Source organism: Nocardioides sp. SYSU D00038 (assembly GCF_016924665.1).
Classification (GTDB): Bacteria; Actinomycetota; Actinomycetes; order Propionibacteriales; family Nocardioidaceae; genus Nocardioides.
In genome coordinates, this window is record NZ_JAFFJT010000007.1 from 56908 (window position 1) to 112972 (window position 56065).

A 56065-nucleotide genomic window follows, 5' to 3' on the forward strand; every position below is an offset into this window, starting at 1 on the left:
TACGCCCTCTGCCTGGGCTGCCTGGCGCTCCGCGACCGGGCGCTCAGGCGAACCGGCTGACGTCACCGGCCCCCTCGCGCAGCACCTCGGGCTCGCCCTCGGACCAGTCGATGACCGTGGTCGGCTCGGCCGGGGTCTCCCCCGCCTCGACCACCACGTCGACGTCGTGGTCGAGGTCCTCCTTGATCTCCCAGCCCATCGTCCGCGGCTCGCTCTCTCCGGGGAGGATCAGCGTGCTGCTGAGCAGCGGCTCGCCGAGCAGGTCGAGCAGCGCCTGCACGACGTGGTGGTCGGGGATGCGGACGCCCACGGTGCGCTTCTTGGGGTGCAGCAGCCGCTTCGGCACCTCCGGCGTGCCGGGAAGGATGAACGTGTACGGCCCCGGCGTCGCGGCCCGGATCGCCCGGAACGCGGCGTTGTCGACGTGCACCAGCTGGCCGAGCTGGGAGAAGTCCTTGCAGACCAGGGTGAAGTGGTGGCGGTCGTCGAGACCGCGGATCCTCAGGATGCGGTCGCGACCCTCGCGGTTGCCGATCCGCGACCCCAGCGCGTAGCCGGAGTCGGTGGGGTAGGCGATCAGCGCGTCGTCGCGGAGCGCGTCGACGACCTGCTGGAGCAGGCGCGGCTGCGGGTTGTCGGGGTGGATGTCGACGTAACGGGCGGCCACGACCGGCCATGCTACGGCGCGCGGGCGCCCATCCCCACCACACGGACCAGGGTCGAGCAGTTTTGCCGTTCCGGTTGCAAGCCGACACGCCGATGACCACACTTGCAACTCAAGTCTCAACCGTCACATGGGGGAGCTCCGGCGCCGACCGGGGCTGGAAGGTGCGTAGGCGTGCTCAAGGCCCGATCGGTCGGCCTCACCGCTGTGGGGATCGGCCTGGCGCTCGCGCTGCCCGCCGGCGGCGCGCAGGCCGCGACCGCACCCGTGGCGGGCACGCTGTCGACCGCCACCACGACCACCAGCCGGGTCGACGTCGCCGTACCGCCCGGGGTGACGCCCTACGCCATCAGCGCGGTGCTCACCCAGCGCGAGGTCGTGCCTGGCGGCTACGTCGACCTGCTCGTCAACGGGCGCCCGGCCCTGACCGTGGCGTCCACGCTCTACCAGAAGATCTCGGTGCCGGTCTCGAGCGCCGACGTGGTCGCCGACGGCACCATCGCCCTGACGCTGCGCACCCGCGGCGCCGATGGCGACGTCTCCTGCTTCCCGGCCGCCGGCGACGCCGAGCTGCGCAAGATCGCGATCGAGCACGACGGCACCGAGACCCCGCCCACCTCGGTGGCGGACTTCCTCACCCCCGCGGTCACCTCGGTCGCCGTGCTGGTGCCACCCGCCCCGACCGACGACCTGCTCGAGGCGGCGCTGGCCGCGGTGGGCGCGCTGGCCTCCCGCTTCCCCGCCGGCACCCCGGTCACGCTGGGCACGACCGACGAGGCGCCGGCGACGCAGGCCGGGCAGCGGGTCGTGTCGCTCGTCGAGGCCGACGGCGGCCCGACCGCGACGGTGTCGAGCGACACCGGGGTCGCGACGTTGACCCTGGCGGGCCGCGGACCCGACCTGACCGCCGCGGCCCGGGCCCTCGGCAGCGACGACCTGGCCCTGGCCGGCTCCGGCGACGTCGGCGCGATCGCCGACGACACCGTCCGCGACGTGGGTCGCGAGCGCACGCTGGCCCAGCTGGGCGCCACCGACCTCGACCTCGCGGGCTACGGCGAGACCGCGACGGTGATGAGCCTGCGACCCGACGCCTTCGGCGACACCGTCGAGGAGCTGCGGCTCCACCTCGTCGGCACCCACTCCGCGGTGCCGGAGGCCGCCCGGGCCCGCCTCGACGTCAGCCTCGACGGCCGGCTGCTCGACTCGGTGGTGCTCGACGAGGACGCCGCGCTCGAGCTCGACGTCACGGTGCCCGGCGACCGCCTGACCTCGGCGGGCGAGCTCTCGCTCGCGCTGGTGGCGATCCCCGAGTCGGGCGCGACGACCTGTGTCACCGACGGCGAGCTGCCGCTCACCATCGACGTCGACGAGGAGGCCTCGACCGTCGAGGCCGAGCCCGGCGAGGGGCCGCGCACCGGCTTCCAGCGGTTCCCGGCGGCGCTGCGGGGCGAGCTCCCCGTCGCGCTGCGGCCCACCGACCCCGCCGAGCGGCTCGAGGCGGCCCGCGACGCCGCCGCGCTGGTGGCCGCCCTGCAGCGCGTCGCCGGCGCGCCGCTGCGGGTCTCGCTGGTCGACCCCGACGACCTCACCGGCGGGGACCGCTCGGGGCTGCTGGTCGGTGCGGGCTACGCCGACTCGGTGGCGCTCGACGCCCCGCTGCGGCTGTCCGGCATGCGCCTGCTCGAGACCGCGGACGGCGCCTTCGAGGTCGACAGCGAGCAGCCGTTCGCCGCGCTCGAGGCGGTGCGCAACGGCGACCGCGACGTGCTCGTGCTCGGCAGCTGGGCGCCCGGCGACACGGCCGCCCCCGCCGCCCTCTCCCACAAGCTCACCGACCGGGTGACCGGCGAGGGCTGGCAGCGGCTGCAGCACGACGTCGTCGTCGCCGACGACGCCCACGCCGGCTTCGCTCTCGACAGCGGGGCCGAGCCGGGCCCGGGTCGCGACGACGACGAGGACGACGAGAACTCCTACGCTCCGCTGTTCATCGCCGCCATCCTGGTGCTGCTCGCACTCCTGGCGGTGCAGGTGATCATGTCGATCCGGCGTGACCGCCGGGCCCGTGAGGAGGACGACGACCCGCGGCCGGCCGCGCCCGTCGTACCGCCGATGCCCGAGCCGGCCCCCGAGCCGGACCCGGAGCCTCACCTCGAGCCGGAGCCGACCACCCGGGCGGCAGCCGAGCCACGCACCGCGCCCGACCCGGATGTCTACGACGACGAGGACGACTACGATCCCGACGACTTCGGCGACGGGGCGACCACGACCGGCCGCGGTCCGGACCGGTCGACCGACCAGCCGGCCGACTAGCTAGCTCGACGAGTGGTCGGACGCGGCGGCGGCCCGGGCCTTGAGGTCGCGGCGCAGCTCGACCGGCAGCGCGAAGATCAGCGACTCCTCGGCGCTGTGCACGGCGCGCGCGTCGGGGTAGCCGCGCTCGGCCAGGAAGCTGAGCACGCCCTCGACCAGCGCCTCGGGGACGCTCGCGCCGGAGGTGACGCTGACCGTGCGCACCCCCTCGAGCCACGCCTCGTCGATCTCGCTGGCGTCGTCGACCCGGTGGGCGGCCCTGGCGCCGGCCTCGAGGGCGACCTCGACCAGGCGCACCGAGTTGGAGGAGTTGCCGGAGCCGACCACGATCACCAGGTCGGCGTCGGGCGAGATCTCCTTGACCGCGAGCTGGCGGTTCTGGGTGGCGTAGCAGATGTCGTCGCTGGGCGGGTCGAGCAGGTCGGGGAAGCGCTCGCGGATCGCGGCGACGGTCTCGAGGGTCTCGTCGACCGAGAGGGTGGTCTGGGAGAGCCAGGCCACCCGCTTGGGGTCGCGGACGGTGATGCCCGGCACGTCGGCCGGGCTCTCGACCAGCTGGATGTGCTCGGGCGCCTCGCCGGCGGTGCCCTCGACCTCCTCGTGACCGGCGTGGCCGATCAGCAGGATGTCGTAGTCCTCGGCGGCGAACCGCTTGGCCTCGTGGTGGACCTTGGTGACCAGCGGGCAGGTGGCGTCGATGGTCCTCAGCCCCCGCTCGCCGGCCTGGCGGTGCACCTCCGGGGCCACGCCGTGGGCGGAGAACACCACGGTCGCGCCCGCCGGCACCTCGTCGAGCTCCTCGACGAAGACCGCGCCCCGCGCCTCGAGGTCGGCGACCACGTGCTTGTTGTGCACGATCTGCTTGCGCACGTAGATCGGGGCACCGTAGAGACCCAGCGCCTCCTCGACCGTCACGACCGCGCGGTCCACGCCCGCGCAGTAGCCACGAGGCGCCGCCAGCAGGACGGCGCGCTCGGCGTCGTCCGGCGACAGGATCGGCGGCATACCCATGTCGGTCGTCATGTGCACCATCGTAGTTGCGTCGGCGTCATCCCCTAATCTCACGGGCATGGCCCTCGAGACCTCGCCGGAGAAGCCGGCACCGGTCCGCCAGATCGCCAACGCCGTCTCGCAGTGGATCGACCGGCTGGGGGCGGTGTGGGTCGAGGGCCAGGTCGCCCAGGTCAACCGACGACCGGGCGTGCAGACCGTGTTCATGACCCTGCGCGACACGGTCGCCGACCTGTCGGTGACCGTGACCGCCTCACGCACCACCGTCGACAGCCTGGCCACGCCGCTGGTGGAGGGCGCGAGCGTGGTGGTGCACGCCAAGCCGTCGTTCTACGCCAACCGCGGGAGCTTCTCGCTGCACGCCCGCGAGATCCGGATGGTCGGCCTCGGCGAGCTGCTGGCGCGGCTCGAGCGGCGCCGCCAGCTGCTGGCCGCCGAGGGACTGTTCGCCCGCGAGCTCAAGCGGGCGCTGCCGTTCCTGCCGCGGGTGGTCGGCCTGGTCACCGCGCCGGGGTCGGCCGCCGAGCGCGACGTGCTCGAGAACGCCCGCCGCCGCTGGCCGGCGGTCCGGTTCGAGACGGCGTACGCCGCGATGCAGGGCCCGCGCGCCGCGCAGGAGGTGATGGCGGCCCTCGACCGGCTCGACCGCTCCCCCGAGGTCGACGTGGTCGTCATCGCGCGTGGTGGCGGCTCGGTGGAGGACCTGCTGCCGTTCTCCGACGAGGCGCTGGTGCGCGCGGTCCACCGGGCCCGCACGCCGGTGGTCTCGGCGATCGGCCACGAGCCGGACACCCCGCTGCTCGACCTGGTCGCCGACGTCCGCGCCTCCACCCCCACCGACGCCGCGCGCACCGTCGTCCCCGACGTCGTGGAGGAGCAGCGCAACGTCGCCGCGGCCCGCGACCGGCTGCGCCGGGTGGTGGCCTCGTGGCTCCAGCGCGAGCAGCACGCCCTCGACGCACTGCGGGCCCGGCCCGCGATGGCCGACCCCCGCTACCTCGTCGACGAGCGGCTCGCCGAGGTCGACGGCCTCCGCGAGCGGGCGCGCCGCAGCTTCGGCCACCGGCTCGACCGGGCCTTCGACGACATCGACTCCCAGCGCGCCCGGGCCCGGGCGCTGTCACCGCTGGCCACCCTGCAGCGCGGCTACGCCGTCCTCCAGGACGCCGAGGGCCACGTCGTCACCAGCGTCGAGGGGCTGACCGCCGGCTCGGCCGTCTCCGTGCGGGTGAGCGACGGCCGGGTGCTGGCCACGACCACCGGCGTCGAGACCGACGCCGCCACCTCCGAGGAGACCCGATGAGCCCGAAGAAGCCCGCCGCCGACCCCGCGCCCGACCTGGGCTACGAGGAGGCCCGGGAGCAGCTGGTCGAGGTGGTTCGCACCCTCGAGGCCGGCGGCACCACGCTGGAGGAGTCGCTGGCGCTGTGGGAGCGCGGGGAGCGGCTGGCCGGGGTCTGCCAGCGCTGGCTCGACGGCGCCCGGGAGAAGCTCGACGCCGCCCTCGACGACGGGGACGACGCGGACGACGACGACTGACCCGGGGTCAGCCCGCCGGGCGCTCGGTGGTCAGCAGCCCGATCAGCGTGCGCTGGTCGGCGGCGGACGCCGAGCCGTAGACCAGCACGGTCTCGCCGCCGACCTCGGCCGACCAGCCGAGGTCTCCGCCGTCGTCGGACCAGCCCTGCCAGGTGGGCGCGATCGCGCCCGGCACCTCGATCGGGTCCTCGGTCACGGCGTTCTCGTCGACGTACTCCTCCACCAGGTCGCGCACGTCGGCGTCCTCCTGCCGCAGCCCGACGAATGTGTCGTCGTCGGTGAGGATGCCGATCCCCCAGCCCGGCTCGGGGGCCCGGTCGAGGTCGATGCTGGTGGCGATCCAGCCCTCGGGCAGGCGCCGCGGGTGCACCAGGTCGGTGCCGCCGTCGGCGGCCTGGGCGACCACGTCGAGGTAGTCCACCGACTCCGGCTCGAGCACCGGCTCGGTGCGGTTGGCGTTGCGCAGCACGACGAACAGCGCGACGGCCAGCACCGTGACGACCAGCGAGGCGATCAGCCCGTTGGCCGACCGGTGGTAGCGACCACCCGCACCCGACTCGCTCATGGGGCCATCCTCCCCCAGCCGTAGGTTGGTGCCGTGGGGGCCCTCGACCTTGTCGGCAACGCCGTCGCGGTGCTGGCCCTCGGGGCCCTGCTGGCCACCGCCTGGCGGCACCCGTCCTGGCGCACCGAGGTGGCGGTCTCGGTGCTGGCCGCGGGCTCGGTGGTGGCGGTCGGACTGGTCGACCTCGGGGCCGCCGGCACGACGGTGGCCGACCTGCTGCCGGTGGTGGCGTTCCTGGTGGCGATCCTGGTCGTGGGCGAGGTGTGTGCCGCGGTCGGCCTGTTCGTCGCGGTCGCCGACCGGGTGCGCCGCGGTCGACCCCGGCCGTACGTGCTGCTGACCCGGGTCGTGCTGGTGGCGGCCGCGGTGACCACGGTGCTGTCGCTCGACACGACCGTGGTGCTGCTGACCCCGGTGGTGCTGGCCGCGGCCACCTCGGCCGGGATGAGCGCCCGCCCGGGCGTGCACGCCTGCCTGAGGATGGCCAACTCCGCCTCGCTGCTGCTGCCGGTCTCGAACCTCACCAACCTCCTGGCGCTCCCCCACCTGGACCTGTCGTTCGCCGGCTTCGCCGCCCGGATGGCGCCGGTGCTGGCCGTGGTGCTCCTCGTCGAGTGGGCGCTGCTGCGGCTGCTGTTCCGCCGCGAGCTGCGCGGCACGACCGGCCCCGCTCCCGCCCCGCGACCGCTCCCCCGGGTGCCGGGCCTGGTCGTCGCGCTGATGCTGGCGGGCTTCGCCGTGCTGTCGCCGCTCGGGGTCGAGCCGGCCTGGGTGGCCGGTGTCGCGGCGATGGTGCTGGTCGGGTGGGGCCGCCGCCGGCGGGTGCTCGAGGTCCGCGACGTCGTGGCCGGCGCGCACCCGTCGTTCGCGCTCTTCGTGCTCGCCCTCGGCGTGGTGGTCGCCGGGTTGGCCACCGGCTTCGTGGGCGACCTCGTCACCGACCTGCTGCCCACCTCCACGTCGTACGTCGGGCTGCTCGGCATCGCCGGGGTGGCCACGCTGCTGGCCAACCTCGTCACCAACCTCTCCGCCACCCTGCTGGTGGTGCCGCTGGCCGCCCCGCTCGGCGAGGCCGGCGTGCTGGCGGCGCTGCTCGGGCTCAACATCGGAGCGGGACTGACCTACACCGGCTCGCTGGCGAACCTGCTCTGGCGCCGGGGCCTGGCCCGGCAGGTCGAGCACGTCTCGCTGGCCGAGCTGCACCGGGTCGCGCTGGTGGTCACCCCGGTCTCTCTCGTCGCCGCAGTCACGGTGCTGCATCTCACGACCTGACGCATCCGCGGTCAAGGCCTGGCGGATCGGCCGCAGGTGCGGAACCATGAGCCCATGCCCACCTACCGGGTCGCCGAGGCCGCGACGCTGCTCGGCGTCAGCGACGACACCCTGCGCCGCTGGATCGACGCCGGCCGGGTGCGGGCCACCGAGCACGCCGGCCGGGTGGCGGTCGAGGGCGCCGACCTGGCCCGGCTGGCCGAGTCGCTGGCCGACCACCCCGACCGCGCCGAGCGCCGGGCCAGCTCGGTGAGCGCGCGCAACCGGCTCACCGGCATCGTCACCAAGGTCACCCGCGACACGGTGATGGCCCAGGTGGAGATGATCTGCGGCCCCTACCGGCTGGTGTCGTTGATGAGCAGCGAGGCGGCCGCCGACCTCGGCCTCGAGCCCGGGGTGACCGCGATCGCCTCGGTGAAGTCGACCAACGTCGTCGTCGAGCGGCCCTGACGTGGGCACCCGACCGGTCCTCCCCGCCCTGGCGCTGGGCCTCGCCCTGGCGGCCGTGGGCTGCGGTGGTGCCGGTGGCGACGAGGACGGCACGACCCTCACGGTCTACGCCGCCGCGTCGCTCACCGACACCTTCGAGCAGGTCGCCGACCGGTTCGAGGCCGAGCACGACGGGGTCGAGGTCGAGCTGGCGCTGGGCGGCTCCTCCGAGCTGGCCGCCCAGCTGGTGGAGGGCGCCCCGGCCGACGTGTTCGCCTCGGCCGACACCCCCACCATGGACCGGGTGGTCGACGCCGGCCTCACCGCCGGGGACCCGCAGCCGTTCGCGAGCAACACCCTCCAGGTCGCGGTGCCGCCCGGCAACCCGGCCGGGATCGGGTCGCTCGACGACCTCGGGGCCGACGGCGTGCGGGTCGTGGTGTGCGCCCCGGAGGTGCCGTGCGGCGCCGCCGCACGCCGGGTCGCGGAGGCCGCGGGCGTCTCGCTCTCCCCGGTCAGCGAGGAGCAGAAGGTGACCGACGTGCTCGCCAAGGTCACCACGGGCGAGGCCGACGCCGGCCTGGTCTACGTCACCGACGTGGTCGCCGCGGGCGACGCCGTGGACGGCATCGAGGTCCCGGAGGCCGCGGAGGTCGTCAACGTCTACCCCGTGGCCACGTTGGCCGACAGCGACGACCCCGACCTCGCCCGGGCGTTCGTCGACCTGCTGCTGGGGCCCACGGGCCAGCGCGTGCTCGCCGACGCGGGGTTCGCCCCCGCACCCGTCCCGTGAGCGGGACGACGGACACCACGACGGGCGGCCGGCCCGGCGTACCTTCCTGGCTGCTGGCCCCGGCCGCGCTGGGGGCCGCCTTCGTGCTGCTGCCGCTGGTGGCGGTGGTGGCCCGGGTCGACTGGACCGACTTCGGCTCGCTGGTCACCTCCGAGGCGTCCCGTGCGGCGCTCTCGCTGAGCCTGCGCACGTCGTTGGTCTCGACCCTGCTCTGCCTGCTGCTCGGGGTGCCGATGGCGGTGGTGCTGGCCCGGCTCCGGTTCCCGGGCCAGGGGGTGCTGCGCGCCCTGGTGCTGCTGCCGCTGGTGCTGCCGCCGGTGGTGGGCGGCATCGCGCTGCTCTACACGTTCGGTCGCCGCGGCCTGCTCGGCGAGACCCTCGAGGTGCTGGGCGTGCAGGTGGCGTTCTCCACGGCCGCGGTCGTGCTGGCCCAGACCTTCGTGTCCCTGCCGTTCCTCGTGGTCAGCCTCGAGGGCAGCCTGCGCAGCGGCAGCGAGCGCTACGAGGTGGTCGCGGCGACGCTCGGAGCCGGCCCCACCACCGTGTTCCGCCGGGTGACGCTGCCGCTGGTGCTGCCGGGACTGTTCTCCGGCACGGTGCTGGCCTTCGCCCGCGCGCTCGGCGAGTTCGGCGCGACCGTGACCTTCGCCGGCAGCCTCCAGGGCACCACCCGCACCCTGCCGCTGGAGATCTACCTGCGCCGCGAGAGCGACGTCGACGCCGCGGTCGCGCTGTCGCTGGTGCTGGTGGTGGTAGCGGTTGTCGTCATCGGCGTGGCCCGGCCCGGACGGGCCGCCTCGTGAGCGCCGCGACGGGCGGGGCGCTGGAGCTCGTCGTCGACGTGCCCGAGCGCGACGTCCGGGTCGAGCTTGCGGTGGCCCCCGGCGAGACCGTCGCGCTGCTCGGGCCCAACGGCGCCGGCAAGTCGACCGTGCTGGCGGTCGCCGCCGGGCTGCTACGCACCGGCGCCAGCCGGGTGGTGCTCGACGGCCAGGAGCTCACCGGCGCGACGTTCGTGCCGCCCCACCGGCGGCGGGTCGCGCTGCTCGCCCAGGAGCCGCTGCTCTTCCCCCACCTCGACGTGCTCGAGAACGTCGCGTTCGGGCCGCGCAGCGCGGGCGCCGGGCGGGCCGCGGCCCGGGATCGGGCGCGGCACTGGCTGGCCGAGCTCCGGGTGGCCGAGCTCGCCGGGCGCCGACCGGCCGCGATCTCGGGCGGCCAGGCACAGCGGGTCGCGGTCGCCCGGGCGCTCGCCGCCGAGCCGGGGCTGCTGCTCCTCGACGAGCCGATGGCCGCCCTCGACGTCGCCGTGACCCCGGCGCTGCGGCAGACCCTCGCCCGGGTGCTGGCGGACCGGTCGGTGCTGGTGGTGACCCACGACGTGCTCGACGCGCTGCTGCTGGCCGACCGGGTGGTGGTGCTCGAGGGCGGCCGGGTCACCGAGCAGGGTCGCGCCGCCGACGTGCTGGCCCGGCCGCGCAGCGGCTTCGCGGCGTCGTTCGCGGGCCTGAACCTGGTGGCCGGCACCTGGCGCGACGGCGCGGTCGTCGGTCCGGGCGCCCGCCTCCACGGCACCGTCGGCGACGACGCCCCGGCCGAGGGCGGCGAGGCGGTGGCGGTGTTCCGCCCGTCCGCGGTCGCCGTGCACGACGAGCCGCCGGGAGGCAGCCCACGCAACGCGCTGCCGGTCACCGTCACCGAGGTCGAGCCGCTCGGCGACCGGGTGCGGGTGCGCGCCGGCGAGCTGTCCGCCGACGTCACGCCCCACTCCGCCGCCGCGCTCGACCTGGTGCCGGGGAGCCGGGTGGTGTTCACCGTCAAGGCGACCGAGGTCGCCGTCCACGCCCGGTAGGGTTCGGGTCATGGCCGACAGCACCCGCCTGCCCGAGTCGTTCCAGGTCTCCCCGGCCTCCCCCGACCGCAACCTGGCCCTCGACCTGGTCCGGGTCACCGAGGCGGCCGCGATGGCCGCGGCCCGCTGGGTCGGTCGCGGCGACAAGAACGGTGCCGACGAGGTCGCGGTCAACGCGATGCGGGTGATGATCTCCACCGTCCCCATGGACGGCGTGGTCGTGATCGGCGAGGGCGAGAAGGACAACGCCCCGATGCTCTACAACGGCGAGCGGGTCGGCGACGGCACCGGCGCCGAGTGCGACGTGGCGGTCGACCCGATCGACGGCACCACGCTGACCGCGAAGGGGATGAGCAACGCCGTCGCCGTGCTCGCCGTCGCGCCCCGCGGCTCGATGTTCGACCCGTCGGCGGTCTTCTACATGGAGAAGCTGGTCACCGGGCCCGAGGCCGCCGACGTCGTCGACATCCGCAAGCCGGTCGCCGAGAACATCGCCCAGGTCGCCAAGGCCAAGGGCACCAGCCCCTCCGACGTCACCGTCGTGCTGCTCGACCGGCCCCGCCACGCCGGGCTGGCCGAGGAGATCCGCGCCACCGGCGCCCGGATCAAGTTCATCGTCGACGGCGACGTCGCCGGCGCGATCTCCGCCGCCCGGCCCAACAGCGGCGTGGACCTGCTGCTCGGGATCGGCGGCACGCCCGAGGGGATCATCGCGGCCACCGCGATGAAGTGCGTGGGCGGCGTGATCCAGGGCCGGCTGTGGCCCACCGACGACGACGAGCGCCAGCGCGCCGTCGACGCCGGCCACGACCTCGACCCCGACACCATCCTCACCACCGACCAGCTGGTGACCGGCGACGACTGCTTCTTCGTCGCCACCGGCATCACCGACGGCGACCTGATGCACGGCGTCCGCTACCGGGCCGGCGGCGGGTGCACCACCGAGTCGCTGGTGATGCGCTCGCGCACCGGGACCATCCGGTCGATCCGGTCGGAGCACCAGCTGCAGAAGCTACGCGCTTTCGCCGCGGTCGACTTCGAGAGCTGACCCGGCCGGCACGGCGCCCAACCGGGCGCCCGCGGCGTGCCTCGTGAGGGCCGCGATCACCTCGTCGACGACGCGGGGGTCGAGGGCCATGCCGACGTGGCTGGTCGAGACCTCGACCGCGTGCGCCTCCGGGTCGATGCAGGCCCGCCAGTCGACGATGCCGTCGTTGCGCGACCAGATCGCGGTGAACCCGGTGCCGGCGGGCACCGGCGCGCGGCTCTCGTCGAAGCTCTGCCGTGCGCAGCTGCCGCCCACGCACTCCTCCGACATCATCCCCGGCAGCCCGGCCCGGCTCAGCCGCACCAGCACCTCGACGGCGGTGGTGAGCACGGGGTGGTGGGCGCCCGGCGCGAGCATCGGGCTGCCCAGGGTCACGATCCCGGAGATCAGGTCGGGCCGGCGCACTGCCAGGCCGCGCGCCAGCAGGCCGCCCAGGCTGTGCCCGACCACCTGCACCCGACCGCCGCGCTTGATCGCGATCGACTCGATCCGGCTCTCGAGCTGGGCGGCGGCGTTGAGCGTGCACCCGACGTTGGCGTGGATGTGGGAGGTGTAGGTGCGGAACCCGTGGCGGCGCAGCACCCGCGACATCATGGTCAGGGTCAGGTCGCCGGCGAGGAAGCCGGGCACCAGGATCACCGGGTCGCCGGCGCGCCGCAGCGACCGCCCGGTGTACGCCGTGGCCCTCTCCGCACGCCGCTCGGCCACGAGACGGGAGGCGAACCGGGCGCCCTCGGCCACCACCGCCGCCTCCTTGACCACGTCGCCGAGGCGGGGGCGGGCGAACCCCTCCGGCAGGAGGAACTGGCCCAGCGGGGATGCGTCCACCCGTCGAGGCTACGGGCCCGGGTGCCCGGAGGTGACGACATTCACGTCCTCGCCTCCCCGCGTGGCGCCCGCCCTTGCCCGATGCTGTTGAATCCGCGTGTGCCCGCACGACGCCGTTCGACCGCCCGCTCCAGCTCGTCGCGGGCCGAGCCTCCGCGCGAGGTCGCGGTCTCCGAGGAGCTGTTCGCCCCCGTCGACAACGGCATCGAGCTCTGCTACCAGACCTTCGGCGACCCCGCCGACGAGCCGCTGCTGCTGGTGATGGGCCTGGGTGGCCCGATGACGTGGTGGGACGCCGACCTGTGCCGCACGCTCGCCGAGCGCGGCTTCTTCGTGGTGCGCTACGACAACCGCGACACCGGCCGGTCGAGCCGCGCGGCCGGGCGGGTGCGCCGCGACGCGCTGGTGCGGGCGTTCGCCGGGCTGCCCACCCGGGCGCCGTACGCCCTCACCGACCTGGCCGCCGACGCCTTCGGGCTGATGGACCACCTCGACCTGCCCGCCGCGCACGTCGCCGGCGTCTCGATGGGCGGCATGATCGCCCAGACGATGGCGATCACCACGCCGTCGCGGGTGCGCTCGCTGACCAGCATCATGTCGACGACCGGCAAGCGGTCGGTCGGGTGGCAGCACCCCAGCCTGCTCCCCACGCTGCTGGGCCGCCGCCCGGGCCGCGAGGCCTACATCGCGACCAGCGTGCGGCTGTGGCGGCTGATCGGCTCGCCCGGCTACCCCCAGACCGAGGAGCAGACCCGCGCCCGGGCCGCCGAGACCTGGGACCGCGGCATCAGCCAGGCCGGCGTGCTGCGCCAGATGCTCGCGATCCTGACCTCGCCCGACCGGGGCCCGCGGCTGCGCTCGCTGAAGGTGCCGACGCTGGTCGTCCACGGGCTCGCCGACAAGATGGTGCACGTCTCCGGCGGACGCGCCACCGCGCTCGCCGTCCCGGGCGCCGAGCTGCTGCTCATCGACGGCATGGGCCACGACCTGCCGCCCGCGCTCCACGAGACCCTCGCCTCCGGCATCCGCCGCACCGCCGACCGCGCCGGCTGACCCACCCGCACCGGGCACCGGGTGTGCCACGCTGGGCGGGTGCGGATGAACCTGGCGAGCGGGCCGGACCCCACCGACCTGCTCGGGCTGCCGTGGTCGACCCCGCTCGAGCACTGGCCGCCGGAGTACTTCGAGTCGCTGCCGCGAGGGATCTCGCGGCACGTGGTGCGCTTCGTGCGCGTCGGCGGCACGGTCTTCGCGGTCAAGGAGACCCAGCGCGAGATCGCCGAGGTGGAGTACGACCTGCTGCGACGGCTCTCGCGCAAGCGGGTGCCGGCCGTGCAGGCGGTCGGCGTCGTCGCGGGCCGCGCCACCCCCGACGGCGAGCCGCTGGCCGCCGCGCTCATCACCAAGCACCTGCACTTCTCGCTGCCCTACCGTGCGCTGTTCTCGCGCCGGATCGACCCCGACCTGGAGCGCAAGCTCCTCGACGCGCTGGCCGAGCTGCTGGTCAAGCTGCACCTCGCCGGGTTCGCCTGGGGGGACTGCTCGCTGTCCAACACGCTGTTCCGCCGTGACGCGGGCGCACTCGCGGCGTACCTCGTCGACGCCGAGACCGGGAAGCTCGAGGAGAGCCTGTCGCGCGGCCAGCGCGAGTACGACCTCGACCTCGCGCGCACCAACCTCGCCGGGGAGATGCTCGACCTCCAGGCCGCCGGCCTGCTCGGCGAGCAGGTCGACCCGGTGGCCACCGCCGACTCGGTCGTGGCGCGCTACGAGCGACTCTGGGCCGAGCTCACCCAGCCGCTGACCTTCGTGGCCGGGCAGTGGGACACCGTCGACCAGCGCATCCGGCGCCTTAACGAGCTGGGCTACGACATCGGGCAGATCGAGGTCAGGGAGCAGGAGGACTGCCCCGAGGTGCTGGTGCAGACCCAGGTCGTCGAGGCCGGTCACCACCAGCGCCGGCTCCAGGAGCTCACCGGCCTCTCGGTGGGCGAGAACCAGGCGCGGCGGCTGCTCAACGACCTCGACAGCTTCCGGGCCCAGGCGGTGATGCCGGGCAACGACGTCGACGACGCGGTGCTCGCCCGGCACTGGATGACCGACGTCTTCGAACCGGTCGTCGAGTCGGTGCCGCGCGAGCTCAAGGCCAAGCTCGAGCCGGCCGAGGTCTTCCACGAGGTGCTCGAGCACAAGTGGCACCTCTCGGAGGCGTTCGGCCGCCCGGTCACGCTCGACGACGCCGCCCGCTCCTACGTCGACAACGTGCTGCGCTTCCGTCCCGACGAGGAGGCGATGCTCGACTCCTCGCTGATGGGGGTGGGCAGCCTCGACGACGCCGTCGACGCCGTCGACGACACCGCCGACGGCGCGCCGGGCTGAGCCCGCCCGGCGCGCCGCGCGGTCACTCGGAGAGCCGGACCCCGGTCTCGGTGTCGAACACGTGCACGTGCTGGGGGTCGGTGGTGACGTGCAGGACGTCGCCCTTGCGCACCGTGTCGCGACCGCTCACCCGCACGATCACGTTGGCCGGCGTCCCCTCCACGTCGCTGGTGCCGTAGGCGTAGCCGTCGGCGCCGAGCTCCTCGACCACCGTGACGTTCACCGGGAGCCCGCCCTGCTCGGCGGTCACGACCCGCCAGTTCTCCGGTCGCACGCCGACGGTGACGTTGCCCTCCATCCGGGCCGAGGCCGCGGCGTCGACCGGCACCGTGTAGCCGCCGAGGCGGACCACGCCGTCGACGGCCACGCCCTCCATCAGGTTCATCTGCGGCGAGCCGATGAAGCCGGCCACGAACAGGTTGGCGGGCTTGTCGTAGAGCCGCAGCGGGGTGTCGACCTGCTGGATCTCGCCGAGCATCATCACCGCGACCCGGTCGCCCATGGTCATCGCCTCGACCTGGTCGTGGGTGACGTAGACCGTGGTGACGCCCAGGTCGCGCTGGAGGCGGGCGATGTCGGTGCGGGTCTGCACCCGCATCTTGGCGTCGAGGTTCGACAGCGGCTCGTCCATGCAGAACACCTGCGGGTTGCGGACGATCGCCCGGCCCATCGCGACCCGCTGCCGCTGGCCGCCGGAGAGCGCCTTGGGCTTGCGGTCGAGGTACTCCTCGAGCCCGAGGATGCTGGCCGCCTCCTTGACCCGCAGGTCCTGCTCGGCCTTGGGCACCTTGGCCATCTTGAGCGCGAAGGCCATGTTCTCGGCCACGGTCATGTGGGGGTAGAGCGCGTAGTTCTGGAAGACCATCGCGATGTCGCGGTCCTTGGGCGGGACCTTGGTGACCTCGCGGTCGCCGATGAAGATCTGCCCGTCGTCGACCTCCTCGAGGCCCGCGAGCATCCGGAGGGACGTCGACTTGCCGCACCCCGAGGGGCCGACGAGGACCATGAACTCGCCATCCTCGATCTCGAGGTCGAGGCCCGGCACGGCTGGCGTGTCCGAACCGGGGTACCAGCGCTGCGCCTTGCGAAAGCTGATGCTTGCCATTTTCTCTTGTTTCCCTTCACCGGCAGGTACGTGCCGGACGATCCGTAGTGAAGTGACGTGGGTCACCCTAGACGGTGTGACCCCGGTCCTGACCAGCGGCTTCCGAGGGGTGGACCGGGTTTGGGGGGCTTCCCAGCGGGACATCGGTAGGACACAGTCTGAGTGACGCACACCACACAGGAGGGAGGGCCACATGACGCAGCCCTCGTACGCGACGGCACCGGGAGCCCGCCGACGGCGGCGCGGCAGAGGCCTGGCGGCGGTGGCGATCGGGGTCCTGGCAGCCGGGCTGCTCAGCGCCTGCTCGGGTGACTCCGGCAAGCCGGTGCTGAACTGGTACGTCAACCCGGACGGGGTCACCACCCTGACCGAGCTGGCGAAGCAGTGCAGCACCGATGACTACGACATCGAGATCCAGCTGCTGCCCTCCGGTGCGACCGACCAGCGCACCCAGCTCGCGCGCCGGCTCGCCGCCAAGGACGGCTCCACCGACCTGATGAGCCTCGACCCGGTCTTCGTGGCCGAGTTCGCCAACGCCGGCTGGCTGGAGCCGCTGCCCGAGGACGTCGCCGCCACGGCCACCGACGAGGACGTGCTCGAGGGCGCGGCCGACACCGTCACCTGGGACGACAAGGTCTACGCCTTCCCCCAGTGGGCCAACACCCAGGTGCTCTGGTACCGCAAGTCCCTCGCCGAGGCGGGCGGGCTCGACATGGCGAAGCCGGTCACCTGGGAGCAGGTCATCGACGCCGCGGCCGAGGGCGGCGGCACGGTCGGCGTGCAGGCCAACAAGTACGAGGCCTACGTCGTGTGGATCAACGCGCTGGTCCAGGGGGCGGGCGGCAACATCATCACCGACAACGAGGCCGGCAAGGACGCCTCGGTCGACATCGACTCCGAGGCCGGTGCCGCGGCCGCGACCGTGATCCAGAAGCTCGCGCGCTCCGAGGCAGCGCAGCCCGACCTCACCACCTCCAACGAGGGCACCAGCCTCGGGCTGATGTTCGGCGACTCGCCCGGCGAGTTCATGACCAACTGGACCTTCGTCTACAAGAACTACGAGGGCCTCATCGAGAGCGGCGACATCACCCAGGAGGACTTCGACGACCTCGGCTGGGCCCGCTACCCCGCCACCGTCGAGGGTGAGGAGTCCAAGCCCCCGATCGGCGGCATCGACATCGGGGTGGGCGCCTACTCCAAGCACCGCGACTTCGCCCTCGAGGCCGGGGAGTGCGTCACCACGAGCGAGGCGCAGGTGCAGCTAGCCGTCAACGAGGGCCTGATGCCCGCCCGGGCGTCGGCGTACGACGCACCCGAGCTCACCGAGGCCTACCCCGCCGACCTGCTGGAGCTGTTCCGCACCAGCATCGACAGCGGCGGCCCGCGGCCCAAGAGCGCCTACTACGCGACGATCTCGGCCGCGCTGCAGAGCGTGTGGCACTCGCCCCGCTCGGTCGACCCCGACAAGACACCGGGTGAGTCGGCGAAGTTCCTGAAGGACGTCCTGGAAGGGAAGGCCCTGCTGTGACCAGCACCTACGTCGCCACGGCGGGCGAGCGCGAGAAGCGCGGTGGGAAGAAGCCGGACCTGGTCGAGAGCGACCGGATGCGGGCCGAGAACAGCCTCGGGCGCAAGCTCGTGGTGCCGGCGATCGTGGTGATGCTCATCGTCACCGCGTTCCCGATGCTCCGCGCGCTCTACCTGTCGCTGTTCACCTACTCGCTGACCGCTCCGGAGGACCGCGAGTTCGTCGGCCTCTCCAACTACCTCACGGCCCTGACCGACCCGCTGTTCTGGCGCGACACCGGCGTCACCGTGCTCTACATGCTGGTGACCGTCGCGGTGGAGCTGGTGATCGGGTTCGCGTTCGCGATGGTGATGCACCGGGTGATCTTCGCCCGGGGGGTGATCCGGACCTCGATCCTGATCCCCTACGGCATCATCACCGTGGTCTCCGGCTTCGCGTGGCAGTTCGCGTTCAGCTACCAGAACGGCTTCGTCAACGGCTGGTTGCCGTTCCTCGACAGCGACTTCAACTGGTTCGGGGAATCGACGCCGGCGATCATCGCGATCATGATCTCGGAGATCTGGAAGACCACGCCGTTCATGTCGCTGCTGCTGCTGGCCGGCCTGGCGCAGGTCTCCGAGGACATGCTCGAGGCCGCCCAGGTGGACGGCGCCACCTGGTGGCAACGGCTGTGGAAGGTGATCCTGCCGAACATGCGCGCCGCGATCATGGTGGCGGTGCTGTTCCGGGCGCTCGACGCCTACCGGATCTTCGACAACATCGCCGTGATGACGGCCGGTGCGGTCAACACCGAGTCGATCTCGTTCCTGACCTACCGCCAGACGATCGAGCAGTTCCAGCTCGGCATCGGGTCGGCGCTCTCGGTGCTGCTGTTCCTCTCGGTGCTGCTGATCGCGTGGCTGATCGTGAAGCTGTTCAAGGTCGACCTGGCCGCGGCCCGGCAGGAGGGATGACGCCATGCGCAAGGTAGGGACACTCCTCGGCACGCTCCTCATCCTGGTCTGGTGCCTGCTGCCGGTGGCCTGGATCATCTCGCTGTCGTTCAAGTCGCAGACCGCGATCACCAACGGCAGCCCCGGCTTCTTCCCCAGCGGCGGCGACGGGGCCGGCTGGCAGAACTACAAGGACGTCCTCGACAACGAGCAGTTCCGCAGGGCGATCTTCAACTCCATCGGCATCAGCCTGATCGCCACGCTGCTGTCGGTGATCGTGGCCACGCTGGCCGCCTACGCGATCGCCCGGCTGGAGTTCCGCGGCAAGAAGTTCGTGCTGACGATGGCGCTGGCGATCGCGATGTTCCCGGTCGTCTCGCTGGTGGGCCCGCTGTTCGACATGTGGCGCACCTTCGGCCTCTACGACACCTGGCCGGGGCTGATCATCCCCTACATGTCCTTCACGCTGCCGCTGGCGATCTGGACCCTGTCGGCGTTTTTCCGGGAGATCCCGTGGGAGCTCGAGCAGGCGGCCCAGGTCGACGGCGCGACGCCGTGGCAGGCGTTCCGCAAGGTGATCGTGCCGCTGGCGGCGCCGGGTGTGTTCACCGCGGCGATCCTGACGTTCTTCTTCGCGTGGAACGACTTCGTCTTCGGGATCTCGCTGACCTCGACCGAGAGCGCGAGACCGATCCCGGCCGCGCTGTCGTTCTTCGTCGGGGCCGACCCGTTCAACCGGCCGGCGTCGCTCCTCGCCGCGGGGGCCGTCGTGTCGACGATCCCGATCATCATCATCGTCCTGATTTTCCAGCGCAAGATCGTCGCCGGCCTGACCTCCGGCGCAGTGAAGGGTTGATTCCATGGCTGCCATCGAGATGAAGAACATCGTGAAGAAGTACGGCGACGGCTTCCCGGCCGTCAACGACGTCTCCATCACCGTGGCGGACGGGGAGTTCGTCATCCTCGTCGGCCCGTCCGGCTGCGGGAAGTCGACCCTGCTGCGGATGATCGTCGGGCTCGAGGACATCACCGAGGGCGACATGGTGATCGGCGGCAAGCGGGTCAACGACCTCGCACCCCGCGAGCGCAACCTGGCCATGGTGTTCCAGAACTACGCGCTCTACCCGCACCTCACCGTCTACGAGAACATCGCGTTCCCGCTGCGGCTCGCCGGGGCACCCGACGCCGAGATCGACGAGAAGGTGCGCCGGGCCTCGAGCACCCTCGAGCTCGACGAGCACCTGGACCGCAAGCCGGGCAACCTGTCGGGCGGCCAGCGGCAGCGGGTCGCGATGGGCCGCGCGATCGTGCGCGACGCCGACGCGTTCCTGTTCGACGAGCCGCTGTCGAACCTCGACGCCAAGCTGCGCGGCCAGATGCGCAGCGAGATCTCGCGCCTGCAGAAGAAGCTGGGCATCACCACGGTCTACGTCACCCACGACCAGACCGAGGCGATGACGCTGGGCGACCGGGTCGCGGTGCTCAAGCGCGGCGTGCTGCAGCAGCTGGCCTCGCCCCGCGAGCTCTACACCAACCCGGGCAACCTGTTCGTGGCCGGGTTCATCGGCTCGCCGCCGATGAACTTCCTGCCGGCGAAGGTCGACGGCACCTCGGTGGAGCTGCCGTTCGGCACCGTGGAGATCCCGGCCGACAAGGCCGAGAAGGCGTCCGGGCGCGGCCTGCTCATCGCCGGCATCCGGCCCGAGCACTTCGAGGACGCCAGCGTCGTCGACTCCGGCCGCCAGGGCTCCACCTTCCGCGCCACCGTCGACGTCGTCGAGTGGCTGGGCAACGAGGCCTACGCCTACATCCCCTTCGAGGCGCCCCCGGAGGTGCAGGAGCAGCTCCAGCAGCTCGAGCGCGACCTCGACGGCGACAGCCTGCGCACCCAGCTCGTCGTCTCGCTCGACGGCTCCAGCACGGTCGCCGAGGGCGACGAGGCCGAGATCTGGGTCGACACCACCAAGATGCACCTGTTCGACCCGTCCACCGGCGAGAACCTCACCGTCGACCTGGACAACGCCGGCGAGATCCCGGCGCTGGCCCAGCGCACCGCGGCGGCGCCCGACGGGCCGACGACCCCGTCGGAGAGCGCGACCGCCTGATCCACCCGCCCGCGCGGTCTCGCGGCTCCCCGGCTCAGCCGGGGAGCCCGGGGTGGCCGTCCGGCCGGTGCTTGCGCTCGACGTTCACGCCGCCCCAGAACGCGAAGCCGCGCACCCGCAGCCGCGGCGAGGACGGGCCGAGGCGCGCCTCCACCAACCCGGATGGGCCGGAGTAGCCGCCCATGATCCCGGTGCCCTCGATGACCACGTCGACGTCGGGGCCGACCACCACGTGGGCGCCGCCCATGACCGCGTTGACGGTCAGCACGACCTCGGGGGCGGCGAACCGCGCCAGCCGCAGGTCGAGGTTCGCGCCGCCCATCATCGCGACCACCGTCATCCGTGCCGGCACCGTCCACACCCCGGTGCGGTCCAGGCCGCTCAGCACCGCGAAGTGGCGCTCCTGCTCGCCGGAGCCGGGGGCGACCGCGGTCGTCGCGCGGGAGGGCAGATCGGCGACGAGCGGCGCGAGGTCGGCGTAGACCTTGGCGGCGTAGGCCGCCTCCAGCCGCTGGTCGAGCTCGTCGAGGTCGAGGCGGCCCTCCCCCGCGGCGTCGCGCAGCACCTCGGCGACCTGGTGGCGGTCGGCGTCGGAGATCCGCAGGCGGGACCGCTCGTCGCCCTCGTCCGGAAGCCGGAGCTCTCCCACCATGCGGCCAGCCTAGGCGGTGCGGGATACTCCTCGTTCGTGGCGACGACTCCCGACTTCCTCTACTCCGACCTGCTGCCCCTGGGCGAGGACGACACCCCCTACCGGCTGGTGACCACCGAGGGCGTCTCGACGTTCGAGGCCGGCGGCCGCACCTTCCTCCAGGTCGACCCCGCGGCCATCCGGCGGCTCACCGCCGAGGCGATGCACGACATCTCCCACTTCCTGCGGCCGGCCCACCTGGCACAGCTGCGGCGGATCATCGACGACCCGGAGGCGTCGGGCAACGACCGGTTCGTGGCGCTCGACCTGCTGAAGAACGTCAACATCTCCGCCGGCGGCGTGCTGCCGATGTGCCAGGACACGGGCACCGCGATCGTGATGGGCAAGAAGTCCGAGGGCGTGCTCACCGGCGTCGACGACGCCGAGGCGGTCTCGCGCGGCGTCCACGACGCCTACACCCGGCTGAACCTGCGCTACTCCCAGCTGGCGCCGCTGACGACGTACGAGGAGAAGAACACCGGCACCAACCTCCCGGCCCAGGTCGAGATCTACTCCACGCCGCAGACGAGCGGGAAGCCCGAGTACAAGTTCCTGTTCATGGCCAAGGGCGGCGGCTCCGCCAACAAGTCGTTCCTGTTCCAGGAGACCAAGGCGGTGCTCAACCCCCAGCGGATGCTGGAGTTCCTCGACGAGAAGATCCGCTCGCTCGGCACCGCCGCCTGCCCGCCGTACCACCTCGCCGTGGTCATCGGCGGCACGTCGGCTGAGTTCGCGCTCAAGACCGCCAAGTACGCCTCGGCCCACTACCTCGACCACCTGCCGACCGAGGGCTCGATGAGCGCCCACGGTTTCCGCGACCTCGAGCTGGAGCAGCAGGTGCTGGAGCTGACCCAGTCGTTCGGCATCGGTGCGCAGTTCGGCGGCAAGTACTTCTGCCACGACGTCCGCGTCGTCCGGCTGCCCCGCCACGGCGCCTCGTGCCCGGTGGCGATCGCGGTGTCGTGCTCGGCCGACCGGCAGGCCCTCGGGAAGATCACGCCCGAGGGTGTCTTCCTCGAGCAGCTCGAGACCGACCCGGCGCAGTACATGCCCGACGCCGGCGTGGCCGAGGACATCGCCGGCGCCGGGGACGGGCAGGGCGTGGTGCAGATCGACCTCAACCAGCCGATGGCCGACATCCTCGCGGAGCTGTCCCGGCACCCGGTCAAGACCCGGCTCTCGCTCACCGGTCCCCTGGTGGTGGCCCGCGACATCGCGCACGCCAAGATCAAGGAGCGGCTCGACGCCGGCGAGGAGATGCCCGCCTACCTGCGCGACCACCCCGTCTACTACGCCGGGCCCGCCAAGACGCCCGAGGGGATGGCCTCGGGCTCGTTCGGGCCGACCACCGCCGGCCGGATGGACTCCTACGTCGAGCAGTTCCAAGCGGCCGGCGGCTCGATGGTGATGCTCGCCAAGGGCAACCGCTCCGCGGTCGTCACCCGGGCCTGCGCGACCCACGGCGGCTTCTACCTCGGCTCGATCGGCGGGCCGGCCGCCCGGCTGGCCCAGGACTGCATCAAGAGCCAGGAGGTGCTGGAGTACGCCGAGCTCGGCATGGAGGCGGTCTGGCGGATCGAGGTCGAGGACTTCCCGGCGTTCATCGTGGTCGACGACAAGGGCAACGACTTCTTCACCGACCCCTCCGGCACCGTCACGGTGCCGCTCGGGGGGATCCGGGTCCGGTCGGCCGAGCGGGGCTGACCCCGTCGGTCGGGCGGGTCAGCCGCTGAGGCCGCGGCGCGGCTTGCGCTTGAACAGCGTCTTCCACCACGGGTCCGCGGCACCCCGGTTGGGGTTGGCGTTGGGGCCGGCGGGGCCCTCGTCGGCGTGGCCGGACTCGTCGCTGGGGTTGCCGGCCACCGCCTGGTCGTCCGAGATCGGGGTGTCGGCGGAGCCGGGGTCGAGCGAGGTGACCTCGCTGACCTGGCCGTCGTCGCTGGCGTCGTGTTCCCGGGGCATGCGTGGCCGGTATCCGGAACCCTCGCCGGCACACGTGCGTTGGGCAGGGTGACCCACCGAGGAGGAGAGCCCCATGCGTTGCCCCACCGACGAGACCACGCTCATGATGAGCGAGCGCAGCGGCATCGAGATCGACTACTGCCCCACCTGCCGGGGCGTGTGGCTCGACCGCGGCGAGCTCGACAAGATCATCGAGCGCTCGCTCACGCAGCCCGGGCCGCCCCCGGCCCAGCCCGGTGGCCAGCAGCCTGGTGGTCAGCAGTACCACCAGCCGCCGCCGCCGCAGCAGCACTACGGCGGCCAGCAGCAGTACTACAAGAAGAAGCGCAAGGAGAGCTGGCTCAGCGAGCTGTTCGACTGAGCGCGGCTCGGCCGAGCAGGGCCTCGAACGCCGCGCCCATCCGCGCGGTCTCGGCCGTCGAGCCGGTCAGCCCGGGGCGCACCAGCTGGAGGGTGGCGAACCAGCCGTCGCGGCAGGCCTGCCCCGACAGCAGCTGGGGCGCGGCGGCCGGTGCGGCGGAGACGTACCAGTCCCGGGCCCCGGCGACGCCGTTGAGCGCCAGCAGCCGCTCGAAGAGCCGGCAGGCACGATCGCCCTTGAGCGCGCGGCCGGCCGAGACCGCGCTCGCACCGCGCCGCAGCCAGGCCAGGTCGGGGTCGCCGGCGTGCGCCCCCGACTCCTCCAGGGCGGCGACCGCCTCGGGGAGTCCCTCGGCCCACTCCGACGCGGGCACCGCCCCGAGCTGGAGGCCCACCTTGGTGGGCCGGCCCCACACGCAGACCCTGGTGCCGCCGTCGCCGGCCTTCTCGCGGGCCAGGGGCAGCGGCTTCCCGGCGAGGGCCCGGACCTCCTCGGGCGTGAGCAGGGAGCAGAGGTCGGTCTGCGGCGACGCGGCTCGGGACACCGGGGGCTCGGACGCACCCGGACCGTCGACCGTTCGGTCGTCGCCGCCCTGGTCGCCGCAGCCCGCGAGGAGCGGCAGCGTGAGCAGCGCTGCCACCAGGTGGGCGCCCCAGCGCCGAGCAGAAGTCACGAACAGGATGGTCCCATGCCGGAGCACGTCGAGGTAGCGCGGTCCGAGTCGGAGCGGGGCGAGCTGGTGCTGCGCTCGCGCCGCGACGCCGAGGGCGGGCCGAGCGCGCTCGAGCTCCGCGCCAACGGCGTCTTCGTGATGGACACCGTCGAGGTCGGCACCGAGCGGGCGCTGGCCGCCGCGGCGCTGGCGCTGGTCGAGCGCCCGGCGCGGGTGGTCGTGGGCGGGCTCGGGCTGGGCTTCACCATGCACGAGGTGCTGGCCGACGCCCGGGTGGAGCGCTGCGCGGTGGTCGAGATCGAGGAGGCGCTGGTCGGCTGGATGCGCGACGGCACCATCCCCCACGGGCCGGCCCTGCTCGCCGACGAGCGCGTCGTGGTCGTGGTCGCCGACATCGCGGTCGCGCTCGCCGAGGCGCCCCCGGCGTCGTACGACCTGGTGCTGCTCGACGTCGACAACGGCCCCGGCTACCTGGTCCACGACGCCAACGCGGCGCTCTACGACCGTCCGGCGCTGGAGTCGGCCCGCGCTGCGCTCGCGCCCGGCGGGGCGCTGGCGGTGTGGTCGGCCGACGAGGCGCCCCAGCTCGCGGCCACCCTGGAGGCGGTGTTCGGCGCGGCCGAGGCGGTGCCGCTGCCGGTGCGGCTGCAGGACCGCGACGAGCACTACTGGCTCTACGTCGCCCGAGTACCGTCGGGGTCGTGAGCGACTCCACCCAGCACAGCCAGGACTTCCGCGTCGAGCACGACTCCATGGGCGAGGTCAGGGTGCCGGCCGACGCCCTGTGGCGGGCCCAGACCCAGCGCGCGGTCGAGAACTTCCCGATCAGCGGCACCCCGATCGAGCCGCGCCTGGTGCACGCCATCGGGCACGTCAAGGCGGCCGCCGCCGTGGCCAACGGCGAGCTCGGGGTGCTCGCCGCCGAGCAGGCCGAGGCGATCGCCACCGCGGCCCGCGCGGTGGCCGCCGGCGAGCACGACGCGGCGTTCCCGATCGACGTCTTCCAGACCGGCTCGGGCACCAGCTCCAACATGAACGCCAACGAGGTGATCGCGACCCTCGCCTCGCGGGCCGGCGTCGACGTCCACCCCAACGACCACGTCAACGCCAGCCAGTCGAGCAACGACACCTTCCCGACCGCCATCCACGTCGCCGCGACGCTGGCGGTCGTCGACGACCTGCTGCCGGGTCTCGCGGTGCTGCACGGCTCGCTGGCCACGAAGGCCGAGGAGTGGGCGGGCGTGGTGAAGTCGGGCCGCACCCACCTCATGGACGCCACGCCGGTGATGCTCGGCCAGGAGTTCGGCGGCTACGCCGCCACCCTGGCCTACGCCGCCGAGCGGCTCGAGGCGGTACTGCCGCGGGTGCGCGAGCTGCCGTTGGGCGGCACGGCGGTCGGCACCGGCATCAACACCCCGGCCGGCTTCCCCCAGCGGGTGATCGAGGAGCTCGGCCGGGCCACCGGGCAGCCGTTCACCGAGGCGCGCAACCACTTCGAGGCCCAGGGCACCCGCGACTCGCTGGTCGAGCTCAGCGGCGTGCTGCGGACCATCGCGGTGGGCCTCACCAAGATCTGCAACGACCTGCGCTGGATGGGCTCCGGGCCGACCACCGGCCTGGCCGAGCTGCACCTGCCCGACCTCCAGCCCGGGTCGAGCATCATGCCGGGCAAGGTCAACCCGGTGCTGCCCGAGGCGACGCTGATGGTGTGCTTCCAGGTCGTCGGCAACGACGCAGCCGTGACCGCGGCCGGCGCCAGCGGCAGCTTCGAGCTCAACGTCGCGATGCCGGTGATGGCCCGCAACGTGCTGGAGTCGACCCGGCTGCTCGCCAACGCCTCCCGGCTGCTGGCCGAGCGCTGCGTCGACGGCATCACCCCCGACGTGGAGCGGATGCGGGCCTACGCCGAGTCGTCGCCCTCGGTGGTGACGCCGCTGAACAAGCACATCGGCTACGAGGCCGCGGCGAAGGTCGCCAAGCAGGCGCTGGCCGACGGTGCGACCATCCGCGAGACGGTGCTCCGGCTCGGCTACGTCGAGCGCGGCGAGCTCACCGAGGCCGAGCTGGACGAGGCGCTCGACGTGGAGCGGATGACGCGCCCCTGACCCCGGTCAGTACCAGCCGTGGCTCTCGCTGTGGCCCCAGGCACCGCACGGCGAGCCGTAGCGGTCCTCGATGTAGCCCAGGCCCCAGCGGATCTGGGTGACCGGGTTGGTGGCCCAGTCGGCACCGGCCGAGGACATCTTCGAGCCGGGCAGCGCCTGCGGGATGCCGTAGGCCGACGAGGTGGGGTTGTCGGCGTTCCAGCGCCAGTTGGACTCACGGGTCCACAGCGAGTCGAGGCAGTCCCACTGGTCGTCGCCGTAGCCGAACTCGGCGAGCAGGGCGCGACCGATGGTGCGCGGGTCCTCGTCGGACATGTCCTCGGTGCGGGTGACGGCGCCGCCGGCGTCGACCTCGAGCGCGACCTTCTTCGCGGGGTCGGTGGCCTGGCGGCGGTCGGAGCGCGAGACCACGGGGGCCCGCTCGTCGGTGCGGGCGACCGAGGCGGCGGCCTCGCGGGCCGGCGAGCCGGCCCCGGCGACGGTCGCGGTGTCTTCGGTGCTGCCGACCTCGGAGGTCGCGACCGTGATGTCGGTCGCCGGCGCCTCGCCGTCGAGGGACAGGTAGCCGCCGCCCACCGCGCCGGCGGTCGCGACGACCGCCATCGAGGAGAGGGTCAGCGAGGTCCGGAGGGCCGCCCGAGGGGCGCGGCGCGCGGCCGGGGCCCGGTGCTTCGGGACGTGCTTGACGTGCTTCGACACAGAGGAGGACTACTTCGGCTCGGGAGCGGGCTGACAAGTCCGACCCACCATGCACGAGGCCGGCGGGGCGGCGCAAACGATCGTCCAGAATGGTTGCATCATCAACCACGTTCGTCACACCCGCCCCAGCGGTCACAGGACGGCCGGGGCGGGTGGGACGACGGACGGAGGCGCTGCGCGCTAGAGCGTGACCGTCTCGAGCATCTCGGTCACCAGGGCCGCGATCGGCGAGCGCTCGGAGCGGGTCAGCGTCACGTGGGCGAACAGCGGGTGACCCTTGAGCTTCTCGATGACCGCGACGACGCCGTCGTGGCGGCCGACCCGGAGGTTGTCGCGCTGGGCGACGTCGTGGGTGAGCACCACCTTGGAGTTGGCGCCGATCCGCGAGAGCACGGTGAGCAGCACGTTGCGCTCCAACGACTGGGCCTCGTCGACGATCACGAACGCGTCGTGCAGCGACCGGCCGCGGATGTGGGTGAGCGGCAGCACCTCGAGCATCCCGCGGTCGAGGACCTCCTCGATGACGTCGCGGGAGGTCATCGAGCCGAGGGTGTCGAAGACCGCCTGCGCCCAGGGCGACATCTTCTCGTTCTCCGAGCCCGGCAGGTAGCCGAGCTCCTGCCCCCCGACGGCGAACAGCGGCCGGAACACCACGACCTTCTGGTGCTGGCGACGCTCCATCACGGCCTCCAGGCCGGCGCACAGCGCCATCGCCGACTTGCCGGTGCCGGCCCGGCCACCCAGCGAGACGATGCCGACCTCGGGGTCGAGCAGCATCTCCAGGGCGATCCGCTGCTCGGCGGAGCGGCCGTGGACGCCGAACGCCTCGCGGTCGCCGCGCACCAGGTGGACCTGCTTGTCGGGCCCGACCCGGCCCAGCGCGGTGCCGCGGTCGGAGAGCAGCACCAGACCGGTGTGGCAGGGCAGCTCCCGGGCGACGCCCAGGTCCAGGACACCGTCGTCGTAGAGCTCGTCGAGGTCGGCCGCGGCCACCTCGATCTCGGCCATGCCGGAGTAGCCGGTGTCGGACTCGTTGATCGTCTCGCCGCGGTACTCCTGGGCGTCGAGGCCGACCGCCGAGGCCTTGATCCGCAGCGGCAGGTCCTTGGAGACCAGCGTGACGTCGTGGCCCTCGTCGGCGAGGTTCTTGGCGACGGCCAGGATCCGGGTGTCGTTGTCGCCCAGCCGGAAGCCGGACGGCAGCGCGTCGGGGTCGGTGTGGTTGAGCTCGACGCGCAGGGTGCCGCCGGCGTCGCCGACGGGTACGGGCTCGTCGAGGCGACCGTGGGTGACCCGCAGCTCGTCGAGCATCCGCAACGCCGTCCGGGCGAAGAAGCCCAGCTCGGGGTGGTGGCGCTTGCCCTCCAGCTCGGTGATGACGACCACCGGGAGCACGACCTCGTGCTCCTCGAAGCGCCGCAGCGCCCCCGGGTCGGCCAGCAGCACGCTGGTGTCGAGCACGTAGGTGCGGACGGACGGTGGCGCAGCGGCCGCCGTGGTGGTCGAGAACTTCGTGGAGCGCTGCTTCGCGGCCTGAGAAGGCACGATTCACCCCTCACCGACCGACGCGCGCACTCCTCGCCCGGTCCTAGTTCATCAGCACGGACCGGGAGGATGCCCCGAGGCCGGAGTGCCGGCCTCCACGTGCACCAGCCAGGTCTCCGCCTGGTGCACTGCAGTCGTGGTACGTCACGCCGGGGCCTCCCGATGCGGCGAGCTTCCCCACTCGCCGTTGGCTGGAACGTACGCCCGTCGGGGGGTGATTTCGGGCGACACGCCCGGACGCGCGGGTGAACGCCGCGTGACGCGGCGGCGCCCCGCGCCGGCCGGTGTCAGGAGCCGAAGCGGCGCTCGCGGACGGCGTAGGCGCGCATCGCGCGGAGGAAGTCGACCCGGCGGAAGTCGGGCCAGTACGCCTCGCAGAAGTAGAACTCGGACTTGGCGCTCTGCCAGAGCAGGAAGCCACCCAGCCGCTGCTCGCCCGAGGTGCGGATCACCAGGTCGGGGTCGGGCTGGCCCTTGGTGTAGAGGTGGTCGGCGATGTGCTCGACGTCGAGGATCTGGGCCAGCTCCTCCAGCGAGGTGCCCTTGGCGGCGTGCTCGTGGAGCAGCGAGCGGACGGCGTCGGCGATCTCGCGGCGTCCGCCGTAGCCGACCGCGATGTTGACCAGCAGCCCGTCGACGTCGCGGGTCGCCTCCTCGGCGGCCTTGAGCCGTTCGGCGGTGGCGGAGGGCAGCAGGTCGAGCGCCCCGACGGGGTGCAGCCGCCAGCGGCGCTGCTCGACGAGCGAAGCGACCGCCTCCTCGATGATCTGCAGCAGCGGCTCGAGCTCGTCGGCGGGGCGGTTGAGGTTGTCGGTGGAGAGCAGCCACAGCGTGACCACCTCGATGCCGACGTCGTCGCACCAGCCCAGGAGCGGCTCGATGTTGGCCGCTCCCGCACGGTGGCCGTGCGCGGTGTCCTGGCCCACGGCCCGGGCCCAGCGGCGGTTGCCGTCGAGCATGACGCCGACGTGCTTGGGCAGGTTGTCGGGCATCCGGCGCAGCATCCGAGCCTCGTACGCCGGGTAGAGCACCCGCCGCACGCCGCGCTTCCAGTCCACCACCCGCCGATGGTATCCCCGCAGGTCGCGGGCGGCGGCCCACCGCGTCGCTTGCGGAAACATGCCTTGGGTACCGTCGCGCCATGACCAACCACTCCGTGAACGACGCCCTGCGCGCCGGTCTCGACAACGTCCACGACGCCGTCACGGAGACGCTCGCCGACATCAAGCCCCGGCTGCGCGGCTGGCTCCACCTCGGGAGCGCGCCGCTGACCCTGGCCGGGGGCATCGTGCTGATCGCGCTCTCCCCCACCTCCACCACCCGCATCGGCTCGGTGGTGTTCACGCTCTCGGCGCTCCTGCTGTTCACCGTCTCGGCGATCTACCACACCGGCACCTGGTCGCCGCGCACCTGGGCGTTCCTGCGCCGCTTCGACCACTCCAACATCTTCGTGCTGATCGCCGGCTCCTACACCCCGATCGCGCTGCTGCTGCTCGAGGGGGTGCAGCGCACCGTCCTGCTCACGGTGATCTGGTCGTGCGCGGTGCTCGGCGTGCTGTTCCGGGTCTTCTGGACCGACGCGCCCCGCTGGCTCTACACGCCGATCTACATCGCGATGGGCTGGGCCGCGGTGTTCTTCATCCCCGGCTTCATCGACGGCGCCCACAGCCGCCTCGGCACCGGCACGGCGATCTCGGTGCTGGTGCTGATCGCGGCCGGCGGCGTGCTCTACACCCTGGGCGGCGTCGTCTACGGGCTGAGGTTCCCCGATCCGTCACCGCGCTGGTTCGGGTTCCACGAGGTGTTCCACACCTTCACGGTGCTGGCCTTCGCGACCCACTACGTCGGGGTGTCGCTCGCGACGTACTCCCTGCGCTGACCCGGCTCGCGCCCGGGCTCAGCCTCTGGCGCGGCGACCGGGCCGCTTCGGCAGCGTGCCCTTGCGCCCGTGGAGCAGGGTCAGGGTCTGCACCAGCTTCTGCTCGTCCTCGGCGGTGCGGGCGAACGTCGTGAGCGCCAGCACCGGCTTGAACCGCTGCCGGGCGACCGCCTTGGCGTAGGTGAACTCCTTGAGCCCGTCCTCGCCGTGGATCCGCCCGAAGCCGGAGTCGCCGACGCCGCCGAACGGCAGCGACGGGATGCCGGCGAAGGTGATGACGCCGTTGACCGCGGTCATGCCCGACCGGATCCGGCCCGCCAGCTCGACGCCGCGGGCGCGGGAGAACACCGTCGAGCCGAGGCCGTAGCGGCCGGCGTTGGTGCGGTCGACCGCCTCGTCCATGTCGCGCACCCGGGTGACGGTGACGGTCGGACCGAAGGTCTCCTCGCTCACGGCGAGGGAGTCCTCGGGGACGTCGACGAGCACCGTGGGCTGCACGAACCGGTCGCCGACGGCGTCCGGTCCGCCGACGACCGCGCGCCCGCCGCGGTCGACGGCGTCCTGCACGTGGCTGCGGATCACGTCGAGCTGCTTCGGCATGGTGATCGGGCCGATCGGGCTGTCGTCGCCCTCGTGGGCCCGCAGCCCGCTGGCCTTCGCGGTGAGCTCGGCGAGGAACTCGTCGTAGACCCGCTCGTGGACGTAGACCCGCTCGACGCCGGTGCAGGTCTGGCCGGCGTTGGCGCAGGCGCCCCAGAGCGTCGCGTCGGCCGCGGCCTCGACGTCGGCGTCCTCGTCGACGAGCACGGCGTCCTTGCCGCCGGCCTCGATGACCACCGGGGTCAGGGTCTCGGCGCAGGCGGCCATCACCCGCTTGCCGGTGGCGGTGGAGCCGGTGAAGGCCACCTTGTCGACGCCCGCTCGGCACAGCGCCGCGCCGGTCTCGCCCAGGCCGGTGACGACCTGCAGCACCGGTCGGCCGACGGCCTCGCGGAAGGTGTGGGCCAGCCACTCCCCCACCCCGGGCGTGTGCTCGCTCGGCTTGAAGACCACGGCGTTGCCGGCGGCCAGCGCGTAGGCGATCGAGCCCATCGGTGTGAAGACGGGGTAGTTCCAGGGCCCGATGACGCCGACCACGCCGAGCGGCCGGTACTCCAGGGTCGCGGCCTGATTGACCATCAGCAGGCCCGACGGCATCCGGCGACGGCGCAGCGCCTTCTCGGCGTGGGTCGCGGCCCAGTGGAGGTGGTCGATCGCGAGCGCGGCCTCGAGCAGCGCGTCGCCGTGCGGCTTGCCGGTCTCGCGGTGCACCTGCTCGGCGAGCTGCTGGATGCGCCGGGTGATCACACCCTTCCAGGCCAGCAGGTGGTCCTTGCGCTCGTCCCACGTCAGGGCCGCCCACCACTCGGCCTCGGCGCGGGCGTCGGCCACCACGGCGCGCACGTCGTCGTCGCCGTGCACGGGATGGGTGTCGACGACGTCGCCGGTGACCGGGTCGAGGGAGTCGAACGTCGTGGTCGGACCGTCGGTGCGGGTCAGCTCCTGGGTCATCGCGTGCTCCTGATCAGGTCGGCCGCCTTCTCGGCGACCATGATGGTGGGGGCGTTGGTGTTGCCGCGGGGCACCGCCGGCATGACCGAGGCGTCGACGACCCGGAGGCCCTCGACGCCCCGCACCCGCAGCGACGGGTCGACCACGGCGTCCTCGCCGGTGCCCATCGCGCAGGTCGAGGTCGGGTGGAACGTGGTCTGGGTGTGGGCCCGGACGTGCTCGAGGAGGTCGTCGTCGCTCGGGTCCGCCGGCAGGTCGCCGTACGGCCGGTCGATCAGCTCGGCGATCGCGCCCTGCTGGCAGATCTCCACGATCCGGCGGGTGCCGGCGAGCATCGCGTCGAGGTCGGCCTGGTCGTCGTAGTAGGCCGCCTCGATCTCGGGGTGCCAGGTGGGGTCGGCCGAGCGCAGGCGCACCCGGCCGCGGCTGCCGGTGCCGACCAGGGTCGCGAGCACGGTGACCATCCGGCTGTGCGGCTCCATCGGACGGTCGCCGATCAGGCCGGTGGGCAGCACGTGCGCCTGGAGGTCCGGGCCGGGCTGGTCGTCGCGGGTGGAGAAGAACGCGCCCGACTCGGCGAGGTTGGAGGTCAGCGGACCCTGGCCGCGGGCACGCCACCGCAGCAGGTTGCGCAGGGTGCCGAGCTCGGCCAGGTCGGTGGTGCCGCGGGTCTCCCAGACCAGCGGCGTGTAGGGGTGGTCCTGCATGGCGGCGCCGACGCCGGCCAGCTCGACCCGGGGCTCGATCCCGACCTCGGCGAGGTGGGCGGCCGGGCCGATGCCCGAGAGCATCAGCAGCTGGGGACTGTTGATCGCCCCGCCGCTGAGCACCACCTCCTCGCGGGCGCGCACCGTGTGCTCGCGACCGCCCTGGCGGAAGGTGACGCCGGTGGCCCGGTCGCCGTCCAGCACGACCCGCGCGGCGAGCGCCCCGGTGGTGGTCGTGAGGTTGGGCCGGCCCGCGGCGGGCTGGAGGTAGGCGTGCCACGTCGACCAGCGCCGGCCCTGGTGGCAGGTGACCTGGTAGAGCCCGGCCCCCTCCTGCTCGGCGCCGTTGAAGTCGTCGTTGCGCTTCAGCCCGGCCGAGACCGCGCTGTCGACGAACGCCTGCGAGAGCGGGTGGGTCCAGCGCCGGTCCTCGACGTGGAGCGGACCGTCCTGCCCGTGGTACGGCGCCCCGAGGCGGCTGTTGGCCTCCGCCCTGACGAAGTACGGCAGCACGTCGTCGTAGCCCCAGCCGGCGGCGCCGTACTCGTCTCGCCAGCGGTCGTAGTCGCTGCGGTGGCCGCGGATGTAGATCATCGCGTTCATCGCCGAGCAGCCGCCGAGGGCCTTCATCCGGGGCCAGCCGACCCGGCGCGCGTTGAGCTGCTTCTGCTCGGTGGTGCGGTAGCCCCAGTCCCACTTGGTCAGCGCGAGGTTCGCGAAGCCGACCGGCATGTGCACCTCGTCGATGTCGGGCGCCGGCCCGGCCTCGAGGAGCAGCACGGTGGTGGCGGGGTCCTCGGTCAGCCGCGCGGCCAGCACCGCACCCGCGCTGCCGGCCCCGACGATGACGTAGTCGTAGGTGTCGTCGGTCACGTCCGCGAACCTACCCGCCCGACAGCGATTGTGACAGTGGTTGTGTCACAGTTTGCCGGGCGATCGGAGGTCATGCCGGGGCGAGCTGGTGGGCCAGGTCGTCCACCTCGGTGACCGGACGCTCGCAGACGAAACCACGGCAGACGTACGCCGCCGCGCGGCCTCCGACCGGCGCCCGCCCGGCCAGCAGCGGCACCCGCTCGTCCGGCCCGTCGGCGACCAGCACGACGGCGCCCGGGTGGCGCCGGGCCCGGTCGGCCAGCGCGTCCCGCTCGGCCCCGGCCGGACCCACCACGGCCACCTCGAGCGGCCCGTCGACCATGGTCGCGGCGGCCGCCAGCGACCAGCCGGCGAAGCGGGGCGCCTGCGCGGCCAGCGTCGCGACGCTCGCGAGGGCCTCCTCGGCGGCGTCGCGGTAGCGACCCTCGCCGGTGACGGCGTGGGCGGCGACCAGCGCGTGCACGGTGGAGCTCAGTCCCGACGGGCTGGCGTTGTCGCTGGGGTCGCGCGGCCGGGCCACCAGCACCTCGGCGTCGGCGGCGGTGTCGAAGAAGCCGCCGTCGTCGGCGCGGAACCGGGTGAGGGCGGCGTCGAGCAGCAGCCGGGCCCGGTCGAGCCAGACCGGGTCGCCGGTCGCCTCCAGCAGCGAGAGGAAGCCGGCCGCCACGCAGCCGTGGTCGTCGAGCACGCCCGCGTGGCGCCCGGCCACGCCGTCGCGCGAGACCCGCAGCAGCCGGCCGGCGTCGTCGAGGTGCACGCGGGTGAGCAGCTCGCCGGCCGCCACCGCCGCCTCGACCCAGCGCGGCTCGCCCAGCCGCAGGCCGGCGTCGACCAGCCCGGTGATCGCCAGTCCGTTCCAGGCGGCCACCACCTTCTCGTCGCGCTCGGGGCGCACCCGCTCCTCGCGCGCCTCGAGCAGCCGGCGTCGTACCCGCTCGAGACGGTCGGCGTCGTCGGGCGGGCGGAGCAGCTGGAGCACCGAGGTGCCGTGCTCGAAGGTGCCGGTGTCGGTCACGGTGTAGACCTCGGCCGCCCAGGCGCCGTCGTCCTCGCCCAGCACCTCGGTCAGCTGCGCGGGCGTCCAGACGTAGAACCGACCCTCCTCGCCCTCGGTGTCGGCGTCGAGCGCGGAGGCGAACCCGCCCTCGGGCGTGCGCAGCTCGCGGAGCAGGAACTCCGCGGTGTCGCGCGCCACCCGCTCACCGAGCGGGTCGCCCACCCGGGCGTAGAGCCCGAGCAGCTGGGCGTTGTCGTAGAGCATCTTCTCGAAGTGCGGCACCGTCCACGACGCGTCGACCGAGTAGCGCGCGAAGCCGCCGCCGAGCTGGTCGTGGATGCCACCGGCCGCCATCGCCTCCAGCGCCCGGTCGAGCATGGCCCGCGGCTGGTCGCCCGGCACCCGACGCAGGAACTCCAGCACCATCGAGGGCGGGAACTTCGGCGCGGTGCCGAACCCGCCGTTCGCGGCGTCGTGCTCGGCGCCGAGCGTCGCGACCGCCTGCTCGAGAACCTCGGGCGTGAACGCGCCGGGTGCCAGCGCGAGGTCGCGGTTGAGGTGCTCGCGCAGGGTCGCCGCGATCCGCTGCACGTCGTCGCCCTTGGTGCGCCACGCGTCGACCAGGGCCTCGAGCACCTGGCGGAACGACGGCTGCCCGTGCCGGGGGCGGTCGGGGAAGTAGGTGCCGGCGAAGAACGGGTTGCCGTCGTGGTCGAGCACGCACGTCATCGGCCACCCGCCGTGCTCGGTCATCGCGACGGTCGCCTGCATGTAGACCGCGTCGACGTCCGGCCGCTCCTCGCGGTCTACCTTGATGGACACGTAGTGCTCGTTGAGGTAGGCGGCCGTCGCCTCGTCCTCGAACGACTCGTGCGCCATCACGTGGCACCAGTGGCACGCGGCGTACCCGACGCTCAGCAGCACCGGGACGTTGCGCTCCCGCGCCTCCGCGAACGCCTCCGGCCCCCACTCCCACCAGTCCACCGGGTTGTCCCGGTGCTGCAGCAGGTACGGCGAGGTGGCCTGGGCCAGCCTGTTGGGCACGCGACACTCCACTCGTCTCCGGGGCGACCCTCCGCCGCCCCGCTGTCCTCCGGTCCCCAAGGATCGCACCGCCACTCGTCGCCGCTGGTCGAGGAAGGACGAAGGCCCCACCGCTGGTCGAGCAGCGAGCTCTAGCGAGCGTCGTCGAGACCCCGTACGACGGAAGCCCTCCGGCGCGAACGGTTGCGCTGGTTGAGGTGCGAGGAGCGCTAGCGACGAGCCTCGAAACCCGGCGAGACGAACGCCCTCCGTGCTCGGGCCACCCCGCTGGTGACTCGGGGCGCCCGCGCGCTCGCCCCACCGCTGGTTGAGGAGGGACGAAGTCCCGTCTCGAGACCCGGTGAGGCAAGAGCCCTCCGGTGGGGACGGAGGGCGCTCGGCCGGCGGGGGTTTCGAGACAGTCGCTAGCGCGACTTCCTCAACCAACGGCGGCGGCGCAGCGCGCTGGTTGAGGTGCGAGGAGCGCTAGCGACGAGCCTCGAACCTGGTGAGCCGAAAGCCATCCGGTGGGGACGGAGGGCGCCGGGCCGGCGGGGGTTTCGAGACAGTCGCTAGCGCGACTTCCTCAACCAGCGGTTGGCGTTGGTTGAGGTGCGAGGAGCGCCAGCGACGAGCCTCGAAACCCAGCGAGACGAACGCCCTCCCGCAACCGCTGAGAAAGTTCCGGATCCCCTTGTGGACAACCCGAAAACGCGGTCCCACTGTCGGTGGCCGGTGCTTGGATGAAGGTATGGCAGCCAGCCCCGCCGAACCCTTCGACACCGCCGACGCGGTGCTCGACCGGCTGCGCCGCAACCGCACCGAGATCGCCCGGCTCGAGGCCGACAACCTCGCCTGGGCGTGCACCTGGGCCGACCTCCACCCCGGCGAAGCCCTCCTCGACACCGTCCCCGGCTGCGAGCAACCCGCCCGGCTCGGCGGCCACGGCTGCCCCGAGGTCGCGGAGTTCTGCGTCGCCGAGCTCGGCACCGCCCTCGGCATCTCCACGCACGCTGCACGGAGCTACCTCGCCGAGGCCCTCGAGCTGCGCCACCGGCTCCCGCGGCTCTGGCACCGGGTGCAGTCCGGGCACACCGTGGCCTGGAAGGCCCGCCTCGTCGCCCGCCAGACCATGACCCTCCCGAAGGCCGGCGCCGCCTACGTCGACCACCGACTCGAGTCGAAGGCCACCCGGCTCGGGCCCAGGCAGATCGAGGTGCTGGTCAACGAAGCCATGCTGCGGTTCGACCCCGACCAAGCCGAGGCCGACCGCGTCAAGGCAGCCGAGCAGCGGCACGTCACCATCACCCACGGCTCCAACGGCATCGCCTACCTCGACGCAGTCGTCGACACCGCCGTCGCCATCGACCTCGAAACAGCGCTCGCCAGGGCAGCCGCGAAGATCGACACCCAGGACTCGCTCGACGTACGCCGCTCCATCGCGCTCGGTCACCTCGCCCACGGCGAGGCCGGACATGAGATCGTCATCCACCTCCACGACCAGCACGTCGGGTTGCTCGAGACCACTGGCCAGCCGCTGCTCGTGACCCAGGTCGAGCAGTGGTGCCGAGAAGCCGGCACGACGGTGACCGTCAACCCGGTCATCGACCTCAACCCGCACCTGCAGACCGACAGCTACCACCCCACACCGAGGCTGCAGGAGCAGACCAGGCTCAAGCACCCACACTGCGCAGCACCCTGGTGCACCCGCCCAGCCCGACGCTGCGACACCGACCACACCATCCCCTACGAGCAGGGCGGCACCACCTGCTCCTGCAACCTGGTGCCGCTCTGCCGCTGGCACCACCGCATGAAGACCCACACCCGCTGGACCTACCACCGCCTCAGCCCCACCACGTTCCTCTGGAAGACACCCCACAACAGCTGGGTCGTCGTCGACCACACCGGCACCTGGGAACCCTGACCACCCCGCCCCACACCCCGCCGACCCAGCACCACGAGAGGGCAGCGGGGCGTCAGTCGCGCGCCGGCAGGTCCAGCTCGGCCAGCCGGCGGGGATCGACGATCGAGACGATGCCAGCGATCCGGCCGTCGACGACGGTGCACGCCATCAAGCCGACCGGGCGGCCGGCCTCGGTCGAGGCGAGGATGCCGGGCTCGCCGTTGACCAGCACCCGGCGGGCGGTGTGCCGGCTGCGCTGGCCGCGGCGCACCGCGTCGACGATCCCGTCCGGGCCGGTGCTGATCGTGGTCCCGCGGGGGGTGTGGAGGCGCCAGGTGACGTCCGGGTCGAGCACCTGCAGCAGGCCGTCGAGGTCGCCGTCGCGGGCGGCGGCGAGGAACGCGTCGACGACCTCGCGCTGCTGCTGCAGCCGGCCGGTCGGCCGCGGGACGCCGCGCACCTTGCGGCGGGCCCGGCTGGCGAGCATCTTCGTGGCGTCCGTCGACCGGTCGAGCATCGGTGCGATCTCGGCGAACGGCACGGCGAACAGGTCGTGCAGCACGAACGCCAGCCGCTCGTCGGGGCCCAGCGACCCCAGCACCACCAGGAGGGCGAGGCCAACCGAGTCGGCCAGCACCGCGCGGTCCTCGGGAGAGTCGTCGTCCTCGGTGACCACGAGCTCTGGCACGTCGTCGTCCCAGGGCGTCTCGGGCCGGGTGGTGCGGGTGCGCAGCACGTCGATGCAGATCCGTCCGACCACCGTGGTCAGCCACCCGGCGAGGTTGTCGATGCTGCCCGAGGGCTGCCGCGAGAGCCGCAACCACGCCTCCTGCACGGCGTCCTCGGCGTCCGGGCGCGAGCCCAGCACGCGGTGCGCCATCGCGACCAGGCGCTCGCGCTCCCCCTCGAAGGCGGCGGCCACTCCGGCCTCGGCTGTCATGGCGTTACCTCTCGTCGTCCGGCTCCGTCATGGGTACGACGGGCCGCGACCGGCCCGGGTAACGACCAGGAGAGGAACCACGTGGACACCACCCTCTGGATCATCGCCGCGACCCTCGCGGTCGCCTTCACCGCCGGCGCCCTCAGCCTGCTCCTGCTGCCCGCGGAGCGCTACCGGGCCCTCGGCGCCAGCCAGCACTGGGTCGACGACTTCGGCCCGGGCCACCTGCGGGCGATCGGCGTCGTGAAGCTCGTCGGCGCCGTGGGTCTGGTCGTGCCGGCGGCGCTCGGCACCGCGACGGTGCTGACGCCGCTGGCGGCGTGCGGCCTCGCGCTGTTCATGGCGGGCGCGGGCACGACCCGGTTCCGGCGCAGCGAGTGGCGCTACCTCGCCGGCGACCTCGCCTTCGTGGCCCTGTTCGTGTTCCTGGCCTGGGGCCGCTTCGACCTCCAGCCCCTGGCCTGACCGGCCCCGGGCTCAGTCCAGGTGGTCGAGACCGACCTCGAGGAAGGCGGCGACCGCCTCGCCCGCAGTGTCGAAGCCCGGGCCCACGGTGGCACCCGCCTGGTGTCGGTGGTGGATGCCCGCAGCGATCACCGCGAGCTTGTAGTAGGCCAGGGAGAGGTAGAAGTTCCAGTGCTCCAGCGAGTGGCCCGACTCCGCCTCGTACAGGCCCGCGAGGGAGGCGACGTCGGGAAGACGGTCGCTCGTCCAAGCCGCCTGGGTGCCGAGCACCAGGTCGAGCCCGGGATGCCGGTACGCACACATCATGGCCACGTCCGCCACCGGCTCCCCGATGGTGGAGAGCTCCCAGTCGACCACCGCGTTCACGACCCCGGGCACCACCGGGTCGAGGATGGTGTTGTCGATCCTGAAGTCGCCGTGCACGAGGGTCGCCCGCCGCTGCGCGGGCAGCCGGTCCGCGAGCCCCGAGACCAGTCGGTCCGCAAGCCCGGACGGCTCGGCCGAGACCAACGCCCACTGGCTCGACCACCGACGCAGCTGGCGCTGCGCGTAGTCGTGGTCGCGGCCGAATCCACCGAGCCCCACGGCGCGGTGGTCGACGGCGTGCAACGCCGCGAGTGCCTCGACCAGACCCCGCGCGTGGGCGGCGACTCCCTCATCATCGACCGCGGCGAGATCGGCCCGGGTGCGCACCGTGACACCGTCGACGAACTCCACGACCGTGAACTCGGCTCCGATCACGCCGGGGTCCGTGCACACGACCACGGTGCGCGGCACCGGCACCCCACTGCCCTGCAAGGCCGCCATGACGTGGAACTCGCGCGCGACGTCGTGCGCGGAGGGGGTCCGTCCCGCGATCGGGGGACGACGCAGCACCCAACGTCGTTCTCCGTCCGTGAGGACGAAGGTCAGGTTCGAGCGACCGCCCTCGATCAACGAGGCGGACAAGGGACCGTCGACCGGCACGTCCACCGACGACAGGTGATCGGCCAGCGCGACGAGGTCGAGGTCGGGCCGAGCGTCGAGCATCGGGGTCCCCCTCGGGGCGTCGTCTGGTGTCGCGCCTGGCGCAACTGGGGCGTGCGGCGTCAACGGATGCCGACTATGGACTCCGTGATGGCCAGGAAGCGGGTGAGCAGGGTGTCCACTGAGTACTGCCCATCGGGCCGGTACCAGGAGGCGACCCCCACGCAGAGCGACGCGATCGCCCTGCTGGCGTCGGCGGGGTACGGCGTCGACAGCGCGCCGGACTCCACACCGGCGAGCACGATGCGATCGAGCATCCGCTGCTGCTCGTCGCGGCGCGCGACGTAGCGGGCGCGGTTCTCGGGCTCGAGGCTGCGCAGCTCGCTCGTGGAGAGCATCGCACCCCGCCGCCGGTGCATGTGGAACCGCAGCAGCGACTCCACGAGCGCGTCGAACTGGGCCCGGGGGGTGTCCTCGGCGCTCGCGAGCGCCTGCTGGCTCCGCTCGATGAGCTCGTCGATGATCACCATCATCAGGTCGAAGAGGATGTCCTGCTTCGAGGCGTAGTGGTGGTAGATCCCCGGCACCGACATGCCGGCAGCCTCGGCCAGCTGCCGCGTCGTGGTGCCGTGGTAGCCCTTCTCGCCGAACGTCTCGAGTGCGGCCGCGAGCACGCGTGGCAGACGCTGCTCCTCGTAGGTGCGCCAGTCCGCCACCACTCCCGACTCCTCGGTCGTCATGCGGACCGCCTCGCGCGCGCCCAGGCGACCAGCCACCGAAGAGCGGCGGGGTCGTCGACGGCCCCCTCGGAGCTGACCCGTCCGGGATCGGCGCCCTGCAGGATGCGCTTGACCGGAACCTCGAGCTTCTTCCCGGTCCGGGTGTGGGGCAGGGCCGGTACGACGACGACCTCGTCGGGCACGTGCCGTGGCGAGGCGACCCGCCGCACCTGGGCGCGCACGGCCTCGGGCAGCGCCCCGGCATCGGCTCCGGCAGCGGCCACGACGAACATGGGCATCCAGTAGCCCCCGTCGGCCAGCTCGATCCCGACGACCAACGAGTCCTCCACCTCCGCGAGCGCCTCCACCGCGGCGTAGATCTCGGCGCTCCCGATCCGGACGCCGTGCCGGTTCAGCGTGGAGTCCGAGCGACCGTGGACCACGACGGTCCCGCGCTCGGTGAGGGTGATGGAGTCCCCGTGGCGCCAGACCCCGGGGAACGTCGAGAAGTAGGCGTCGCGGTAGGCCGAGCCGTCAGGGTCTGCGAGGAACCGCAGCGGCATGGAGGGCATGGGGCTGGTGACCACCAGCTCACCGGCGGTGCCCGGCAGCACCGGTCTACCGTCGTCGTCCCACACCTCGAGGGCCACCCCCAGCGCCACCGAGCTGATCTCGCCGTCCCACACGGGCAGGGTCGGGCTGCCGGCCAGGAACACGCCCACCACGTCGGTACCTCCGCTCATGGAGGCGACCTGGACGTGTGCCCCGACGTGCTCGCGCACCCAGGCGTTCCCCGAAGGAGGCAGCACCGACCCCGTCACCGCGACGGTGCGCAGCGCGCGGAGGTCGAGGTCCCGGGCGGGCTCGACCCCGGCCCGGGCGCACGCCTGCAGGTAGCCCGGGCTGACACCCAGGACCGTGACCCCGAGATCGGCCGCGACCCGCCACAGCGCGTCGGTGTCAGGGCTGGTCGGGTTACCGTCGTAGAGCACGACCGTGGCCCCCACCAGCAGCCCGCAGACCTGCGCGTTCCACATCATCCAGTTCGGCGAGGTGTACCAGAAGTACACGTCATCGGGGCCCAGGTCGGCGTGCAGCCCGGTCAGGGCCAGTTGTTCGAGAAGGGCGCCGCCGTGGCCGTGCACGATGCCCTTCGGTCGGCCGGTCGTCCCCGACGTGAACAGCACCCACAGCGGGTGGTCGAACGGCAGGGGCACCGGGGACGGCTCCGCCGGGACCGCGAGCGCCTCGGCCCAGCTGCTGCTCGCCTCGTCGAGCGGAAGCGCCAGCCCGGCGGTCGGGACGACGATCGTGTGCTCCAGACCGGGGAGCAGGCCGCGCAGCTCGTGGGCCTCCGCACGGCGGTCGCGGACCTCGCCGCGGAACAGGTACCCGGCCCCGGCGAGCAGCACCTTCGGTTCCAGCTGAGCCAGCCGGTCCGCGGCCGCCCCCGGGGCGTAGTCCAGTCCTGTCTGCGACCAGGTGGCACCGAGCAGCGCACAGGCCACGAAGGCGACCACACCCTCGACGCAGTTGGGGAGGTAGGCGACGACCCGGTCCCCCGCGCCCACGCCGAGCCCCGCCAACCGGGCCGCGACCGCCCCGACCTGCGCCCGCAGCTCGGCGAAGGTGAGCGCCTCGCCCGTGCCGTCCTCGCGGACCAGCACCACGGCCGGGCGGTCGGGAGTGCCGTGCCGGAGCAGGTGGTGCCCGAAGTTGAGGGTCGCGCCCGGGAACCAGGTCGCCCCAGGCATCCTCCGGTCGGCCAGCACGGCCGTCGGCTCGTCGACCAGGTCGACCTCGAAGAAGCGCAGCACGGCCTCCCAGAAGAGGTCCGGGTGGACCGCCGACCACGCTTGGAGCGCGCGGAAGTCCGACGGGTCCTCGAGATCCGCCGTGCCGCGGTCCCGGAGCCATCGGGCGAGGTCGACCACCCGCGCCGAGGACAGTGCCTCCGCAGGTGGGACCCACTGCGCCCCTGAGCCGTGCATCCCGTCTCCTCCTCAGCGCCGACCCGGCAGCAGGGAGCCGCGGGTGATCGCGACGTCGATCGCGACAGCGAGCACGAGGACACCGCCGGTGGCGAAGAACTGCACCTCGGGCTGGTAGCCGAGCAGTTGCACTCCGTTGTTGATCGACCCGATGACCAGCGCACCGAGCAGGGCCGACCAGACGCTTCCCCGTCCGCCGAAGAGGCTGACCCCACCCACGACGGCGGCCGCGATCGCGTTGAGCATCAGGGGCCCACCACCGGAGGAGTTGGAGACGCCGAGGAGGCGCGAGGCGTCGACGACCCCCGCGACCAGGGCGCACGCGCCCAGGACGAGGAACGAGTAGACGACCATCCTGGCCACGGGGATGCCGGCCCGCTGCGCCGCCTCACGGTTGCCGCCCACGGCGTAGAGGTGGACGCCGTAGGTGGTCTGGGTGGTGACGTAGGACGCCAGCAGCAGCATGACGACCAGGATCACGACCGGCAGGGGCAGGCCCCGCGCCTGCGTGAAGATCGCCACCAGGCCGAAGACCACCAGACCCGACACCACGACCGGGACCAGGCCCCGGCCCAGCGACGCGGCCCGCCGACGCTGACGACGCAGCAGGGCGACGGAGTAGAGCAGCCAGCACGCGCCGACGGCCGCGAAGCTGGTGCCCGTCCCGAAGTGGGTGCTGGCGATCTCGGCGTACGTCGTCCCTCCCACGCTGACGGCGAACTCGGGAGGAAGCACCACGAGCAGCAACCCCTGGAGCGCGGACATCCCGCCGAGGGTGACGATGAGCGAGGGCACCCCGAAGATGATGACGAGCGCCTCGACCAGCACCACCGCCAGACCGACCCCGAGCGCGACCAGCAGGGCCAGCCCGAGGGGCACCCCCTGCTTGACCGCGAGGTTGGCCGCGACCGTCGCGCACACCCCACTCAGCACCGCGGCCGACAGGTCGATCTCACCGACGAGCAGGACGAACGTGATGCCGAGGGCCAGGATGGCGGTGGTGACGATCTGCAGGGACAGGTTGGAGATGTTGCCGACGCTGAGGTAGGCGGAGTTCTGGCTGTAGAAGAAGAGCCAGATCAGGCCCAGCACCCCGAGCACGGGGATGCTCCGATAGCTTCCTGCCAGCGCCTCCAGGGCGCGCGAGGACATCGGCGTGCCCGGCTCGAGGTCGGCACGGGGTGCGGTGGTGGACGTGGTCATGCGCAGCTCCTGCGGTGACGGAGGGGGCGTGAGCTGGGTGACGGGTCAGCCATCCGAACCCTCGTGGGCACCGGTCATGGCGGCGACCAGCTCGCTGGAGGTGTACCTGCCGCGGACGAACTCGGCGACCTTGGCGCCGAGGCGCATCACGACGACGCGGTCGGCCACCTCCTGGACGTCCTTGAGGTCGTGCGAGATCACCAGGACCCCGCGGTCCTGGGCCTTCAGCCGACCGATGAGGTCGAGGACCTCGGCCCGCTGAGTGACACCGAGGGCGGCCGTCGGCTCGTCGAGCAGCACCAGGCTGGGGTCGGAGATCAGGGAGCGGCAGATGGCGATGCCCTGACGCTGCCCGCCCGAGAGCCCACCCACGGGCGTGGTGAGCGACCTGATCCGGACGGACAGGCTGTCGAGGACGCGGCGGGCTTCGACCTCCATCCGGTGCCGGTCGAGCGGACGACCGCGCCAACGGCTGCCGGCCAGCTCCTGGCCGAGGAAGAGGTTGCGGACGGCGTCCAGGTTGTCGCACAGCGACAGGTCCTGGTAGACGGTGTGGATCCCGTGCCCAGCGGCGGTTCGTGGGGTGTCGAGGCGGACCTTCTCGCCGCGGACGGCGACCTCGCCGGAGTCGGGGTGCTCCACCCCCGAGATGACCTTCACCAGCGTTGTCTTGCCAGCGCCGTTGTCGCCGACGAGCGCGACGACCTCGCCGCGGTGCAGGGACAGATCCACCTCGTGGAGGGCTCGCACCCCGCCGAAGTACTTCGATACCCCTCGAAGCTCCAGGTACGGCTCGCCCGCGCCAGGCTGCTCGGTCCCCGCTGCCGTGGTCGTCATGCTCTTGCTCCTACCCCTCGGGTTCGGTGGGGACGGCGGTCGGTCGTCGCCGTCCCCACCGGTTGTCGTCCGGTGCTGACTACCCGCCGGCGCGGTCAGCCGACCTTCTCCTGGCAGGTCGGGGTCTCCGCGGCCGGACCGTCGCAGATCTCCTCCCAGGTGAAGATCCCGAGGTCGACGGCCTGCTGGACCACGTCGCCGGGGTCTTTGCCCTCCTCGAGGTGGATGTGGGTGGCCGGCAGCTTGGCGGTCGGTACATCGGCGGCGCCGTTGTCGACGCTGTCCTGGACCAGGTCCGACGGCGGCTCCTCACCGTCGAGGGCCGCCATCGTGATCTCGGCCGCGGCCGCGGCCTCGACCGAGAACGCCTTGAGGACGTTGTCCTGCTGGTCGCCGGTGAGCATGTACTGCAGTCCGGTCAGCTCGGGGTTCTGGCCGCCGTAGACGGGGACATCGAGGTCCTTGCCGTTCAGCGCCGCGATCACGCCGGCGGTGATGCCGTCGTAGAAGCCGAGGAACGCCGCCAGGTCGTCCTGGGTCTTGGTCAGGCACTGCTCAGCCGCCTTCTGGGCGTTGTCGGGCGCCCAGTCCTTGACGTAGTCCTCGCAGACCACGTCGAGCGTGCCGTCGTCGATGAGCGGCTGGAGCACCTCGTCCTGACCCGCCAGCATCTCGGTCGTGTAGACGTCGCCCTTGTTGCCGTAGAGCCGGGCGACCTTGACCGGGGTGTCACCCAAGGCACCGGCGGCCACCTGCTCGGCGAAGTACTCCGCCTGAAGGACGCCGACGGCCTTCGGGTCGAAGACGACCTGGGCGTACATCTCGCCGTTGATGGGCGGGTTCTCGTACCCGATCACGGGCACCTCTGCCTGCGCGGCGGCCTGGAGCAGGCCGGCGCTGGTGTTGGGATCGGCGGCAACCACGACGAGAGCGTCGGCCCCCGCGGCGATCGCCGAGTTGGCCTGCGAGAGCTGGGTGTCAGAGCTCCCACCCCCGTTGACGAACTTGACCTCGACGTCCGGGTCCAGCTTCTTCAGGGCCTCCTCGAAGTCGGGTCCGTCCTGCTGGATGTACCGGGTGGGCGTCGTGTTCGGGGCCATGAAGTAGACCAGCTTCCCCGAGGACGCCTCGTCGCCCGACGACCCGCCGTCGTCGCCACCACACCCGGCCGCGACCAGGGCGAGCGTCGACACGGCCGCGACCATCCCGAGCCGCGACCTCGTCCACCTGCTGCTGCGTTGCATCCACTTCTCCTTCTGCGACACCCGTCCTGTCGGCGCGGGCGGTTACCGGACGCCGGGGAGAACCGGTGTCCGTCGTGGTGACCCGGACCGGGATCCGTCTCCGGAAGCTCCCCGTCCGTGTCCGTGTGTAGGAGCCCCGGGTGCTCCATGGGTCCGCTCTCGCGGCATGGTCAGGAGCCCCGCACTCCCGCGTGGTCGGCAGCGATCTGCAGCGCCAGGTGCTTGGAGTAGATCCGCACCCACGCCAACGGTCCGCCCATGAACCAGAACCCGGGCTGACCGGTCCGGCGGTACAGACCGCCGATCTCCCCGTCCTCGTCGATCCCGAGGACCAGGGGAAGCTTGTCGGCCACGTCGTCGCCGAAGAGACGACGGGCCGTCTCCCGCATGTTGTCGTAGCCCGTGGCCAGGACGACGAGGTCCGCCTCGAGCTCGCGGCCGTCCTCGAGTCGCAGGCCGCGCTCGGTGAACTCGGCGACGCCGGACCCCTGGGCGAGCGCGATGTCACCTCGAGCGATCAGCTGGGAGGCGCCCACGTCGATGTAGTAGCCGCCCCCCTGGGCGAGGGCGTAGCCCATCAGTCCGGTGCCCCCCGGCCCGTCGTTGCGCTTGAACCCGACCGCGTCGAGGCCGGCGAGCAGCTCTGCGTCGTCCAGGGCAGTCTGCTGGGTCTGGGCCACCGCACCCTGGAGCACCAGCGGCCAGGGGTAGGCGCTGGCCAGGAGGTCGGCGTACTCCGTAGGCGGGCCGTCCTCCACGAAGTTGGCGCCGAAGATGGCGGGGATGCCGTGCTGCTGGCTCATGATGTAGGTCGAGGAGCGCTGGACCATCGTCACGTGCGCGCCCGCCTCGTGCAGGTCCTGGGCGATGTCGTGGCCGCTGTTGCAGGCCCCCACCACCACCGCCCGACGGCCCGCCCATGCCGAGCCGGAGCCGTGCTGGCTCGAGTGGTAGACGGTGCCCGGGAAGCGGTCCCGGCCGGGGAACTGCGGCACCCGGGGCTCCCCCGCCGCGCCCGTCGCGAGGATCACGTCGCGCGGACGGACCACCCGGTCACCCTCGGCGGTCGACACCCGGAGCGTCCAGCGACCCTCGGTCTCGTCGTAGCTGCTGTCCTCCATGACGGCCGAGGTCCACACGTTCAGCTCCATGGCCTCCGCGTAGAACTCGAACCAGTCCGCGATCTTGTCCTTGGCCGAGTAGATGGGCCACGACCGCGGGAACGGCAGGTACGGCAGGTGGTCGGCCCAGACGGGGTCGTGCAGCACGAGCGAGTGGTAGCGCTTGCGCCAACCGTCGCCGACGCGCTCACTCTTCTCCAGGACCAGGGTGTCCACCCCCATGAGGTTGAGGTTGGCCGCGACCGCCAGGCCGCCCTGACCCGCTCCCAGCACGACGACGTCCGGCTCTCGGTCGCGGTAGGCGACCTGCTCGGCGCGCAGGTCCTTCCAGTTCTTCTGCGAGGTCGCACCCACCACGTGCCGGGGGCCCGTGGGTCGGCGGCTGCCCAAGGCCCGTTCGTGGCCCTTCAGGTCCTCGGTGCCGGTCATCACGGTCCACGCCCGCCACTCGCCGTCGACCTGCCGCAGCCGGGCGACCCCCCGACACCAGGCCGAGGGCGTCTCGAACGTGAAGAAGCCTTCGACCGAGGGCTGGTCCCCCTCGACGAGGCGCGGCCCGAACTCGGTGACGAGGGCGACCTGCGACACCGACGCCTCGGTGAGGTGCGCCTCCAGCAGCCGCCTGATCCGCTCGACCCCGTGGTGGACACCGAGGTCCCAGGTCAGCGCCAGCAGATCCCGCCACCAGCAGTCCTCGGTGACCAACGCCAGGGTGGCGTCCACGTCACCCGCACTGGCGGCCCGGGCGAACTCCCCGAGCCAGCCGGCGAAGACCACCGACGCGTCCTCCCGCACCGTCTCGGCTTGCACCGCGACTGCCATCCGCCAACCTCCCGATTGCTTTACCGAGCGCTCGCTCGGTCGAGTGGTCGACAGTGTGTGACACACGTCTCAGGCTTGGCAAGGGTTTGCTGCGGTCGACTTGTCCACCCCTGGCCCCTCGCGCCAGGTCGAGAGCCTGGACCAGCCTCCCGCGATCCAGTCAGGCACCCGGTGCGGAAGTCGGTGCCGAGCCCCCTGGCCGGAAGACGCAAGAAGCCCGGTTTCGCCTGTGCATACAGGTGAAACCGGGCTCTGCTTGGTGGTCGGCCGGGAGCGTCAACCCTTGGCGCCGAAGAGCGTGACCCTGGTGCGGATCAGGTGGTGGTCGCTGGTGAACTTGACCTGCTTGTTGCGGATCGCCCGGTACTGGCTGAAGCGGATGTTGCCGGCGCCGAAGATCCAGTCGATGTAGAGGCGCATCGCCGGCGGCCGGCACGGGTTGGCCCTGCCGCCGTTGGCGGCCTCGAGGGAGGTCTCGCCGACGATGCGGCAGAAGATCTCCTCCTTCTCGTTCATGTCGCCCATGAAGAAGACGGCGTGGCCGGTCCTGCGCAAGCGCTTGATGAGCGGCACCTGCCGGGCCACCGCGGCGTCGCGCTCGGCCTCCATGCTGTGCGGCGAGTTGTGCACGTTGATGACCCAGAACTTGCGCCCCGAGTCGCGGTTGAACAGCAGCACGTAGGGGATCGGCCGGATCTGGTTGTCGAAGACCGTGTTGATGTGACCCTTGCGGACCAGCCGGAAGCGGCGCTTGTCCCAGGCGATCTGCAGCCGCTGCCCGTTGTTGCCGAGGCGCTGGCCGGGCCAGATGCTGAAGTTCGGCATCTTGTTCTGCAGCACCCGCAGCTGGTCGTCCTGCACCTCCTGGTAGGAGGCGACCGAGATCTTCAGCTTGCGCATGATCCGGGCGACCGCACCGGCCCGCTTGACGCCGGGTGCGAAGCCGCCCGCACCGGCGGTGTGCTGGCTGCCGAGGATGTTGAACGTCGCCATGTTGAACGACACGTCGGGACGACGGGGTGCCGGCGCGGCGGCGGCCTGGGCGGCGTCGGGGGCGGCCTGGCTCGGGCTGCTGGCGGGCAGGGTCGCGAGGACGAACGGGAGCACGATCGCAGCGACGATCGCGCCGGGACGGCGTCGACTGGCGGCTCGAATCACCGTGCGACCATAACGAGAGTCCTCGCGACGGACCAATCGACCGGAGTCAGCGGCGGTCGTCGGGGCGGGGCCGATCCACGGGGGGCTGCTCCACGGGCGGCTGCTGGTCCCCCGCGTCGTCGGCGGGCGGCGCGTCGCCGTAGACGCCGTCGTCGCGGGCCTGGCGCACGGTGCGCAGGTGGCGGGTCAGGCTGATGCCCAGCAGCACCACGGCGACGATCAGGCCGAGGAAGATGGCGAACGCCATCCAGCCCGCCTTGACGTCCTCGTCCTCGGGCACGGGGTCCGACGCCGCCAGCACGGCGGTCACGAGCTCGGAGGCGACGGCGACGAGGAACATGCCCCCATCCTCTCAGGCGCCCCGGTCAGTCGGTCAGGGAGATCCCCGCGAACAGGTCGTCCTCGGGCACCGGGGCGTCCACGTGGCTCGTGACCAGCTCGAAGTCCTCGGTGGGCCACACCTCGGCCTGGAGCTCGCGCGGGATCGCGAACCACATGCCGTCGGGGTCGATCTGGGTGGCGTGGGCCAGCAGGGCCTGGTCGCGGACGCCGAAGAAGTCGCTGCACGGCACCTTGGTCGTGACCCGGGCGTCCCACTCCGGCTCCGGCTCCCACTCCGCGAGCCGCTCCGCCCACGGCGACTCCAGCCCGTGCGTGACCATCGCGTCGTGCAGCCGCTGCATCCGCTCGCGGTTGAACGAGTGGTGGTAGTAGAGCTTCAGCACCTGCCAGGGCTCGCCCAGCTCGGGGTAGCGCTCCGGGTCGGCGGCGGCGCGGAACGCCTCCACGCTGATCTCGTGGCACTTCACGTGGTCGGGGTGGGGGTAGCCGCCGCGCTCGTCGTACGTCGTCAGCACGTGCGGCCGGAACTCGCGGATCAGCCGCACCAACGGCGCCGCGGCCTCCTCGAGCGGCACCAGGCCGAAGCAGCCCTCGGGCAGCGGCGGCTTCGGGTCGCCCTCGGGCCAGCCGGAGTCGACGAAGCCCAGCCAGTCCTGGCGGACGCCGAGGATGTCGCGGGCCCGCTCCATCTCCTGGCGGCGGATCTCGCTGATGTTCGCGAGGACGTCGGGGCGGTCCATCTTGGGGTTGAGGATCGAGCCCCGCTCGCCGCCGGTGCAGGTGACGACGTGGACGTCGACCCCCTGCGCGACGTACATCGCGGTGGACGCGGCGCCCTTGCTCGACTCGTCGTCGGGGTGGGCGTGCACGTGCATCAGGCGGTACCCCGCCCGGGGCTTGGCGCGGGGGTCGTGCTCCATGGTCGACATCGTAGGTGGCAGGCTGGCCGGGTGAGCGCGCAGGACACCCTTGCCGAGCGCTACGGGGCCCCGGCCCCGTGGCGGCGCCGGGCGCTGCTGCTGGTCGCCGCCGCCGTGGTGGCGGCGTTCCTGGGCTGGCTGGCGTGGACCGCGTGGGGGCACGGCACCCCCGAGGTGACCTCCGAGCTGGAGACCTGGACGATCGAGGGCGAGCACGCCGCCGTCGCGGTGGTGGTGGTCTCGCTGCGCGACGACGACGTCGAGGCGACCTGCCGGCTGCGCGCGCTGGCCGAGGACCACAGCACCGTCGGCGAGGTGTCGTTCACGCCCGACCCCGGCACCCGCCGGCAGACCCAGCAGATCCGCACCGAGCGCCGAGCCACCGCGGTGGAGTCGCTGGGGTGCACCACGGCCGACCAGAAGCAGCCCCGCTGAGGGCACCCGCCGCGCGACCTGCGGTTGTCGCGCCCGCTTGCTACCATCGACGAATCTGACGTCCCGCGGGGCCGTCCCGGGACGAGCCGCCGCCCCACCCCGTCACACCGGGGTCCCGGCCTGTTTCGGGCCATCCTCTCCGGGTTACCTGCCCGGCGCCGGACGTCCGACCACAGCACGATCCGATCCACCGTTCCGTTCCACCCGAGTGCAGGGAGTTGCACCATGACGCAGTCCGCCGATCAGGCCACGGTCTGGCTGACCCAGGACGCCCACGACAAGCTCACCTCCGAGCTCGAGGAGCTCAAGGGCCCCAAGCGCCAGGAGGTGATCGCCCGGATCAGCGCCGCGCGTGACGAGGGCGACCTCAAGGAGAACGGCGGCTACCACGCCGCCCGCGAGGAGCAGGGGCGCATCGAGGGGCGGATCCGTCAGCTCGAGGACATGCTCCGTCGCGCCGAGGTCGGCGAGACCCCTCCCAACGACGGCGTGGTCGAGCCCGGGATGGTCATCACCTACAAGTTCGTGGGCGACGACGACTCCGACGCCGAGACGTTCCTCCTCGGCGCCCGCGAGATCGAGCCCGAGGGGCTCACCGTCTACTCGCCGCAGTCGCCGCTCGGCTCGGCCATCAACGGCCACCAGAAGGGCGACACCGTCTCCTACGAGGCGCCCAACGGCAAGAAGCTCGAGGTCGTCATCCTCGACGCGGTGCCCTTCACCGGCTGACCGCCCCCGTGCCCAGCGCCGGCCCGTCGTCCACCGGACGGCGGGCCGGTGTCGTGGCGGCTACTGCTCGACGGAGTAGCCGCGGCCGCGCAGCCGGCTCACGACCTGGTCGGAGTGCGGCTCGCCGCGGGTCTCGAGCTGGATGTGGATCTCGACCTCGTCGAGGTGCAGCCGCGGCGAGATCCTCTCGTGCACGACCTCGAGCACGTTGGCGCCGGTCGCGCCGACCTCCGACAGCAGCTGGGCCAGCGCGCCGGGCGCGTCGGGCACGGTGACGTGGAGGTTGAGGTAGCGCCCGGCGGCGGCCATGCCGTGCCGGATCACCTTGCCGAGCAGCAGCGGGTCGACGTTGCCACCGGAGAGCACGGCGACCGCCGGCGTCTCGAACGCCGTCGGCTGGTCGAGCAGCGCCGCCACCGCGGCCGCGCCGGCCGGCTCGACGACCATCTTGGCGCGCTCGACCAGGGCCAGCAGCGCCTGGGAGAGCGAGTCCTCCGAGACGGTGAGCACGTCGTCGACGTGGTCGCGCACGGCCGCGAAGGTGACCTCGCCCGGCAACCCCACCGCGATGCCGTCGGCCATCGTCTTCATCGCGGCCAGGGCCACGGGCCGGCCCTGCGCCAGCGACTCGGGGTACGCCGCCGCGCCGGCGGCCTGCACGCCCACGACCCGCACGTCGGGCCGCAGCGCCTTGACCGCGATCGCGACCCCGGCCAGCAGCCCACCGCCGCCCGTGGGCACCAGCACGGTGCGCACGTCCGGTGCCTGCTCGAGGATCTCCAGCCCGGCGGTGCCCTGCCCGGCGACGACGTCGACGTGGTCGAAGGGGTGGATGAGCACCGCGCCGGTCTCGTCGGCGAACCGGCGGGCGGCGGCCAGCGACTCCTCGAGGTACGCGCCCTCGAAGACCACCTCGGCGCCGTACCCCCGGGTCGCGCGCTCCTTGGGGATGGGCGCGCCCTCGGGCATGAACACCGTCGACCGGATGCCGAGCAGCTGCGCGGCCAGCGCCACGCCCTGGGCGTGGTTGCCCGCCGAGGCCGCCACCACGCCGCGGGCGCGCTCCTCGGGGGTGAGCCGGGAGATGCGCACGTAGGCGCCGCGGGCCTTGAACGAGCCGGTGCGCTGGAGGTTCTCGCACTTGAGCTGCACCGGCCCGCCGACGAGCGCGGAGAGCCAGCGCGACTGCTCCATCGGGGTCTCGATCACCACCTCGCGCAGCACCTCGCGCGCGGCGCGGATCTCGTCGAGGCCGACCCCGACCGTGGGGTCAGCCACCGACCGCCCCGTCGTCGGGGTGGTCGCCGGTCGCCTGCGGGGCCGGGTCGTCGTCGCCCGGTGGCAGCTCCTCGAAGTCCTCCTCCAGCTCCTCGACGGGGTCGTCGCCGGGATCGGTGTACGACGCGAGGTGCTGCACCACGGCGTTGAGCGCGGCGGCGAGCGGGACGGCGACGAGCGCGCCCACGATGCCTCCGGCGAGGATGCCGACCGCGAGCGCCAGGATCACCCCGAGCGGGTGCAGCGAGACCCAGCGGCCGAGCAGGAACGGCTGGAGCACGTGGCCCTCGACCTGCTGCACGAGGATCACGCCGGCGAACATCAGCAGCGCCGTGATCGGCCCCTGGTCGACCAGCGCGACCAGCACCGCCACCGAGCCGGCCACCGTGGCGCCGACCAGCGGCACGAACGCGCCGAGGAAGACCAGCACGCCGATGGCCAGCACGAACGGCACCTGCAGGATCGCGGCGACGATCATGATGCCGATCGCGTCGACCGCGGCCACGATCACCGTGGCCCGCACGAACTGGGTCAGCGAGATCCACGCGACCCGGCCGGAGGTGTCGACCCGGCGCCGGGCGGCGCGGGGCGAGAGGCGCACGATCCACGACCAGATCCGCTCGCCGTCGGCGAGGAAGAAGTAGGTTGAGAACAGCACGATGAAGAAGCCGGCGAAGACGTGGCCCAGGGTGGCGGTGACCTGGGTGAGCTGACCGACGATCGCGCCGTCCTGCGAGCGGTCGGTGATCGCGTCCTGGGCCTGCTTGATCCAGTCGTTGATCTGGGAGTCGCTGGCGTCGACCGGCCCGTCCTTGAGCCACTGCCGGATCTCGCCGAGGCCCTGCACCACCGAGTCGGCCAGGTCGTTGGCGCCCTCGGCGACCTGCTGGCCGGCGAAGGTGAGCAGCGCGGCGATGCCGGCGATGGTCGTGACCACGGTCAGGATCGCGGCCAGCCCGCGCGGCAGCCCGAGCCGGGTGAGCCAGTCGACCAGCGGCACCACGAGCGCCGAGACCAGCAGCGCCACCACCACGGGCACCACGGCGACCGAGAAGAACGCCAGGGTCCAGCCGACGATCGCGGCGGCCCCCACGATGACGATGAAGCGCCACGACCAGGCCGCGGCCAGGTCGACGCCGTACGGCACCTCCGCCCGGCGGAAGTTCGACGGACCGGCCTCGATCGGGGGCGGCGGCGCGGGCTGGCGGCGCTCGTCGCGCATCACCGCCCACTGCTGGGCGAGCCGCCGGGTGATCCGCTCGTGCTCCTGGCCCGAGGGGGCGGGCCGGGGCGCGTCGTCGCTCACCTGGTCAGGCTATCCGGGGCCGCAGCACCGTGCAGGGCACGGTCGAGGTCGCCGATCAGGTCGTCGGCGGTCTCGATCCCGACGCTGAGGCGCACCAGGTCGCTCGGCACCTCGAGCTCGGTGCCGGCCACGCTCGCGTGGGTCATCCGGCCGGGGTGCTCGATCAGCGACTCGACCCCGCCGAGCGACTCCCCCAGCGTGAAGACCTCGGCGCGCTCGCAGACCGCCAGCGCCTGGGCCTCGCCGCCGGTGACCCGGAACGACACCATCCCGCCGAACCGCCTCATCTGCCGGGCCGCGACCTCGTGGCCGGGGTGGTCGGGCAGGCCGGGGTAGTAGACGTGCGAGACCGCCGGGTGGCGGGTGAGGAACTCGACCACGCGCTCGGCGTTCTCGCTGTGCCGCTCCATGCGCAGCGCGAGCGTGCGCAGGCCGCGCAGGGTCAGCCAGGAGTCGAACGGCCCCGCCACCGCGCCCATGGCGTTGTGGTGGAAGGCGATCCGCTCCGCCAGGTCGAGGTCGCGGACGACGACCGCACCGCCCACGACGTCGGAGTGGCCGCCGCAGTACTTGGTGGTGGAGTGCACGACGACGTCGGCGCCCAGGGTCAGCGGCTGCTGGAGGTACGGCGAGGCGAAGGTGTTGTCGACCACGAGCAGCGCGCCCGCCTCGTGGGCCACCGCGGCGACCGCCTCGATGTCGACGATGTTGAGCAGCGGGTTGGTGGGCGTCTCGACCCAGACCATCTTGGTGGTGCCGGGCCGGATCGCCGCCCGCACGTCCTCGGGCGCGTGCCCGACCGGCGTGTGGTCGATGCCCCAGAGCCGCTCGACCTTGTCGAAGAGCCGGAAGGTGCCGCCGTAGGCGTCGTTGGGGAAGACCACGTGGTCGCCGGGGGCCAGCAGCCCGCGCACCAGGGTGTCCTCTGCGGCCAGGCCGGAGGCGAAGGCGAAGCCGCGCTCCCCCTCCTCCAGGGCCGCGATGTTGCCCTCGAGGGCGGTGCGGGTGGGGTTGCCGGACCGGCTGTACTCGTAGCCGCCGCGCAGCCCGCCGACGCCGTCCTGCTTGTAGGTCGACGTGGCGAAGATCGGCGGGATCACCGCGCCGGTGGTGGGGTCGGGGTCGTAGCCCGCGTGGATCGCACGCGTCTCGAACCCGCTCTTGCTCGTGTGCTCCTGGGCGGCCATCCGTCGAGGCTAGTACGCCGCCGGGCGCGCCCGCTCGCGAGGGGAACGTCCGCGCCGCCCGCGGTGTTGCAACACTTGCCAGCAGTTCCCGCTCCACCCAGGAGGTCCCGTTGTTCGGTCGCAAGAACACCTCGCTCGTCGAGCCCCAGCAGACCCTGCCCGGTCGCACCGAGCGCCCGTTCCACCTCGGCGACAAGCACCTCGTCCTCGGCACGCCCCTCGTCACCGACGAGGCGCCGGCCGGCATGGAGGTCGCGATCTTCGGGCTCGGCTGCTTCTGGGGCGCCGAGGAGATCTACTGGCAGCTCGACGGCGTCTGGTCGACGTCGGTGGGCTACGCCGGCGGCACCACCCCCAACCCGACCTACGAGGAGGTCTGCTCGGGCCTCACCAACCACACCGAGGCGGTGCGGGTGGTCTTCGACCCGGCGAAGGTCTCCTACGCCGACCTGGTCAAGCTGTTCTTCGAGGTCCACGACCCCACCCAGGGCATGCGCCAGGGCAACGACGTCGGCACCCAGTACCGCTCGGCGATCTACGTCACCAGCCCCGAGCAGGAGCGGACCGCGCGCGAGCTCACCGCGATCTACGGTCGCGAGCTCGAGACCCGGCGGCTGGGCAGCATCACCACCGAGATCCTCCCGGCCCCGACGTACTACTACGCCGAGGACGTGCACCAGCAGTACCTCGCCAAGAACCCGCACGGCTACCGGTGCCACGCGAACACGGGGGTGAAGTTCCCGGCGACCGCCTGACGGGGACGCCTAGCCCCGCAGCCCGCGGTCGACGAACTCGACCAGCCAGGTGAAGCTGTCGTCGACGTCGGTGGCGAGCTGGAAGCCGCCGGCGGCCTCGAGCACCGCGAAGCCGTGGAAGAGGCTGCGCAGCAGCCGCAGCGCGTGCACGGTGTCGGCCGGGTCGACGTCGTAGCCGGCGAGGATGGCGGCCAGCGAGTCGAGCACCCGGGCGCCGGCGGCGGCGAGGGGGTCGTCGGGGGCGTGCACGTCCACGCGCACGGTGGCGGCGTAGCGGCCGGGGTGGGCGACGGCGAAGCCGCGGATCGCAGTGGCGGC

55 protein-coding genes (2 of these 55 running past the window's edge) are annotated in these 56065 nt (G+C 72.8%); 26 read left to right on the forward strand and 29 right to left on the reverse strand.

Annotation, left to right across the window (positions count from 1 at the left end; genetic code table 11):
- Nucleotides 1-60: the final stretch of a DUF6542 domain-containing protein gene (locus JT721_RS02570; protein WP_205471333.1), read on the forward strand. It extends 345 nt beyond the left edge of the window; 60 of the gene's 405 nt are visible here — the last part of the coding sequence; its start codon lies beyond the left edge, outside the window; it ends in the stop codon at nt 58-60.
- Here JT721_RS02570 and JT721_RS02575 read toward each other — a convergent pair.
- Nucleotides 44-667, reverse strand: coding sequence for an L-threonylcarbamoyladenylate synthase (locus JT721_RS02575; protein ID WP_205471334.1), 624 nt, complete (start codon nt 665-667; stop codon nt 44-46). The two genes, JT721_RS02570 and JT721_RS02575, sit on opposite strands and share 17 nt — an antisense overlap.
- 171 nt (nt 668-838) lie before the next feature.
- Between JT721_RS02575 and JT721_RS02580 the strand changes: the two genes are divergently transcribed.
- Nucleotides 839-2974: a cellulose biosynthesis cyclic di-GMP-binding regulatory protein BcsB gene (locus tag JT721_RS02580; protein ID WP_205471335.1), complete on the forward strand. Its 2136-nt coding sequence runs from the start codon at nt 839-841 to the stop codon at nt 2972-2974.
- Here the strand turns inward: JT721_RS02580 and JT721_RS02585 are convergent, their stop codons facing one another.
- Nucleotides 2975-3997 carry a 4-hydroxy-3-methylbut-2-enyl diphosphate reductase gene (locus JT721_RS02585; protein WP_205471336.1) on the reverse strand — a complete coding sequence of 341 codons (1023 nt, stop codon included), beginning with the start codon at nt 3995-3997 and terminating at the stop codon, nt 2975-2977.
- 46 nt (nt 3998-4043) lie between these two features.
- Here JT721_RS02585 and xseA point away from each other — a divergent pair, with 46 nt between their 5' ends.
- Together xseA and JT721_RS02595 are read left to right on the forward strand one after the other, a co-directional pair.
- Nucleotides 4044-5288, forward strand: coding sequence for an exodeoxyribonuclease VII large subunit (gene xseA / locus JT721_RS02590; RefSeq protein ID WP_205471337.1), 1245 nt, complete (start codon nt 4044-4046; stop codon nt 5286-5288).
- The gene (locus JT721_RS02595; RefSeq protein ID WP_205471338.1) at nt 5285-5524 is read left to right on the forward strand and encodes an exodeoxyribonuclease VII small subunit; all 240 of its coding nucleotides are present in this window, start codon (nt 5285-5287) and stop codon (nt 5522-5524) included. The genes xseA and JT721_RS02595 overlap by 4 nt, the downstream gene beginning before the upstream one ends.
- 7 nt (nt 5525-5531) lie before the next feature.
- On the opposite strand, the gene JT721_RS02600 is transcribed toward JT721_RS02595, so the two are convergent.
- Nucleotides 5532-6089, reverse strand: a complete 558-nt coding sequence (locus JT721_RS02600; protein ID WP_205471339.1) for a DUF4245 domain-containing protein — start codon at nt 6087-6089, stop codon at nt 5532-5534.
- A gap of 33 nt (nt 6090-6122) precedes the next feature.
- Between JT721_RS02600 and JT721_RS02605 the strand changes: the two genes are divergently transcribed.
- Genes JT721_RS02605 through glpX form a run of 6 tightly spaced genes read left to right on the forward strand, consistent with a single transcriptional unit; the run spans nt 6123 to nt 11483 of the window.
- Entirely contained in the window at nt 6123-7361 is a 1239-nt protein-coding gene (locus JT721_RS02605) for an SLC13 family permease (RefSeq protein WP_205471340.1), read from the forward strand.
- Nucleotides 7362-7415: 54 nt separating this feature from the next.
- Nucleotides 7416-7811 carry a molybdopterin-binding protein gene (locus tag JT721_RS02610; RefSeq protein ID WP_205471341.1) on the forward strand — a complete coding sequence of 132 codons (396 nt, stop codon included), beginning with the start codon at nt 7416-7418 and terminating at the stop codon, nt 7809-7811.
- A 1-nt stretch (nt 7812) separates the two neighbouring features.
- Complete coding sequence (gene modA / locus JT721_RS02615) at nt 7813-8583, forward strand: molybdate ABC transporter substrate-binding protein (RefSeq protein WP_205471342.1); 771 nt, start codon at nt 7813-7815, stop codon at nt 8581-8583.
- Nucleotides 8580-9386, forward strand: a complete 807-nt coding sequence (locus JT721_RS02620; RefSeq protein WP_307827854.1) for an ABC transporter permease — start codon at nt 8580-8582, stop codon at nt 9384-9386. The genes modA and JT721_RS02620 overlap by 4 nt, the downstream gene beginning before the upstream one ends.
- Entirely contained in the window at nt 9383-10435 is a 1053-nt protein-coding gene (locus JT721_RS02625) for an ATP-binding cassette domain-containing protein (protein ID WP_307827855.1), read from the forward strand. The genes JT721_RS02620 and JT721_RS02625 overlap by 4 nt, the downstream gene beginning before the upstream one ends.
- A 10-nt stretch (nt 10436-10445) precedes the next feature.
- Nucleotides 10446-11483 carry a class II fructose-bisphosphatase gene (gene glpX, locus JT721_RS02630; protein ID WP_205471343.1) on the forward strand — a complete coding sequence of 346 codons (1038 nt, stop codon included), beginning with the start codon at nt 10446-10448 and terminating at the stop codon, nt 11481-11483.
- Here glpX and JT721_RS02635 read toward each other — a convergent pair.
- Nucleotides 11448-12311: an alpha/beta fold hydrolase gene (locus tag JT721_RS02635; protein ID WP_205471344.1), complete on the reverse strand. Its 864-nt coding sequence runs from the start codon at nt 12309-12311 to the stop codon at nt 11448-11450. The genes glpX and JT721_RS02635 overlap by 36 nt on opposite strands.
- Nucleotides 12312-12410: 99 nt before the next feature.
- Between JT721_RS02635 and JT721_RS02640 the strand changes: the two genes are divergently transcribed.
- Together JT721_RS02640 and JT721_RS02645 are read left to right on the forward strand one after the other, a co-directional pair.
- Complete coding sequence (locus JT721_RS02640) at nt 12411-13364, forward strand: alpha/beta hydrolase (RefSeq protein WP_307827856.1); 954 nt, start codon at nt 12411-12413, stop codon at nt 13362-13364.
- Between the two features lie 45 nt (nt 13365-13409).
- Nucleotides 13410-14690 carry a DUF4032 domain-containing protein gene (locus tag JT721_RS02645; RefSeq protein ID WP_240340041.1) on the forward strand — a complete coding sequence of 427 codons (1281 nt, stop codon included), beginning with the start codon at nt 13410-13412 and terminating at the stop codon, nt 14688-14690.
- A gap of 22 nt (nt 14691-14712) precedes the next feature.
- Here the strand turns inward: JT721_RS02645 and JT721_RS02650 are convergent, their stop codons facing one another.
- The gene (locus tag JT721_RS02650) at nt 14713-15795 is read right to left on the reverse strand and encodes an ABC transporter ATP-binding protein (protein WP_205471347.1); all 1083 of its coding nucleotides are present in this window, start codon (nt 15793-15795) and stop codon (nt 14713-14715) included.
- Between the two features lie 193 nt (nt 15796-15988).
- Here JT721_RS02650 and JT721_RS02655 point away from each other — a divergent pair, with 193 nt between their 5' ends.
- The 4 genes from JT721_RS02655 to JT721_RS02670 are packed head-to-tail and all read left to right on the forward strand — an operon-like array spanning nt 15989 to nt 20360.
- A complete protein-coding gene (locus JT721_RS02655; RefSeq protein WP_205471348.1) occupies nt 15989-17323 on the forward strand; it encodes an extracellular solute-binding protein in 1335 nt (444 codons plus the stop codon).
- Complete coding sequence (locus JT721_RS02660; RefSeq protein WP_307827857.1) at nt 17320-18276, forward strand: sugar ABC transporter permease; 957 nt, start codon at nt 17320-17322, stop codon at nt 18274-18276. The genes JT721_RS02655 and JT721_RS02660 overlap by 4 nt, the downstream gene beginning before the upstream one ends.
- A 4-nt stretch (nt 18277-18280) precedes the next feature.
- Nucleotides 18281-19111 (forward strand): carbohydrate ABC transporter permease, encoded by an 831-nt coding sequence (locus JT721_RS02665; protein WP_205471349.1) that lies wholly within the window; start codon nt 18281-18283, stop codon nt 19109-19111.
- Nucleotides 19112-19115: 4 nt separating this feature from the next.
- Nucleotides 19116-20360, forward strand: a complete 1245-nt coding sequence (locus JT721_RS02670) for an ABC transporter ATP-binding protein (RefSeq protein ID WP_205471350.1) — start codon at nt 19116-19118, stop codon at nt 20358-20360.
- Between the two features lie 34 nt (nt 20361-20394).
- Here the strand turns inward: JT721_RS02670 and JT721_RS02675 are convergent, their stop codons facing one another.
- Nucleotides 20395-21012, reverse strand: a complete 618-nt coding sequence (locus tag JT721_RS02675) for a DUF1707 domain-containing protein (RefSeq protein WP_205471351.1) — start codon at nt 21010-21012, stop codon at nt 20395-20397.
- Nucleotides 21013-21048: 36 nt separating this feature from the next.
- Here JT721_RS02675 and JT721_RS02680 point away from each other — a divergent pair, with 36 nt between their 5' ends.
- Nucleotides 21049-22755: a fumarate hydratase gene (locus tag JT721_RS02680; RefSeq protein WP_205471352.1), complete on the forward strand. Its 1707-nt coding sequence runs from the start codon at nt 21049-21051 to the stop codon at nt 22753-22755.
- Between the two features lie 18 nt (nt 22756-22773).
- On the opposite strand, the gene JT721_RS02685 is transcribed toward JT721_RS02680, so the two are convergent.
- The gene (locus JT721_RS02685) at nt 22774-23013 is read right to left on the reverse strand and encodes a hypothetical protein (protein WP_205471353.1); all 240 of its coding nucleotides are present in this window, start codon (nt 23011-23013) and stop codon (nt 22774-22776) included.
- Between the two features lie 73 nt (nt 23014-23086).
- Here JT721_RS02685 and JT721_RS02690 point away from each other — a divergent pair, with 73 nt between their 5' ends.
- Nucleotides 23087-23374 carry a zf-TFIIB domain-containing protein gene (locus tag JT721_RS02690; protein ID WP_205471354.1) on the forward strand — a complete coding sequence of 96 codons (288 nt, stop codon included), beginning with the start codon at nt 23087-23089 and terminating at the stop codon, nt 23372-23374.
- Here the strand turns inward: JT721_RS02690 and JT721_RS02695 are convergent.
- On the reverse strand, nt 23355-24047 hold the full coding sequence (locus JT721_RS02695) for a hypothetical protein (RefSeq protein WP_205471355.1): 693 nt from the start codon (nt 24045-24047) through the stop codon (nt 23355-23357). The two genes, JT721_RS02690 and JT721_RS02695, sit on opposite strands and share 20 nt — an antisense overlap.
- 15 nt (nt 24048-24062) lie before the next feature.
- Between JT721_RS02695 and JT721_RS02700 the strand changes: the two genes are divergently transcribed.
- Complete coding sequence (locus JT721_RS02700) at nt 24063-24752, forward strand: hypothetical protein (RefSeq protein WP_205471356.1); 690 nt, start codon at nt 24063-24065, stop codon at nt 24750-24752.
- A complete protein-coding gene (locus tag JT721_RS02705) occupies nt 24749-26152 on the forward strand; it encodes a class II fumarate hydratase (protein ID WP_307827858.1) in 1404 nt (467 codons plus the stop codon). The genes JT721_RS02700 and JT721_RS02705 overlap by 4 nt, the downstream gene beginning before the upstream one ends.
- A 6-nt stretch (nt 26153-26158) precedes the next feature.
- Here the strand turns inward: JT721_RS02705 and JT721_RS02710 are convergent, their stop codons facing one another.
- The 3 genes from JT721_RS02710 to JT721_RS02720 form a co-directional block, all read right to left on the reverse strand.
- Nucleotides 26159-26851 (reverse strand): lytic transglycosylase domain-containing protein, encoded by a 693-nt coding sequence (locus tag JT721_RS02710; protein WP_205471357.1) that lies wholly within the window; start codon nt 26849-26851, stop codon nt 26159-26161.
- Between the two features lie 180 nt (nt 26852-27031).
- Nucleotides 27032-28312: a PhoH family protein gene (locus JT721_RS02715; protein WP_205471677.1), complete on the reverse strand. Its 1281-nt coding sequence runs from the start codon at nt 28310-28312 to the stop codon at nt 27032-27034.
- A gap of 371 nt (nt 28313-28683) precedes the next feature.
- Nucleotides 28684-29457 carry an isoprenyl transferase gene (locus JT721_RS02720; RefSeq protein WP_307827859.1) on the reverse strand — a complete coding sequence of 258 codons (774 nt, stop codon included), beginning with the start codon at nt 29455-29457 and terminating at the stop codon, nt 28684-28686.
- Nucleotides 29458-29537: 80 nt separating this feature from the next.
- Here JT721_RS02720 and JT721_RS02725 point away from each other — a divergent pair, with 80 nt between their 5' ends.
- Nucleotides 29538-30275 carry a hemolysin III family protein gene (locus tag JT721_RS02725; protein ID WP_205471359.1) on the forward strand — a complete coding sequence of 246 codons (738 nt, stop codon included), beginning with the start codon at nt 29538-29540 and terminating at the stop codon, nt 30273-30275.
- 18 nt (nt 30276-30293) lie between these two features.
- On the opposite strand, the gene JT721_RS02730 is transcribed toward JT721_RS02725, so the two are convergent.
- From JT721_RS02730 to JT721_RS02740, 3 genes are all read right to left on the reverse strand, one after another.
- Nucleotides 30294-31826 (reverse strand): aldehyde dehydrogenase family protein, encoded by a 1533-nt coding sequence (locus JT721_RS02730; protein ID WP_205471360.1) that lies wholly within the window; start codon nt 31824-31826, stop codon nt 30294-30296.
- Nucleotides 31823-33406 (reverse strand): GMC family oxidoreductase, encoded by a 1584-nt coding sequence (locus JT721_RS21560; protein WP_205471361.1) that lies wholly within the window; start codon nt 33404-33406, stop codon nt 31823-31825. Before JT721_RS21560 ends, JT721_RS02730 begins: the two co-directional genes overlap by 4 nt.
- Before the next feature lie 70 nt (nt 33407-33476).
- Complete coding sequence (locus JT721_RS02740; protein WP_205471362.1) at nt 33477-35447, reverse strand: thioredoxin domain-containing protein; 1971 nt, start codon at nt 35445-35447, stop codon at nt 33477-33479.
- A 730-nt stretch (nt 35448-36177) separates the two neighbouring features.
- Here JT721_RS02740 and JT721_RS02745 point away from each other — a divergent pair.
- On the forward strand, nt 36178-37350 hold the full coding sequence (locus JT721_RS02745; protein WP_205471363.1) for an HNH endonuclease signature motif containing protein: 1173 nt from the start codon (nt 36178-36180) through the stop codon (nt 37348-37350).
- Between the two features lie 52 nt (nt 37351-37402).
- Here JT721_RS02745 and JT721_RS02750 read toward each other — a convergent pair whose 3' ends face one another.
- Nucleotides 37403-38269, reverse strand: coding sequence for a sigma-70 family RNA polymerase sigma factor (locus JT721_RS02750; RefSeq protein WP_205471364.1), 867 nt, complete (start codon nt 38267-38269; stop codon nt 37403-37405).
- Between the two features lie 81 nt (nt 38270-38350).
- Here JT721_RS02750 and JT721_RS21200 point away from each other — a divergent pair, with 81 nt between their 5' ends.
- Nucleotides 38351-38734 (forward strand): DoxX family protein, encoded by a 384-nt coding sequence (locus JT721_RS21200; protein ID WP_205471365.1) that lies wholly within the window; start codon nt 38351-38353, stop codon nt 38732-38734.
- Nucleotides 38735-38746: 12 nt separating this feature from the next.
- On the opposite strand, the gene JT721_RS02760 is transcribed toward JT721_RS21200, so the two are convergent.
- The 10 genes from JT721_RS02760 to mca form a co-directional block, all read right to left on the reverse strand.
- Nucleotides 38747-39763 (reverse strand): phosphotransferase family protein, encoded by a 1017-nt coding sequence (locus JT721_RS02760; protein ID WP_205471366.1) that lies wholly within the window; start codon nt 39761-39763, stop codon nt 38747-38749.
- Between the two features lie 59 nt (nt 39764-39822).
- Nucleotides 39823-40440, reverse strand: coding sequence for a TetR/AcrR family transcriptional regulator (locus tag JT721_RS02765; RefSeq protein WP_205471367.1), 618 nt, complete (start codon nt 40438-40440; stop codon nt 39823-39825).
- A complete protein-coding gene (locus tag JT721_RS02770; RefSeq protein ID WP_205471368.1) occupies nt 40437-42410 on the reverse strand; it encodes an acetoacetate--CoA ligase in 1974 nt (657 codons plus the stop codon). Before JT721_RS02770 ends, JT721_RS02765 begins: the two co-directional genes overlap by 4 nt.
- Nucleotides 42411-42422: 12 nt before the next feature.
- The gene (locus JT721_RS02775; protein WP_205471369.1) at nt 42423-43613 is read right to left on the reverse strand and encodes a sugar ABC transporter permease; all 1191 of its coding nucleotides are present in this window, start codon (nt 43611-43613) and stop codon (nt 42423-42425) included.
- 45 nt (nt 43614-43658) lie between these two features.
- Nucleotides 43659-44450 (reverse strand): ATP-binding cassette domain-containing protein, encoded by a 792-nt coding sequence (locus JT721_RS02780; RefSeq protein WP_205471370.1) that lies wholly within the window; start codon nt 44448-44450, stop codon nt 43659-43661.
- A 95-nt stretch (nt 44451-44545) separates the two neighbouring features.
- Nucleotides 44546-45694, reverse strand: a complete 1149-nt coding sequence (locus JT721_RS02785) for a substrate-binding domain-containing protein (protein WP_205471371.1) — start codon at nt 45692-45694, stop codon at nt 44546-44548.
- Nucleotides 45695-45864: 170 nt separating this feature from the next.
- Nucleotides 45865-47637, reverse strand: a complete 1773-nt coding sequence (locus JT721_RS02790; RefSeq protein WP_205471372.1) for an NAD(P)-binding domain-containing protein — start codon at nt 47635-47637, stop codon at nt 45865-45867.
- A 276-nt stretch (nt 47638-47913) separates the two neighbouring features.
- Nucleotides 47914-48795, reverse strand: a complete 882-nt coding sequence (locus tag JT721_RS02795) for an endonuclease/exonuclease/phosphatase family protein (RefSeq protein ID WP_205471373.1) — start codon at nt 48793-48795, stop codon at nt 47914-47916.
- 46 nt (nt 48796-48841) lie between these two features.
- Nucleotides 48842-49135, reverse strand: coding sequence for a hypothetical protein (locus tag JT721_RS02800; protein ID WP_205471374.1), 294 nt, complete (start codon nt 49133-49135; stop codon nt 48842-48844).
- A gap of 25 nt (nt 49136-49160) precedes the next feature.
- Nucleotides 49161-50057: a mycothiol conjugate amidase Mca gene (gene mca, locus JT721_RS02805; protein ID WP_205471375.1), complete on the reverse strand. Its 897-nt coding sequence runs from the start codon at nt 50055-50057 to the stop codon at nt 49161-49163.
- 30 nt (nt 50058-50087) lie between these two features.
- Between mca and JT721_RS02810 the strand changes: the two genes are divergently transcribed.
- The gene (locus JT721_RS02810) at nt 50088-50492 is read left to right on the forward strand and encodes a DUF4307 domain-containing protein (RefSeq protein ID WP_205471376.1); all 405 of its coding nucleotides are present in this window, start codon (nt 50088-50090) and stop codon (nt 50490-50492) included.
- Nucleotides 50493-50717: 225 nt separating this feature from the next.
- Nucleotides 50718-51221, forward strand: coding sequence for a transcription elongation factor GreA (gene greA, locus JT721_RS02815; RefSeq protein WP_205471377.1), 504 nt, complete (start codon nt 50718-50720; stop codon nt 51219-51221).
- A 60-nt stretch (nt 51222-51281) separates the two neighbouring features.
- On the opposite strand, the gene ilvA is transcribed toward greA, so the two are convergent.
- From ilvA to JT721_RS02830, 3 genes are read right to left on the reverse strand one after another with little or no spacing between them, the layout of a single operon-like run.
- Nucleotides 51282-52499: a threonine ammonia-lyase gene (gene ilvA / locus JT721_RS02820; RefSeq protein ID WP_205471378.1), complete on the reverse strand. Its 1218-nt coding sequence runs from the start codon at nt 52497-52499 to the stop codon at nt 51282-51284.
- Nucleotides 52492-53805 carry an AI-2E family transporter gene (locus tag JT721_RS02825; RefSeq protein WP_307827860.1) on the reverse strand — a complete coding sequence of 438 codons (1314 nt, stop codon included), beginning with the start codon at nt 53803-53805 and terminating at the stop codon, nt 52492-52494. Before JT721_RS02825 ends, ilvA begins: the two co-directional genes overlap by 8 nt.
- Complete coding sequence (locus JT721_RS02830) at nt 53802-54992, reverse strand: cystathionine gamma-synthase (RefSeq protein ID WP_205471379.1); 1191 nt, start codon at nt 54990-54992, stop codon at nt 53802-53804. The genes JT721_RS02825 and JT721_RS02830 overlap by 4 nt, the downstream gene beginning before the upstream one ends.
- Before the next feature lie 110 nt (nt 54993-55102).
- On the opposite strand from JT721_RS02830, the gene msrA reads away from it, so the two are divergent.
- Nucleotides 55103-55747 (forward strand): peptide-methionine (S)-S-oxide reductase MsrA, encoded by a 645-nt coding sequence (msrA, locus tag JT721_RS02835; RefSeq protein ID WP_205471380.1) that lies wholly within the window; start codon nt 55103-55105, stop codon nt 55745-55747.
- 9 nt (nt 55748-55756) lie between these two features.
- On the opposite strand, the gene JT721_RS02840 is transcribed toward msrA, so the two are convergent.
- Nucleotides 55757-56065 carry the 3' portion of a TetR/AcrR family transcriptional regulator gene (locus tag JT721_RS02840; protein WP_205471381.1) on the reverse strand. It continues 252 nt past the right edge of the window, so only the last 309 of its 561 coding nucleotides appear in the window; the start codon falls outside the window, past its right edge — the gene reads right to left on this strand; it ends in the stop codon at nt 55757-55759.

Bases quoted from the DNA above. Each gene is read 5' to 3' on its own strand.
- JT721_RS02750 (WP_205471364.1), bottom strand. From the start codon at position 38,269: ATGACAGCCGAGGCCGGAGTGGCCGCCGCCTTCGAGGGGGAGCGCGAG.
- mca (WP_205471375.1), bottom strand. From the start codon at position 50,057: ATGGAGCACGACCCCCGCGCCAAGCCCCGGGCGGGGTACCGCCTGATG.
- JT721_RS02595 (WP_205471338.1), top strand. From the start codon at position 5,285: ATGAGCCCGAAGAAGCCCGCCGCCGACCCCGCGCCCGACCTGGGCTAC.
- greA (WP_205471377.1), top strand. From the start codon at position 50,718: ATGACGCAGTCCGCCGATCAGGCCACGGTCTGGCTGACCCAGGACGCC.
- glpX (WP_205471343.1), top strand. From the start codon at position 10,446: ATGGCCGACAGCACCCGCCTGCCCGAGTCGTTCCAGGTCTCCCCGGCC.
- JT721_RS02675 (WP_205471351.1), bottom strand. From the start codon at position 21,012: ATGGTGGGAGAGCTCCGGCTTCCGGACGAGGGCGACGAGCGGTCCCGC.
- JT721_RS02655 (WP_205471348.1), top strand. From the start codon at position 15,989: ATGACGCAGCCCTCGTACGCGACGGCACCGGGAGCCCGCCGACGGCGG.
- JT721_RS02585 (WP_205471336.1), bottom strand. From the start codon at position 3,997: ATGACGACCGACATGGGTATGCCGCCGATCCTGTCGCCGGACGACGCC.
- JT721_RS02670 (WP_205471350.1), top strand. From the start codon at position 19,116: ATGGCTGCCATCGAGATGAAGAACATCGTGAAGAAGTACGGCGACGGC.
- JT721_RS02600 (WP_205471339.1), bottom strand. From the start codon at position 6,089: ATGAGCGAGTCGGGTGCGGGTGGTCGCTACCACCGGTCGGCCAACGGG.
- xseA (WP_205471337.1), top strand. From the start codon at position 4,044: ATGGCCCTCGAGACCTCGCCGGAGAAGCCGGCACCGGTCCGCCAGATC.
- JT721_RS02760 (WP_205471366.1), bottom strand. From the start codon at position 39,763: ATGCTCGACGCTCGGCCCGACCTCGACCTCGTCGCGCTGGCCGATCAC.
- JT721_RS02700 (WP_205471356.1), top strand. From the start codon at position 24,063: ATGCCGGAGCACGTCGAGGTAGCGCGGTCCGAGTCGGAGCGGGGCGAG.
- JT721_RS02830 (WP_205471379.1), bottom strand. From the start codon at position 54,992: ATGGCCGCCCAGGAGCACACGAGCAAGAGCGGGTTCGAGACGCGTGCG.
- JT721_RS02725 (WP_205471359.1), top strand. From the start codon at position 29,538: ATGACCAACCACTCCGTGAACGACGCCCTGCGCGCCGGTCTCGACAAC.
- JT721_RS02780 (WP_205471370.1), bottom strand. From the start codon at position 44,450: ATGACGACCACGGCAGCGGGGACCGAGCAGCCTGGCGCGGGCGAGCCG.
- JT721_RS02765 (WP_205471367.1), bottom strand. From the start codon at position 40,440: ATGACGACCGAGGAGTCGGGAGTGGTGGCGGACTGGCGCACCTACGAG.
- JT721_RS02770 (WP_205471368.1), bottom strand. From the start codon at position 42,410: ATGCACGGCTCAGGGGCGCAGTGGGTCCCACCTGCGGAGGCACTGTCC.
- JT721_RS02645 (WP_240340041.1), top strand. From the start codon at position 13,410: ATGAACCTGGCGAGCGGGCCGGACCCCACCGACCTGCTCGGGCTGCCG.
- JT721_RS02745 (WP_205471363.1), top strand. From the start codon at position 36,178: ATGGCAGCCAGCCCCGCCGAACCCTTCGACACCGCCGACGCGGTGCTC.
- JT721_RS02690 (WP_205471354.1), top strand. From the start codon at position 23,087: ATGCGTTGCCCCACCGACGAGACCACGCTCATGATGAGCGAGCGCAGC.
- JT721_RS02785 (WP_205471371.1), bottom strand. From the start codon at position 45,694: ATGCAACGCAGCAGCAGGTGGACGAGGTCGCGGCTCGGGATGGTCGCG.
- JT721_RS02665 (WP_205471349.1), top strand. From the start codon at position 18,281: ATGCGCAAGGTAGGGACACTCCTCGGCACGCTCCTCATCCTGGTCTGG.
- JT721_RS02775 (WP_205471369.1), bottom strand. From the start codon at position 43,613: ATGACCACGTCCACCACCGCACCCCGTGCCGACCTCGAGCCGGGCACG.
- JT721_RS02650 (WP_205471347.1), bottom strand. From the start codon at position 15,795: ATGGCAAGCATCAGCTTTCGCAAGGCGCAGCGCTGGTACCCCGGTTCG.
- JT721_RS02685 (WP_205471353.1), bottom strand. From the start codon at position 23,013: ATGCCCCGGGAACACGACGCCAGCGACGACGGCCAGGTCAGCGAGGTC.
- JT721_RS02730 (WP_205471360.1), bottom strand. From the start codon at position 31,826: ATGACCCAGGAGCTGACCCGCACCGACGGTCCGACCACGACGTTCGAC.
- JT721_RS02800 (WP_205471374.1), bottom strand. From the start codon at position 49,135: ATGTTCCTCGTCGCCGTCGCCTCCGAGCTCGTGACCGCCGTGCTGGCG.
- JT721_RS02610 (WP_205471341.1), top strand. From the start codon at position 7,416: ATGCCCACCTACCGGGTCGCCGAGGCCGCGACGCTGCTCGGCGTCAGC.
- JT721_RS02790 (WP_205471372.1), bottom strand. From the start codon at position 47,637: ATGGCAGTCGCGGTGCAAGCCGAGACGGTGCGGGAGGACGCGTCGGTG.